Annotated in this window: 54 protein-coding genes and 1 tRNA gene (2 of these 55 running past the window's edge); 29 read left to right on the top strand and 26 right to left on the bottom strand. The window is 69.3% G+C overall.

What is annotated here, in order from left to right; translation table 11 throughout:
• Positions 1–711: the 3' portion of a spinster family MFS transporter gene (locus RKE50_RS15285; protein WP_350037759.1), read on the top strand. The gene continues 570 nt to the left of window position 1, outside the view; 711 of the gene's 1281 nt are visible here — the last part of the coding sequence; its start codon lies off the left edge, out of view; its stop codon occupies positions 709–711.
• Positions 712–800: 89 nt separating this feature from the next.
• On the opposite strand, the gene def is transcribed toward RKE50_RS15285, so the two are convergent.
• The 5 genes from def to pufB (RKE50_RS15260) form a co-directional block, all read right to left on the bottom strand.
• Positions 801–1286 carry a peptide deformylase gene (gene def / locus RKE50_RS15280; protein WP_350037757.1) on the bottom strand — a complete coding sequence of 162 codons (486 nt, stop codon included), beginning with the start codon at positions 1284–1286 and terminating at the stop codon, positions 801–803.
• Positions 1287–1296: 10 nt separating this feature from the next.
• Complete coding sequence (locus RKE50_RS15275; protein WP_350037755.1) at positions 1297–2757, bottom strand: BCD family MFS transporter; 1461 nt, start codon at positions 2755–2757, stop codon at positions 1297–1299.
• Between the two features lie 247 nt (positions 2758–3004).
• Positions 3005–3658 carry a hypothetical protein gene (locus RKE50_RS15270; protein WP_350037754.1) on the bottom strand — a complete coding sequence of 218 codons (654 nt, stop codon included), beginning with the start codon at positions 3656–3658 and terminating at the stop codon, positions 3005–3007.
• A gap of 227 nt (positions 3659–3885) precedes the next feature.
• The gene (locus RKE50_RS15265; RefSeq protein WP_350037752.1) at positions 3886–4035 is read right to left on the bottom strand and encodes a light-harvesting protein; all 150 of its coding nucleotides are present in this window, start codon (positions 4033–4035) and stop codon (positions 3886–3888) included.
• 12 nt (positions 4036–4047) lie between these two features.
• Positions 4048–4212: a light-harvesting antenna LH1, beta subunit gene (pufB, locus tag RKE50_RS15260; protein ID WP_035517902.1), complete on the bottom strand. Its 165-nt coding sequence runs from the start codon at positions 4210–4212 to the stop codon at positions 4048–4050.
• Positions 4213–4630: 418 nt separating this feature from the next.
• Between pufB (RKE50_RS15260) and RKE50_RS15255 the strand changes: the two genes are divergently transcribed.
• Entirely contained in the window at positions 4631–5719 is a 1089-nt protein-coding gene (locus RKE50_RS15255; RefSeq protein WP_350037750.1) for an SMP-30/gluconolactonase/LRE family protein, read from the top strand.
• A gap of 12 nt (positions 5720–5731) precedes the next feature.
• Here the strand turns inward: RKE50_RS15255 and RKE50_RS15250 are convergent, their stop codons facing one another.
• Entirely contained in the window at positions 5732–6823 is a 1092-nt protein-coding gene (locus tag RKE50_RS15250) for an adenylate/guanylate cyclase domain-containing protein (protein WP_350037748.1), read from the bottom strand.
• 164 nt (positions 6824–6987) lie between these two features.
• On the opposite strand from RKE50_RS15250, the gene udk reads away from it, so the two are divergent.
• Genes udk through RKE50_RS15235 form a run of 3 tightly spaced genes read left to right on the top strand, consistent with a single transcriptional unit; the run spans position 6988 to position 9426 of the window.
• Positions 6988–7641, top strand: coding sequence for a uridine kinase (udk, locus tag RKE50_RS15245; protein ID WP_350037746.1), 654 nt, complete (start codon positions 6988–6990; stop codon positions 7639–7641).
• The gene (locus RKE50_RS15240; RefSeq protein WP_350037744.1) at positions 7638–8858 is read left to right on the top strand and encodes a NupC/NupG family nucleoside CNT transporter; all 1221 of its coding nucleotides are present in this window, start codon (positions 7638–7640) and stop codon (positions 8856–8858) included. Before udk ends, RKE50_RS15240 begins: the two co-directional genes overlap by 4 nt.
• Before the next feature lie 55 nt (positions 8859–8913).
• Entirely contained in the window at positions 8914–9426 is a 513-nt protein-coding gene (locus RKE50_RS15235) for a DUF427 domain-containing protein (RefSeq protein WP_350037742.1), read from the top strand.
• Positions 9427–9429: 3 nt separating this feature from the next.
• On the opposite strand, the gene RKE50_RS15230 is transcribed toward RKE50_RS15235, so the two are convergent.
• Positions 9430–10374: an alpha/beta hydrolase family protein gene (locus RKE50_RS15230; protein ID WP_350037740.1), complete on the bottom strand. Its 945-nt coding sequence runs from the start codon at positions 10372–10374 to the stop codon at positions 9430–9432.
• Positions 10371–11162 (bottom strand): DUF3108 domain-containing protein, encoded by a 792-nt coding sequence (locus RKE50_RS15225; RefSeq protein ID WP_350037738.1) that lies wholly within the window; start codon positions 11160–11162, stop codon positions 10371–10373. Before RKE50_RS15225 ends, RKE50_RS15230 begins: the two co-directional genes overlap by 4 nt.
• Positions 11163–11265: 103 nt before the next feature.
• Here RKE50_RS15225 and RKE50_RS15220 point away from each other — a divergent pair, with 103 nt between their 5' ends.
• Together RKE50_RS15220 and RKE50_RS15215 are read left to right on the top strand one after the other, a co-directional pair.
• The gene (locus RKE50_RS15220; RefSeq protein ID WP_350037736.1) at positions 11266–12117 is read left to right on the top strand and encodes a DUF72 domain-containing protein; all 852 of its coding nucleotides are present in this window, start codon (positions 11266–11268) and stop codon (positions 12115–12117) included.
• A 244-nt stretch (positions 12118–12361) separates the two neighbouring features.
• Positions 12362–13144 carry a hypothetical protein gene (locus tag RKE50_RS15215; protein ID WP_350037734.1) on the top strand — a complete coding sequence of 261 codons (783 nt, stop codon included), beginning with the start codon at positions 12362–12364 and terminating at the stop codon, positions 13142–13144.
• 10 nt (positions 13145–13154) lie between these two features.
• On the opposite strand, the gene RKE50_RS15210 is transcribed toward RKE50_RS15215, so the two are convergent.
• Both RKE50_RS15210 and RKE50_RS15205 read right to left on the bottom strand, forming a co-directional pair.
• Complete coding sequence (locus RKE50_RS15210) at positions 13155–13418, bottom strand: hypothetical protein (protein WP_350037732.1); 264 nt, start codon at positions 13416–13418, stop codon at positions 13155–13157.
• 191 nt (positions 13419–13609) lie between these two features.
• A tRNA-Arg gene (locus RKE50_RS15205) sits at positions 13610–13686 on the bottom strand.
• A 177-nt stretch (positions 13687–13863) separates the two neighbouring features.
• On the opposite strand from RKE50_RS15205, the gene RKE50_RS15200 reads away from it, so the two are divergent.
• Positions 13864–14883, top strand: a complete 1020-nt coding sequence (locus tag RKE50_RS15200) for a T6SS phospholipase effector Tle1-like catalytic domain-containing protein (RefSeq protein WP_350037730.1) — start codon at positions 13864–13866, stop codon at positions 14881–14883.
• On the opposite strand, the gene RKE50_RS15195 is transcribed toward RKE50_RS15200, so the two are convergent.
• The 3 genes from RKE50_RS15195 to RKE50_RS15185 are packed head-to-tail and all read right to left on the bottom strand — an operon-like array spanning position 14880 to position 17782.
• A complete protein-coding gene (locus RKE50_RS15195) occupies positions 14880–16187 on the bottom strand; it encodes a DUF3422 family protein (protein WP_350037728.1) in 1308 nt (435 codons plus the stop codon). The two genes, RKE50_RS15200 and RKE50_RS15195, sit on opposite strands and share 4 nt — an antisense overlap.
• Positions 16188–16205: 18 nt before the next feature.
• The gene (locus tag RKE50_RS15190) at positions 16206–17108 is read right to left on the bottom strand and encodes an alpha/beta fold hydrolase (protein WP_350037726.1); all 903 of its coding nucleotides are present in this window, start codon (positions 17106–17108) and stop codon (positions 16206–16208) included.
• 11 nt (positions 17109–17119) lie between these two features.
• Positions 17120–17782, bottom strand: coding sequence for a YiaD family glycine zipper/OmpA-like lipoprotein (locus RKE50_RS15185; protein WP_350037725.1), 663 nt, complete (start codon positions 17780–17782; stop codon positions 17120–17122).
• A gap of 231 nt (positions 17783–18013) precedes the next feature.
• On the opposite strand from RKE50_RS15185, the gene bchI reads away from it, so the two are divergent.
• The 5 genes from bchI (at position 18014) to RKE50_RS15160 (ending at position 24404) form a co-directional block, all read left to right on the top strand.
• Positions 18014–19042, top strand: a complete 1029-nt coding sequence (gene bchI / locus RKE50_RS15180) for a magnesium chelatase ATPase subunit I (RefSeq protein ID WP_350037723.1) — start codon at positions 18014–18016, stop codon at positions 19040–19042.
• Complete coding sequence (locus RKE50_RS15175; protein ID WP_350037721.1) at positions 19039–20847, top strand: magnesium chelatase subunit D; 1809 nt, start codon at positions 19039–19041, stop codon at positions 20845–20847. Before bchI ends, RKE50_RS15175 begins: the two co-directional genes overlap by 4 nt.
• Positions 20847–21713 (top strand): alpha/beta fold hydrolase BchO, encoded by an 867-nt coding sequence (bchO, locus tag RKE50_RS15170; protein WP_350037719.1) that lies wholly within the window; start codon positions 20847–20849, stop codon positions 21711–21713. The genes RKE50_RS15175 and bchO overlap by 1 nt, the downstream gene beginning before the upstream one ends.
• Positions 21714–21814: 101 nt before the next feature.
• Positions 21815–23344: a phytoene desaturase gene (locus RKE50_RS15165; protein WP_350037717.1), complete on the top strand. Its 1530-nt coding sequence runs from the start codon at positions 21815–21817 to the stop codon at positions 23342–23344.
• Positions 23325–24404: a phytoene/squalene synthase family protein gene (locus RKE50_RS15160; RefSeq protein WP_350037715.1), complete on the top strand. Its 1080-nt coding sequence runs from the start codon at positions 23325–23327 to the stop codon at positions 24402–24404. The genes RKE50_RS15165 and RKE50_RS15160 overlap by 20 nt, the downstream gene beginning before the upstream one ends.
• Before the next feature lie 23 nt (positions 24405–24427).
• On the opposite strand, the gene RKE50_RS15155 is transcribed toward RKE50_RS15160, so the two are convergent.
• The gene (locus RKE50_RS15155) at positions 24428–25396 is read right to left on the bottom strand and encodes a carotenoid 1,2-hydratase family protein (protein WP_350037713.1); all 969 of its coding nucleotides are present in this window, start codon (positions 25394–25396) and stop codon (positions 24428–24430) included.
• A gap of 130 nt (positions 25397–25526) precedes the next feature.
• Between RKE50_RS15155 and RKE50_RS15150 the strand changes: the two genes are divergently transcribed.
• The 13 genes from RKE50_RS15150 to idi all read left to right on the top strand — a co-directional run bounded on the left by RKE50_RS15150 (position 25527) and on the right by idi (position 37377).
• Entirely contained in the window at positions 25527–26414 is an 888-nt protein-coding gene (locus RKE50_RS15150) for a polyprenyl synthetase family protein (protein WP_350037711.1), read from the top strand.
• Between the two features lie 5 nt (positions 26415–26419).
• Positions 26420–27604, top strand: a complete 1185-nt coding sequence (locus tag RKE50_RS15145; protein ID WP_350037709.1) for a methyltransferase — start codon at positions 26420–26422, stop codon at positions 27602–27604.
• Positions 27605–27722: 118 nt separating this feature from the next.
• Entirely contained in the window at positions 27723–28673 is a 951-nt protein-coding gene (gene bchC / locus RKE50_RS15140; RefSeq protein ID WP_350037708.1) for a chlorophyll synthesis pathway protein BchC, read from the top strand.
• Positions 28670–29659: a chlorophyllide a reductase iron protein subunit X gene (locus tag RKE50_RS15135; RefSeq protein ID WP_350037707.1), complete on the top strand. Its 990-nt coding sequence runs from the start codon at positions 28670–28672 to the stop codon at positions 29657–29659. Before bchC ends, RKE50_RS15135 begins: the two co-directional genes overlap by 4 nt.
• Positions 29646–31211 (top strand): chlorophyllide a reductase subunit Y, encoded by a 1566-nt coding sequence (gene bchY / locus RKE50_RS15130; protein ID WP_350037705.1) that lies wholly within the window; start codon positions 29646–29648, stop codon positions 31209–31211. The genes RKE50_RS15135 and bchY overlap by 14 nt, the downstream gene beginning before the upstream one ends.
• Positions 31211–32680: a chlorophyllide a reductase subunit Z gene (bchZ, locus tag RKE50_RS15125; RefSeq protein WP_350037703.1), complete on the top strand. Its 1470-nt coding sequence runs from the start codon at positions 31211–31213 to the stop codon at positions 32678–32680. The genes bchY and bchZ overlap by 1 nt, the downstream gene beginning before the upstream one ends.
• An 85-nt stretch (positions 32681–32765) precedes the next feature.
• Positions 32766–32999, top strand: a complete 234-nt coding sequence (locus tag RKE50_RS15120) for a hypothetical protein (RefSeq protein WP_350037701.1) — start codon at positions 32766–32768, stop codon at positions 32997–32999.
• 109 nt (positions 33000–33108) lie between these two features.
• Entirely contained in the window at positions 33109–33933 is an 825-nt protein-coding gene (gene pufL, locus RKE50_RS15115) for a photosynthetic reaction center subunit L (protein WP_350037699.1), read from the top strand.
• A 14-nt stretch (positions 33934–33947) separates the two neighbouring features.
• A complete protein-coding gene (pufM, locus tag RKE50_RS15110; RefSeq protein WP_350037697.1) occupies positions 33948–34919 on the top strand; it encodes a photosynthetic reaction center subunit M in 972 nt (323 codons plus the stop codon).
• Positions 34916–36016, top strand: coding sequence for a photosynthetic reaction center cytochrome PufC (gene pufC / locus RKE50_RS15105; RefSeq protein ID WP_350037695.1), 1101 nt, complete (start codon positions 34916–34918; stop codon positions 36014–36016). The genes pufM and pufC overlap by 4 nt, the downstream gene beginning before the upstream one ends.
• Before the next feature lie 173 nt (positions 36017–36189).
• Positions 36190–36339 (top strand): light-harvesting antenna LH1, beta subunit, encoded by a 150-nt coding sequence (gene pufB, locus RKE50_RS15100; RefSeq protein WP_035516571.1) that lies wholly within the window; start codon positions 36190–36192, stop codon positions 36337–36339.
• Between the two features lie 77 nt (positions 36340–36416).
• Entirely contained in the window at positions 36417–36608 is a 192-nt protein-coding gene (pufA, locus tag RKE50_RS15095; RefSeq protein ID WP_350037693.1) for a light-harvesting antenna LH1, alpha subunit, read from the top strand.
• A 160-nt stretch (positions 36609–36768) separates the two neighbouring features.
• Entirely contained in the window at positions 36769–37377 is a 609-nt protein-coding gene (gene idi, locus RKE50_RS15090) for an isopentenyl-diphosphate Delta-isomerase (RefSeq protein WP_350037691.1), read from the top strand.
• Between the two features lie 107 nt (positions 37378–37484).
• On the opposite strand, the gene RKE50_RS15085 is transcribed toward idi, so the two are convergent.
• The 12 genes from RKE50_RS15085 to bchF form a co-directional block, all read right to left on the bottom strand.
• A complete protein-coding gene (locus RKE50_RS15085) occupies positions 37485–38813 on the bottom strand; it encodes a radical SAM protein (protein ID WP_350037689.1) in 1329 nt (442 codons plus the stop codon).
• A gap of 188 nt (positions 38814–39001) precedes the next feature.
• Positions 39002–39853: a putative photosynthetic complex assembly protein PuhE gene (gene puhE / locus RKE50_RS15080; RefSeq protein ID WP_350037687.1), complete on the bottom strand. Its 852-nt coding sequence runs from the start codon at positions 39851–39853 to the stop codon at positions 39002–39004.
• Between the two features lie 10 nt (positions 39854–39863).
• A complete protein-coding gene (gene puhC, locus RKE50_RS15075) occupies positions 39864–40313 on the bottom strand; it encodes a photosynthetic complex assembly protein PuhC (RefSeq protein WP_350037900.1) in 450 nt (149 codons plus the stop codon).
• A gap of 2 nt (positions 40314–40315) precedes the next feature.
• Positions 40316–40993 (bottom strand): photosynthetic complex putative assembly protein PuhB, encoded by a 678-nt coding sequence (gene puhB, locus RKE50_RS15070; RefSeq protein ID WP_350037685.1) that lies wholly within the window; start codon positions 40991–40993, stop codon positions 40316–40318.
• The gene (puhA, locus tag RKE50_RS15065; protein ID WP_350037683.1) at positions 40990–41757 is read right to left on the bottom strand and encodes a photosynthetic reaction center subunit H; all 768 of its coding nucleotides are present in this window, start codon (positions 41755–41757) and stop codon (positions 40990–40992) included. Before puhA ends, puhB begins: the two co-directional genes overlap by 4 nt.
• Positions 41758–41782: 25 nt before the next feature.
• Positions 41783–43210, bottom strand: coding sequence for a BCD family MFS transporter (locus RKE50_RS15060; protein WP_350037682.1), 1428 nt, complete (start codon positions 43208–43210; stop codon positions 41783–41785).
• Positions 43207–43923 (bottom strand): magnesium protoporphyrin IX methyltransferase, encoded by a 717-nt coding sequence (gene bchM / locus RKE50_RS15055; RefSeq protein ID WP_350037680.1) that lies wholly within the window; start codon positions 43921–43923, stop codon positions 43207–43209. Before bchM ends, RKE50_RS15060 begins: the two co-directional genes overlap by 4 nt.
• 11 nt (positions 43924–43934) lie before the next feature.
• Positions 43935–44849, bottom strand: coding sequence for a ferredoxin:protochlorophyllide reductase (ATP-dependent) iron-sulfur ATP-binding protein (gene bchL / locus RKE50_RS15050; protein WP_350037679.1), 915 nt, complete (start codon positions 44847–44849; stop codon positions 43935–43937).
• A complete protein-coding gene (locus tag RKE50_RS15045; protein WP_350037677.1) occupies positions 44846–48577 on the bottom strand; it encodes a magnesium chelatase subunit H in 3732 nt (1243 codons plus the stop codon). Before RKE50_RS15045 ends, bchL begins: the two co-directional genes overlap by 4 nt.
• A complete protein-coding gene (bchB, locus tag RKE50_RS15040; protein WP_350037675.1) occupies positions 48549–50114 on the bottom strand; it encodes a ferredoxin:protochlorophyllide reductase (ATP-dependent) subunit B in 1566 nt (521 codons plus the stop codon). The genes RKE50_RS15045 and bchB overlap by 29 nt, the downstream gene beginning before the upstream one ends.
• Positions 50115–50120: 6 nt before the next feature.
• Positions 50121–51395 (bottom strand): ferredoxin:protochlorophyllide reductase (ATP-dependent) subunit N, encoded by a 1275-nt coding sequence (locus RKE50_RS15035; RefSeq protein WP_350037673.1) that lies wholly within the window; start codon positions 51393–51395, stop codon positions 50121–50123.
• The gene (bchF, locus tag RKE50_RS15030; RefSeq protein WP_350037671.1) at positions 51392–51922 is read right to left on the bottom strand and encodes a 2-vinyl bacteriochlorophyllide hydratase; all 531 of its coding nucleotides are present in this window, start codon (positions 51920–51922) and stop codon (positions 51392–51394) included. The genes RKE50_RS15035 and bchF overlap by 4 nt, the downstream gene beginning before the upstream one ends.
• A gap of 244 nt (positions 51923–52166) precedes the next feature.
• Here bchF and ppsR point away from each other — a divergent pair, with 244 nt between their 5' ends.
• From ppsR to RKE50_RS15015, 3 genes are all read left to right on the top strand, one after another.
• Entirely contained in the window at positions 52167–53552 is a 1386-nt protein-coding gene (gene ppsR / locus RKE50_RS15025) for a transcriptional regulator PpsR (protein WP_350037670.1), read from the top strand.
• A gap of 112 nt (positions 53553–53664) precedes the next feature.
• Positions 53665–54579, top strand: a complete 915-nt coding sequence (chlG, locus tag RKE50_RS15020) for a chlorophyll synthase ChlG (RefSeq protein WP_350037668.1) — start codon at positions 53665–53667, stop codon at positions 54577–54579.
• Positions 54576–55274 carry the 5' portion of a BCD family MFS transporter gene (locus RKE50_RS15015; RefSeq protein ID WP_350037666.1) on the top strand. Its footprint extends 690 nt past the window's final position, so 699 of the gene's 1389 nt are visible here — the first part of the coding sequence; its start codon is at positions 54576–54578; its stop codon lies beyond the right edge, outside the window. Before chlG ends, RKE50_RS15015 begins: the two co-directional genes overlap by 4 nt.

The following is a 55274-nucleotide window of genomic DNA, read 5'->3' as shown; positions in this document are numbered from 1 at the left end:
CCCGAACCTTCGCGCAAGGGCCTTGCTGCCGGAACAGAGCCTGAGGCGGCGAGCTTTCGCGACATTATCGCCTGGGTGAGTGCGCATCATCGCGTCTACGTGGCGCTGCTCATCGGGGTGCCCTGTATCGTACTTGTTCTCTATGGGCTGCAGGCCTGGATTCCCACCTATCTCCTGCGCGTCCACGGCATGAGCCTGGGCGAGGCCGGCACCCAGTACGGCACCATCGCCTTGTTTGCCGGCTCGCTGGGCGTGCTCTCCGGGCCCTTTGTCGGCCGTTACCTGGAGCGTCGGGGCCACAGCGATTACCCGCTGCGCGTCTGCGTGCTCGCACTGGCGCTTATCGGTCCCGGTCTGGCAGCGCTAGCCTTTGCGCCATCGGCGACACTGGCGCTGTGCTTCATCGCGGTAGTCAGTTACCTGGTACCGCTCCCACTGGCGCTGGTCGCCGCGGCGCTGCAGAACGCGACGCCCAACCAGATGCGAGGCGTGTTGGTCGGTACCTACGTGGTGACGACAAATGTGGTCGGCATGGCCCTGGGCCCGAGCCTGGTGGCCGTGGCGACCGATTACCTGTTTGTCGACCCGACTGCCGTGGGCAAATCGCTGGCCCTGGTCGGTGTGGTGGTCTCGCTCCTGGGGATGTACCTCATCGGCCGGGCCCTCGCGGCTTACCGTGCGCTCCTCGATAACCAGGGCGTCGCGAGCTGAGGCGAGCCGCCCGGCCGTTACGTTTTCAAGGGGCTTGGTCTCGTCGCCGGCTGGCGGCGGGGCCTTTTTTTGGCCTGGTAGCGGTGGGGTCAGGCCGCCCCGGCAAGCTTCAGGCGCAAGCGGCGGAGCCAGGACAGGCGCTCGATGAAGAGCCTGCCGTCCAGGTGGTCCATCTCGTGCTGCAGGGCAACGGCGTGCATGTCCGTGAGTTCTTTCTCGATGGGTTCACCGTGGATGTCGCGGGCGCGCATGCGCAGCTGCGTGTGGCGCACCACGTTGCCGACGATGCCGGGCACGGAGAGGCAGCTTTCCTCCACCAGGCCCGGCTTCTTCCGGGCCAGGATCTCCGGGTTCAGGTAGACCTCCGGCGCCGAGTGATCCTCCGACAGGTCCATCACCAGCACCTGGCGCAGGTCGCCGATCTGCGGTGCCGAGAGGGCGATGCCGGTGCTGCCGTAGAGGGTGTCGAGGAGGTTGGCTGCGAGCTGCGCCACGTCCGCGCCGAAGTCCGTCACCGGCGCGCAGGGGGTGTTCAGGCGCGGGTCCGGGTATTCGAGAACCGGTAGCTGGGCCATGGCGAGTTCCTCAGCCGGCGCCGCCGCGGGCGGCGAGAGCGGCATCCGGTGCCGCCGATCGTCCTTCGAGCACCGCGCTGCGCGCGTGGCGCAGCAGCGGGATCGTGGCGACGATGGTCAGGGCGAGCAGGGCCAGCTCGATGGCGTAGACGATCGCGTAGCCGGCGGCGGCGCCGCTGAAGCCCCAGGGCAGGCTGGCGCCCGAGAGCGCCGCCGTGGAGATGTCGCGGATGGTGCCGGCGAAGGCCAGGGCGAGGCCGGCGGCGGTAGCCTGCACGGCGCCCCAGGCACCGAGGGCCAGGCCGGCCTGGGAAACCGGTGCCCGGTTCATGGTGGCGGTGAGCGTGCCGTGCGCGAAGAGAGCGCCGCCGTAACCGATGAGAAAGTTGCCGACCAGGAAGAACGGCAGGATTGCCGTGGGGACCGAGGCCAGCACCAGGGCAAAAGCGGGCAGCCCGATGAGCGCCCCGGCCCGGGCAACGGCATAGGCCTCCATGCCGCGCTGGGTGATCCAGACGGCCGATGCGAAACCGGTCAGGCCACCGACGGCGAACAGGGCCGTGAGCTTGGTCGTATAGCTAACGGACAGCCCGAGGACCTCGCCGCCGAAGGGCTCGAGGAGCACGTCGGCCATGTTGAAAGCGATGGTGCCGAGGCCGACGATGGTCAGGCGCAGGATGGCACTGCTGCCCTCGCAGAACTTGGCCCAGGACTCGGCAAAGGTGGGGTCGTCCTGCTGGATAGCTGCGCCCCGCGGCGGGCGCCGCGTCTCCTGTTTCCACAGGGAGATGATGTTCAGCGCCACGGTGGCCACGGCGGCCCCCTGGATCACCTGGATCAGGCGGCCCGGCGAGAAGTTGGCCAGCGCCGCGCCGAAGAGCAGGGCGGTGGCGATCATGCCGAGCAGCTGCATGAGGTACATGAGCCCGACGACCTTGGCGTGCGATTCCTGCGGCGTCAGGTCCGTGGCGAGGGCCAGGCCCGCGGTCTGGGTCACGTGGACGCCGGCCCCGACAAGCAGGAAGGCCAGGGCGGCGGAAATGTAGCCGACCCAGACCGGCGCCGTCGCCGCCTGGTCCTGTCCCGCCAGCACCAGGATGGCGAAGGGCATGATGGTGAAGCCGCCGAACTGGGCCAGGGTGCCGTTCCACATGAAGGGGACGCGGCGCCAGCCCAGCTCGCACTTGTGCGTGTCGGAGCGGTGGCCGATGAGCGCGCGGAAGGGCGCGAAGGCCAGGGGCAGCGCCAGCATGATGCCGACCAGGGAGGCGGGTACGTCGAGCTCGACGATCATCACCCGGTTCAGGGTGCCGACCAGCAGGACGAGGGCCATGCCGACGGAGACCTGGAACAGCGACAGGCGCAGCAGCTTGGACAGGGGCAGGTCCGGCGTGGCGACGTCGGCAAAGGGCATGTAGCGCGTGCCCGCTTCTGCCCACGCGCGCATCATCTTGCGGCCGAAACGGTTCATTCGGGTTCCGCGATCCTCGCTGCTGATGGCCGGCGCCGGGAGGCACCTGCGCTTTTATCGTCCGCAGAGGCTAGCAACCGCGGCGGGGAAGCGTCAAGCCAGCTTGTCACTTTACTATGTCCAGATAGCCTTACGTTGACCTGCCGCAAGCCCCGGAAAAATCAGCCACCCCGCGTGCTGCGATGGGCAAAAGAAAACCCGGCCGAGCAACCTCGACCGGGTTTCGTTGCCCGCCGGGTGGGCGGGTTCAGTCCTGCTGGTTGGTCAGCAGTTTGAAACCGAAGCTGGTCTTCCAGGGCTTGTCCTTGGACAGCGTCTTCATGCCGATCTTCGACGACAGCCACTCCGGGTTGTCGTTGAGCTTGACGTTGAAGGTCAGCTTGTCTTTCAGCTGCACCGGGAACAGCGTCCAGTTGGAATCCTTCAGCGGGTTGTCCCCGGAGAGGAAGCTCAGGCGGTTTTCCAGGCAGGGCATGCCGATGAAATCGGAGAACGGCGACGGATTGTTCGGTTTGGCCGTATCCAGCATTTCTGCCGGGGCGGCACCGCAGTCATCCATGATCCCGTTCGCCCGGACGAGGTAACCGTAGGGCGCGCCCACGACGACCACGGACTTGCCATCGGCCAGGGCCCGGCTGCAGAGGATGGCGCGGGTGATTTCCAGCTCGCCGGCTGCGCTCACCTTGTCGACCAGTTCCTCGGCGCTGACTGCCGTACTGGCTGCCGCGGCGGGTGCCGGCGGGTCGGTGTCGCCTTCATCTTCCTGCGCCGGTGCGGCGGCGGGCGCCGCCGCCGTTGCCATGACGAAGATCTTGTCTGCGTCGTAGCCGGCCGCTTCCAGCTTCTTCGCGGCGTCGCGGGCCTGATCTCCGCTTTCGAAAATTCGTGCCACAGGTTTCATGGTGGACCTCCAGAAACAGTGATGGGGACCAAGTGCCTCGCGACAGCGCGACTCCCCCGACACGCAGTCGTTTCCACCGGCGGATGGCCGGTGATGAATTCGAGTGTACCGTGTTTCCCTCCCCCTCGGCGCTGGTGGCCCACGGTCAGGCTCAACCGGCGTGAGGCGGGGGGCGGCCGGGGCCGCCCCCCGAAAGACCGCGGTTGCCCGCGGTAACTACGTCAGCCTTAGCTGCCGCCAGCCCAGTAGCCGGCGAAGTACGGAACGTTGCTCAGCACTTCGTGATGCACGATCAGTGCAATAAGGGCTACGGAGCCCAGGAACAGCGGCAGGCCGATCGTAGGATTAACAACGCACCAGATTCTTCCTTGGTTCATGGTTTTTCCTCCTTAGCCGAGCCACGGCGTGAGTACGGCCGCGAGAATATGCGCGAGTACCGCGATGGCGAAGAACACACGCGCGCCGTCAATGACGTGCTTGTGCAGCTCTTCGGACTCTTTGATCGTCAGGCCAGTCGGCCATACACGATCGGGATCGTTGATATCAGTTGCCATATGTTGTCTCCCTCAATATAGCGGTCTGAACCTGAATTAGCCTCGTGCTACCCCGCTTGAGCAGGAGAGCCCGGTCGAAATAATCAACCGGACGCCACAGCCAGCTTCCCAAATCATTCGGGAAACCTGTCCCGGCTACCACTAAAGCTAGCAACGTCGGCCCCAAGTGTCAACATAACTTGTCGTTTTAAACTGTCAATTTAAATTGACACAAGACAAGGTTTGCGTCGATGGCCTCCGGCAGGACATGCCGCACGACGCCATGCCGGGCCGGGCGCGGGGCAGGGCGACAGTTCCGGTCGCCTGCTGCCGGGCGTCCCCCTACAATGGGGGCGCCTGCCGCAGCTGCCGAGCGGGTGCCGACCCCGGGCTGGCTCGACAGCCCCGAAACCCCGATACCTGGATAAGGAAGCCTGCCATGTTCCCGCCCCTGCACCCTGCCTGTCGCCTGGTTGCCCGCCCGGTCATGGCCTGCCTCGTCGCCGCGTTCGCCAGCGCCGGCGTCGCCGCCGATGCGCCGCCCTGCGATGCCGTGGACGGGCTGGTGCCGTTGTGCGGGTTCGTCGGCCCCGAGGATATTGTCCGGGCGCCCGGCGGGCGCCACCTGGTCGTCGGACAGATGGGCGACCCCGGCGGCCTCGCGCTGATCGATACGCAGGGGCCGAGCGCCGGCCCCGCCGCGACGACAATCGCCCCCGCCGATGGCTGGGGTGACCCGGCCTGCCCCGCACCGGTAGCGGCCCTGCACCTGCACGGCCTCGATCTCGCAAGGCGCGCCGATGGCCGCTGGCAGCTGCTCGCCGTGAACCACCACGGCCGGGAGTCGGTCGAGTTCTTCGAACTGTCCCCCGGTGCACCCGGGGACGGCGCCGCGCCGGCGTTTGCCTGGCGCGGTTGCGTCGAGGCACCGCCGGAGGGCTACTTCAACGACGTGGCCGCGCTCCCGGACGGGGGGTTCGTCGTCAGCCACATGGCGCCGCGGAGCACCGAGGTGCGCTCCTTCTTCCTCGCCCTGCTCGGGCGCGACACGGGCTTCGTCTACCGCTGGGACCCGGCGGCGGGTTTCAGCGAGCAGCCCGGCACGGCCAGCCGCTATCCCAACGGCGTCACCGTGTCGCCGGATGGCAGGGCGCTCTACCTGAACGAGTACCTGGCGAACCGCATGCGCAAGATCGACCTCGCGACCGGCGAACGACTCGGTGAGGTCGCGCTGGAGAAACCCGACAACGCGAGCTGGGCGGCTGACGGCCGGTTGCTGATCGCCTCGCACCATGCCGGCCTGATCGGGCTCGTGCGCTCGGTCCGGCAGCCGCGGGGCGAGGTCAGCCTGCTGCCCTTTTCCATCATTGCCGTGGATCCGGAGACCCTGGCCAAGGAGACCGTGTTCCGGCACGAGGGACCGCCCATGGGGGCCGGTACCGTCGCGGTGGAGGCGGCGGGGAGCCTGTGGATCGGCTCCTACGTCGGCGACCGGGTGCTGCAGGTGCCCGTTCCCTGGGCGCCCTAGGCTTTCGGCGGCTCAGCGTCGCCAGAGCATCCTGTCGACGTAGCGGCACACCGCCTCGTGCCCCGGGGTGCCCGTGTTGATGAAGGCGAAGGCGGTGTTGCAGGCCGCGCCCGCCGACCGCTGGTGCAGGCGCCGCGCCACGAGTTCGCTGTGCTCGTTCGAGGCGAGGTCCGGCGTGACCGTGAAGCAGATCTCGCCGGGCAGCGGGTCGCCGACCGGCAGCCGGGTGAGCATGCCGTCGTAACCGAGGTTGAGGATGTGCCCCTGCTGGGCCTCTGCGACGACCCGCGTATCCAGCACCGGGTAATAGTGCAGCGGCAGGTCCACGGCGACCCGCGGCGAGCGCCGGGCTTCGATCCGGGGCACCGCGCGGCGCGTGGGCCGCGTGATCGCGGCGACCTCGAACAGGCGCACCGGCCGGTCGCGGCCCTTGACCCGCAGCTCGCGCACGTGGCCGGGTTCCACCAGGTCGCCCGCGGCACGGAAGCTGTGCTCGCTGAGCAGCACCTGGCCTCGCAGGCTGAACGCCTCCACCCGGGCGGCGAAGTTCACCGTATCGCCGATCGCCGTGTACTCGCGGTGCGCCGGCGGCCCGAAGCTGCCGACGACGGCCTCGCCGCTGTTGATGCCGATGCCCGCGTGAATCGCCGGCAGCCGGCTCGCGGTCTGTGCGGCGTTGAGCGCCACCATGGCGACCTGCATGTCGACGGCACAGGCGATCGCCCGGGCGAGGTGGTCTTCGCTGGCCTGCGGGGCGCCGAACAGGGCGAGCAGGCCGTCGCCGAGAAACTTGTCGACGAAGCCGCCGTGATCGTGCACGACCTCGGTCATCCGGGTGAGGAACGGGGTCAGCACCGCGAGCAGTTCCTCCGCCGGCCGGTCGGCGGCGAAGGTCGAGAAGTCGCGCAGGTCGACGATCAGCACCGACACCTCGCGCGCGGCGGGCACCGTGGCTGGGGGCAGGGGGTCGAGCAGGTCGCAGGCGAGCTGCAGCAGCCGCGCCTGCGTCGACGCGGAGAGCGCGTCGCCGGCGCTGGCGGTGAGCTCGGTGAGGAACGCATCGACGCGTCCACTGGAAGAGCCGGCCAGATCCAGTGTGCCCAATAACCCTCTCCTCAACGCGTGGCGTGAAGCTGGCACGGGACGCAGCGGTCGCGCCGTCGATGCCTGCGGCACTTTAGCACGGTGCCACCCCCTGGCAAGGCAGCAGTCGCACGCTGGGGCTTTCCCTGTAGAATGCAACGCTGGTCGGAGCGAGGCGAGGGTCGGTGGTGCGCCCTTATTTCATAGCGATTGCCGGTCCCTCCGCGTCGGGAAAAACCCTGTTCGCGCAGACGCTGCGCGAGGCGGTACACGCGCAGGCTCCCGGCCTGGGCCTGGCCCTGATCAGCGAAGACAGCTACTACCTGGACCAGGGCGACGTGCCGCCGGCCGAGCGCGAACGCGTCAACTACGACCACCCCGATGCCCTGGAGCAGAACCTCCTGCTTTCGCACCTGCATGCGCTGCGCGCCGGCGAGGACGTCGAGGTGCCTGTCTACGACTACGCGCGCCACACCCGGGCACCGCACAGCGAGCGCGTCTCGCCCGCGCCGGTGGTGCTGGTGGAGGGAATCCTGCTGCTGGCGCACCCGGGGCTGCGTGCTTTCTTCGACATCCGCTTCTTCGTCGACACGCCCCTGGACCTGTGCCTCCTGCGCCGCCTTGCACGGGACCTCGACGAGCGCGGCCGCAGCGCCGCCGACGTGCTCAGGCAGTACGAGGAGACGGTGCGCCCCATGTATTTCGAGTTCATCCAGCCCAGCGCGCGCCACGCCGACATGGTGATCACCGGTGGCGGCCGCAACGCCGCGGCCCTGGACGTGGTCATGCGCCTGGTCCTGTCCCACCAGGCGGCCCGACCGGTGGCCCCCCCGCCTTGACGGCGCTGCTCTGTGCTCTCGCCGCGGCGCTGCTGCTGCTCGTGGGCTGGGCCGTATCCGCTGACCGGTCGCGCATCGCCTGGCGGACCGTGCTCGCCGGCCTCGCCCTGCAGGTCGGGCTCGGCGGGCTGGTGCTGTACCTGCCGCCGGGCCGCGCGCTGCTCGAGGGCCTGGCCGGCGCCGTGAACGCGGTGCTGGGTTATGCGTCCGCCGGTATCGGCTTCGTTTTCGGTGACCTCGGGGGCGGCAGCCTGGGCTTCGTTTTCGCGTTCCAGGTCCTGCCGGTCATCATTTTCTTCTCCTCGCTCATGGCGGTGCTCTACTACCTCGGTGTCATGGGCTGGGTGATCCGCGTCCTCGGCGGCGCCCTGCGCCGTCTTCTCGGGACGAGCCGGGCCGAATCGCTCTCGGCCACGGCAAATATCTTCGTCAGCCAGACCGAGGCGCCGCTGGTGATCCGCCCCTACCTGCCGGCGATGACCCGTTCCGAGCTCTTTGCAGTGATGGTCGGGGGCATGGCCACCGTCGCCGGCTCCGTGCTGGCCGGTTATGTCGCGCTCGGGGTGGAGCTGCGCTACCTCCTCGCGGCCAGCTTCATGGCGGCGCCGGGCGGTTTGCTCATGGCCAAGCTGCTGGTGCCGGAAACCGAGCCGGAGCGGGTCTCCGACGCTGCGGCGGAGCCGCAGGTGGAGCCCCATGTGAACGTGATCGATGCCGCGGCGGCCGGGGCCAGCAGCGGCCTCTCCCTCGCGGTGAACATCGGTGCCATGCTGCTCGCCTTCATCGGCCTCATTGCCCTGCTCAACGGCATCCTCGGCTGGGCCGGCGGGCTCGTGGGCCTGGAGGCCCTGTCGCTGGAGCTGGTGCTGGGTACGCTGTTCCGCCCCCTCGCCTTCCTGCTCGGTGTGCCCTGGGACGAGGCGGTGGTCGCCGGCAACCTCATCGGCCAGAAGCTCGTCCTCAACGAATTCGTGGCCTACGCTGCCTTCTCCGAGGACAAGGCGCAGCTCGGTAGCCATGCGCAGGCGGTGGTCTCCTTCGCGCTCTGCGGCTTCGCCAACTTCTCCTCCATCGCCATCCTGCTCGGGGGTATCGGCACCCTGGCGCCGTCGCGCCGGGGCGAGGTTGCCGAGCTCGGGCTGCGGGCCGTGCTCGCCGGCTTCATGGCCAACGTGATGAGCGCGGCCATTGCCGGTTTCTTCCTCGCCCTGGGTTGAGCAGGTGCTGACAGCCTGCTTGGCGCGCCCGGCACACCCGGCTAGCCTTTTGGGCATGTGGAACTACCGTGGACAGGGGCGCCCGCCCTTCGCCGAGGAGCCGGGCCCGGGCCAGGAGTCGGTCTGGGACTACCCGCGGCCGCCGGTCACGGCGCCGGACACGCGCCGGGTCCGGGTCCTGCACGGCGATCGCTGCCTGTGCGACAGCCGCGCGGCGGTGCGCCTGCTGGAGACGGCGAGCCCGCCCACCTGGTACCTGCCGCCCGCGGCCTGCGCGCTCGATGAACTGGAGCCGGCCAGTGACCGCTCCTTCTGTGAGTGGAAGGGCCGGGCGAGCTATCTCGCCCTGCGCGACGCGCCCGAGCTGGGCGCGGTGGCGTGGTGCTACCCGGCGCCCAACGCGCGCTTCGCTGCCCTGGCGGGCTACCTCAGCTTCTACCCCGGCAAGGTGGCCTGCTTCGTCGACGACGAGCGGGTCCGGCCGCAACCCGGCGGCTTCTACGGCGGCTGGATGACCAGCGATATTGCCGGTCCGGTCAAGGGCGAGCCGGGCACCGGAGGCTGGTAGGGCTCAGGGGCTCGCGGCGGCGTAGACGCGCTCGCGGATCATCGCCGAGAGCAGGTCCATGATTTCCGGGCGCTTGGGATGCACGTGGTCTCCCGGCGTCCACAGGATCTCCGTCCCGCGCGGTACGGCCTCATGCAGGGCCGCGATGGCGCGGGCGGGGATCGACTCGTCCGCGTCGGCATTGATCACCACCAGCGGCCGCGGCGCGTAGCGGCCCACCCAGCGCTCCGGGGACAGGTGCTCGGCGCCGGCGATACGCGCCAGGTAGCCACCCACCGCGCGGCGCAGCCAGGGCGTGGGCAGCCGCCCCTCGAGGCCGTACTCGATCACCTGTGCCGGCTCGCCGGAGCCGTGGATCAGCCAGAGCCGGTCCACGCGCGCATCGAGCGCCGCCGGAACCGCGGCGAGGTAGGCCCCGAAGCTCACCCCCGCCAGCTCCACCTGCTCCGGGGCGAGGTCCGGCCGCGCCAGCAGGTAGTCGAGGGCGAGCAGCACCGCCGCCGGCGTATCGAGGATGCCGCGCTGGATGTCCGGGAGGGCGGCCAGCAGCGGCAGCCAGTCGCGGTAGGGAATCTCGCTGAAGGGGTAGCTCAGGGCCGCCACGGCCACGCCGCCGGGATTGCGAATCAGCGTCGCCGCCTTGCGCCCGGTCTCGTTGCCGGCGAGGAGCAGCACCAGCGGCCGGCCGGGGAGCGGTTCGTCGGGGAGGCGCAGGGCGATCTCGAAGCGCACACCGCTGGACGACGTGAGCCGCAGCTCCTCGATGCGGCTGCCCTCGAAGGGGTAGCTGGCCAGGACCTCGGCGCCGGCCAGTTGTCCCTGGCGGTCCCGGTAGTCGGGCTCCGGCGCGGCCACGGCAAGCAGGTAGGCGAGGAAGGCGCCGGCCCCCAGCAACAGCAGCAGCAGGGCGCCGGCGCCGGCGCGGAGCAGGTGGGCAAGGATATTCACGGCCCGTCGGCCGCCGCGGCAGGCGGCGTCTCCAGGGTGACCGTGAGCAGCCGCCCGTCTGCTTCGACCAGCTCCATGCGCAGCAGCAGGTAGTCGCGCGCCGGGTCCAGCCATAGGCGGGTGGCCTCCTCACCTTCCGGGACCGGGACGCGCGTGAGGCGCAGCGCCTCGAAGGTCCCGGCGGGCACCGTGAGGGTCTCGTGCACGCCGGGCGCGAAGCTGTAGTTCTCGTAATCGCCGCCGTCGCTCACCCGGTAGGCGTAGCGGGCCGCCAGGTCCGGGTGATCGCGGACGAGCTCCCGCCGCAGGGCGAGCTGCCAGCCGAGAGGATCCCAGGCCGGTTCGATCAGCGGGTGCTGCCGTTTCTTGTCCCCGCTGCGGCGAACGATAGCGGCCTCGCGATCAAAGGTGACCAGGCGCTCGCGGCGGCCGGCGAGGCCGCCCTGGCGGTAACGATACTCCAGGGTGCGCAGCGCGGGCGCGTCGACCAGGCGCGTTTCCTGCTCCAGGGACAGGAGTCGCGCGTCGATCTTCGAACGGAACAGCCAGGTCTCGCCGTCCCGGGTTAGGCTGCGCTCGGCGCGAGCGCTGAAGGGCAGGGCGCTGAAGCGCACGCGGTATTGGGCGGAAAAGGGCGCGAGGCCGGCCTCGCCGGCGGGTTCGGTAGTTTCGTCAGCCCTCGCGGGGTGGCTGCCGGCGCCTGCCGCTGCCAGCCACAGCAGGGCGACGACAGCGGTGATCGGCCGTCCTCGATACGGGGCCCGGGGTCCGGGAACGCTGGCTGGCACGGTATACCTCTCTGTCCTGCCGCACCCAGTATAGTCAGTGCGGCGGCCTGCTGGCAGGGCGGGCCGTCTCCCGGCGCGGCCGGGGCCGCGTTATGCTCCCGGGATGGTTGCCTCGCCCGCCTGTTATCTCGGCCTGCCCGCCTGGGGCTTTCCAGGCTGGACCGGTACCTATTTCCCGCGCCCCGAGGGCCGGGAAACAACGCTGTCGCTGTACGCCCGGGTGTTCAACACCGTCGAGGGCAACACCACCTTCTACCGGGTGCCCGACCGGGCAACGGCGCAGCGCTGGGCCGCGGCGGTGGCCGGAACGGGTTTCCGCTTCAGCTTCAAGCTGCCGCGCACGCTCACCCACGAGGCGCGGCCCCGCGCCGCCGACCTCGCCGCCTTCTTCGACGCCATGGAGGTCATCGGTGAACACCTCGGGCCTTTACTCGTGCAGTGTCCGGCGACCCTGGGCCCGGAGGAACTGCCCGGGCTGGAGGCGCTCTTTACCCGCCTGCCCGGCGCGCATCGCTACGTGCTCGAACTGCGGCACCCCGCCTTCTTCACCGAGCCGCAGCGGGTGGAGCCGCTCCTCGAGCGCCACGATGCCGGCCGGGTCATGTTCGACAGCCGCCCGATCTACCGGGGCGATGCACAGCACCCGGAAGTGCTCGCCGCCCGGCACAGGAAGCCGGATGTGCCCCTGCTCGACACGGTCTACAACGGCCTCGCCTATGCCCGGGTCGTGCTGCACCCGGATGACAGCCAGAACGGGCCCTGGGTCGAGGAATGGCTGGCGCGCGGCGCCGCTTACCTCGAAGCCGGGCACACGCTGTACTTCATGATGCACTGTCCCAACAACCAGCACTGCCCCGCCTTCGCGGAGCGCTACCACGCCGCGCTCTGCGAGCGCGCTCCCGGCCTCGCGCCGCTGCCCCCGTGGCCGCTGCCGCAGCAGCCCGGGCTTTTCTAGCGGGCCGTAACCCGGAAGAGGCTGTCGGGAAAGTTTACAGTGTGCTGTTTCACCCGCCGTAGACGGCCCCCGACTCCCTTCCCCGGGCCCAGTGGGGACCGTTGCAGCGGGCCGAGAAGCGGGACGCCGGTCACAGAAACAGACCTCGCCCGGCCGCTTTGTGACCGGGGTCACGGCCCGCCCGCGCCTGTGGCTCGCCCCTTGCCTGCACCGCCTTGTACACGCAACGCACAAGGATTTGGTCATGATCACTACCTCACGGGCTTTCGCCGTTCTCGGCGTGCTGGCCGGCATGTTCCTCGGCGCTCGAGCCGAGGCTGAACCGATCGTATCGCCCGCGGTCACGATCACTTTTGATCGGCCCATCTTCAGCAAGGGGTCGGATAACGTGCACATCCGGTTCCCGGGAGAGTACGGCGGCAATGGCTCGGCTCATGTGGCCGCAGGCCGTTTCAGCGGCTCCGCCAGCAATCTCGTGGACGTCAGCGAGGACATCTTCGTGGACGGGGTCGATGACGTGTTCATGTACTGCTTCGACCTTTACGATGCAGTCCGCGGCGGCGACGTCGTCGACTACACCATCAACTTCGGCAGCATCATGCAGCGGACGCTGGACTTCATCGGGGCCGTGAACCGGGTGCTGAATACCCAGCGCGGCACGTTGGACGACTTCGACCGCTACGCCTGGGTGCGCCCGGACAACGCGGCGCAGAGCGCCGCGATCCAGCTCGGCCTGTGGGAGAGCAAGTACGAAAGCGATACGGACTGGAATATCGGCGTCGGCAGCTTCAGCGCCAGCGCCCTGCACAGCGGCACCGGGTCTGCGCTGGAAGGGTTCTTTGCGGCCGTACGCGATCAGGGCAATACGCCGCTGGAGCCGCAGTTTGCCATGCTACTCGAAAGCCCCGTGTACCAGGACATGATCACTGCCGATCCCCCGGGCACCGTACCCACGCCGGCGCCGCTGGGGCTTCTCCTCCTCGGCGGCCTGGCCGCGCTGTGGCAGCGGCGCCCCTCCCGGGGCTGATGCACTTCCCTCAATCGCTGCGCAGCCGCCGCCCCCAGCGGTGGCAGCGCGCGGCGCGAAACTTCTCTTCGTAGCCGTCCCGCGCCCGGCGCCAGCGCTCCATCTGCACCGCCGAGCCGCCACCGCGGCGCAGGCGCGTGTAGTGCTCGATGCGCTGGTGCCAGCGCTTGCAGGTGTCGAGGTCAGCCATCGCCTGGAGAGCCAGGGTTCGTGCAGGGGTGAGCCCCGTCGCCGCCAGTGCAAGCGCGGTGACAATCGGTAGTTGGTAATTCATCGTCTGTACCCGTGTGCGTTACCCCCCTGAAGGCTAGCTGTCGCCGCCATGGCGCTTCCACGGATTGAACGAAGTGGGCCGAACGGTGCTGCGCTGCGTGAGCGGGCCTGCGTGCTGAAGGGATAAAGGGCGCCTGTGGGGGCTCCCGGCTGATCTGTAAAGGATGTCTCCGGTATACACCCCCGGTGAAATGGCCCGCCCGAGAGGATTCGAACCTCTGACCTCTGCCTCCGGAGGGCAGCGCTCTATCCAGCTGAGCTACGGGCGGCCGGGATGCCCCTTGCGGGGAGGCCGATTCTAAAGGAATCGCCGCCCATTGGATAGGCGCGTGCCGCGGTGGTGCCATCCGCTTGGCAGGGCTGTGGTGCTGCGGCGGGTCATGGCATGCTCCGCGCTGGCGATAATTGTAACGATGTCAGGCGGGGACCGCCGCCGGGGAGCAGTCATGGCGAAGCACCTGGTTATCTGTGCCGACGGCACCTGGAACCGGCCGGAGGAGGACGACGGCGATGTGCCCACGAACGTCCTCCGCCTCGCCCGCGCGGTGCGGCCGGTGACGGCCGACGGCAGCGCACAGCACGTGTTCTATGACTGGGGGCTGGGCTCCTACTACGACCGGGTGCGCGGCGGCGTGGCGGGCCTCGGCATCCACAAGAACATCATGGATGCCTATCGCTATATCGTGCAGAACTACACGCCCGGCTGCGGCATCTACCTGTTCGGCTATAGCCGCGGCGCCTACACGGTGCGTGCCCTCTGCGGATTGATCAACAATTGCGGCATTCTCAAGCGCCCGGACGCGGGCCTGATCGTCGAGGCCTTCGCTCACTACAAGCGCACCGGCGATGCCTACAAGCCCTCTGGCAAGGCCTCCGTGGAGTTCCGCAAGCGGCACAGCCATCGCTCCCGGCGCATTCACTTCGTCGGCGCCTTCGATACCGTGGGCGCCCTTGGCATCCCCTTTTCCGTGCTCGGCCTGTTCGACAAGAACGACGAGTTCTACGACACCAAGCTCGGCGGCAATGTCGCCATTGCCCGGCACGCGCTGGCCATCGACGAACGCCGGGAGGATTTCGAGCCCACGCTGTGGGAGCCGCGGGCGGGCCTCGATCTCGACCAGGCCTGGTTTGCCGGCTCCCATGGCGACGTGGGCGGCGGCATCAAGGGCGCGGCGGCAAACGAGCCCATCGCCGCCGACGAGCCCCTCGCCTGGATGATGGCGGAGGCGGCCAGGGCGGGCCTGGGCTTCGAAGCGCACCTGCGCGAGGGCCTGCGCCGCAGTCCCACCGCGCGGATTCACGACTCGCGGCGGCACATCTACCGGCTGCGCAGGGCGGAGCCGCGCGCCCTTGAGCGCCCGGGCCGGCCGACGCGCCTGCATCCGTCGGTGCGCGCCCGCTGGCAGGCCGACCCGGGCTACCGCCCACCGAACCTGAAGCCGCTGCTGGGCAGCCCGTCCGACTAGGGCTCCCGGTGCAGCCGCCGGCGCACGGTGCGCACGGAAAACCACACCAGGGCGAAAACCGCGGGCGCGGCGAAGCCCGTCGCCACCTCCGGGTCCACGGGTGAACCGAGGGCCTTCGCCGACTTCAGCCCGTAGGCGATGAGGCCCACGGCGTAGTAGCTGATGGCGAAGATCGAGAAACCCTCCACGGCCTGCTGCAGGCGCAGCTGCAGCGTGGCGCGCTCGGCCATGGTCTCGAGGATGGCCTGGTTCTGTTTCTTCTGCACCATGTCGACCATGGAGCCGAGCAGCCCCGCGGCCCGGGCCACCCGTTCGGCGACCTCGTGCGTGCGCCGCTCCGCGGCGTCGCAGGTGCGCATCGCCGGCTGCAGGGTCTTCATGAGGAAGTTGGAATAGCGCTGGTAGCTGCCCAGGCGCTGCTCGTCGCACTCGTTGATGCGCCGCTCGACGATCCCCGCATAGGCCCGGGCGGCGGCGAAGCGGTAGGCGTTGGCCGCCGCGATGTGCTCCGCCTGGGCGGAGATGGCCGTGATCCGCCGCAGCAGTTCCTCGTGGGCGCTGTCGTCCCGGCGCTTGGCCAGCTGGCCCATGACCTCGTCGAGCTGTGGCTCCAGCTCGCCGAGCTCCGCCATCACCTCCCGCGCCCGCGGCAGGGCCATCATGGCGAGCATGCGGTAGGTCTCCATCTCCAGCAGCCGCTGCAGCAGCCGCGACAGGCGCCCCTCGCTGATGCCCCGGTCGATGACGACGATGCGCACGAAGCCCTCGGCATCGTGGCGGAACGCGGACCAGACCTCGGCGCCGTTCTCGGACATGGTGCCGCCGTAGATCTGCCGCGCGCCGAGCAGGGAGCGGGCGTAATCGACCGTGACGTTGCGGTCCCCGGCGCCGGCGACCAGCACCTCGATCTTCACGCCCACGAACATGTCGTCCATGAGTTCCTCGCGCTTGCCGGCGTCGAGGAAGTCGAGGGCGGACTCGGCGAAGGGCGGCTGGCCGTTGCCGGGCACCATGATGGTGTGGCTCGTGGCCTCCGTGTGGCCTTCCCACTTGATCATGCAGGAGCCGATCTGCACCGAGTGGTGGCGGCTGTCCGCCGCCGGCTGCCCCTGGCCGTGGTCGGCGCAGAACGCGGCGAAGCTGCGCCGGCTCTCCTCCAGGCTGGTCTCGCTGCGCAGCGCCACCAGGTGGGTGCAGCGGAACGGGGAGGGCAGCGACAGGCTCGGCCGGGCGTGCCACTCGTTGGAGAGCGCGATGCGCTGCTGGCGATGGGGAGCGATGCTCACCCGCTGTTCGGTGGTCATGGTCCCGTTCTCCCGGGGTCAGGCGCCGGAGCGTGAGCCGCCCGCGACATCATGCCAGAAGGCTTCCATGGCCGCCTGCGTGGCCACCGGCTGCTCCCAGTGCGGCAGCCCGAGGGTGGGCTCGATACGCTCGGCGCGCCAGTTGGGGCAGGCATCGAGGAGCTCCGGGAGCCGCTCGAAGGAGATGTTCGGGTCGTCGTCGTAGAGCACGAGCACGGGAACGGTCACCTGCCGGTAAAGGGCATTCACCGCGTCGGCCGTGAACAGCTGCATGGACAGGAAATAGAACGGCGCGTGCCGGGCGCCGGGCTGCTGCGTCGTGCGGTGCGCGTAGTCCACCAGGTCCTCGGGCGCCTTGCCCTTGAAGCCCATGTTCAGGAAGTAGCGCACGCTAGGCTTCACGGTGAGGGCCCGGTAGAGGCCCGCGCCCACGGCGGGCAGCTGGAAGAAACGGAGCAGGCGGCGCTGCGCCGTGGGCCCCGGCGGATCGCGGTCGCGCAGGCCCGTGGGGCTGAGCAGGACCAGGCTGCGCACCCGGTCCGTGGCCAGGCTCGCCCGGGCCGCGAACTCCGCGGTGGTGGAGAGGGCGACCACGTCGGTGGGGGCGCCGATGACGTCGTCGATGAAGCCGCTGATGGCGTCCGCGAACAGCTGCGAGTCGTAGCGGCGGTCGCGGCGCTCCGAGTGGCCGAAGCCCGGCAGTTCCAGCGCGTAGACCGGGCGCTGGCCGCGGTAGTGCTCGAACAGGGGCTTCATTTCGTAGGCGCTCGGCGCCGCGTTGATGCTGTGCAGCAGCAGCAGGGGCGTGCCGCCGACACCGCTATCGGCCGTCGTATCGGCATAGTAGGCCAGGCGGCCGCAGCGATCGCTGTGCCAGTCTGCGAGCGCGGCGTCGACGGCGGGGGGCAGGGCGCTGGTCACGACGCCCGCCGCTAACCCGTGATCGGGGCGAGGGTGATCTCGACCCGGCGGTTCTGTGCGCGGCCCTCGGCGGTGGCGTTCGAGGCCACGGGCTGGCGGCTGCCGAGGCCCGCCGTGGCGATCCGCTGCGGCAGGACCCCGCGGGAGGCGAGGTAGGCGGCGACGCTGTCGGCGCGCTGTTCGGACAGCGGCTGGTTGATCGCGTCGGTCCCGGTGCTGTCGGTGTGGCCCACGACTTCCACCAGGGTCTTCTCGTACTCGTTGACCACGGTGGCGACCGAGTCGAGCACGGGGTAGAAGTCGGCGCTGATCGCTGCCGCATTGGTCTGGAAGGTGATATTGCCGGGCATGTTGAGGACGATCTCGTCGCCGACGCGGCTCACGGAGACGCCGGTCCCGGCCAGCCGCTCGCGCAGGGCGGCCTCCTCCCGGTCCATGTAGCTGCCGACGCCGGCACCGGCGAGGGCGCCGATGCCGGCGCCGACCGCCGCGCGCTTGCGCTTCTGGCGGTTGTTGTCGCCGCTGATGGCGCCGATCAGGGCCCCCGCCACGGCGCCGGCGGCGGCGCCCTTGGTGGCATTCGCGGTCTTCGTTTCCCCGGTATAGGGGTCCGTGGTCTGGCAGGCCGCGAGCGTGGCGCAGAGCGCCAGGGCACCGGCGGTGGACGGTCGCATGCTTTCTCCTCGGCGCATCGGTGCGCCCCGGGTGGGCAGGGCCCGCGAGTATAGCGCAGGGTGGGGGAGGGGCCGCCATCGCTGACCTGTGTCAGTTTTTCCTTAACGTCCTGCCTGTCAGCTTGAGTTTCCGGGGCACTGCCGTTAAAAGGTGGAGTTCATTCCGGGGTGGCCGGGCGCGCTGCGCCGGTCGCCGCCAACGCCGCAAGCGATACAAGGACCCCTTCAGCCATGGCACTTGCCTATCCTTTCTCGGCCATCGTCGGCCAGGACGAGATGAAACGCGCCCTGCTCATTGCCTCCGTGGACCAGGACGTCGGTGGCGTCCTCGTCTTCGGCGACCGCGGCACGGGGAAGTCCACGGCCATCCGCGCCCTCGCGGCGCTCATGCCGAAGATGGAGGTGGTCGCGGGCTGCCCCTACAACTGCGATCCCGAGGGCCCGCGGCCGGGCCTCTGTGCCCAGTGCCGCCCCGGCGAACACCACGGCGCCGAGAAGGTCCGCAAGGAACCCATGCCGGTGGTCGACCTGCCCCTGGGCGCCACGGAAGACCGCGTGATCGGCGCGCTGGATCTCGAGCGCGCCCTGCGCGACGGCGAGAAGGCCTTCGAGCCGGGGCTCCTGGCCCGGGCGCACCGGGGCTTTCTCTATATCGACGAGGTGAACCTCCTCGAGGACCATATCGTCGATGCGCTCCTCGACGTCGCCGCCTCCGGCGAGAACGTGGTGGAGCGGGAGGGCCTGTCCATCCGCCACCCGGCCCGCTTCGTGCTGGTGGGCAGCGGCAACCCGGAGGAGGGCGAGCTGCGCCCGCAGCTGCTGGACCGCTTCGGCCTGTCGGTGGAGGTCACCACGCCCCAGGACATCAAGGCGCGGGTGGAGATCGTGCGCCTGCGCGACGAGTTCGAGCGGGATCGGGCCGCCTTCATCAAGCGCTTCCAGCGCAAGGAGGGCAAGGTCCGGCGGAAGATCCAGGATGCCCGCGGCCACCTCGAGAGCGTCGACCTGCCCGATGCCATCGTCGAGACGGCCGCCACCCTGTGCATGACCCTGGGCACGGACGGCCTGCGCGGCGAGCTGACCCTGATCCGCGCCGCGCGCGCCCTGGCGGCCCTCGAGGGAGCCGAGGCGGTAACGCCCGCACACCTGCGCACCGTGGCGCCCTCGGTACTGCGCCACCGCCTGCGCCGCGATCCGCTCGACGAGGCGGGTTCCGGAGCGCGCGTGGGACGGGCGATCGAGGAAGTCTTCAGCGCGTGAACGGCGGTGCCGCCAGCGCCGTCGCCGGTGACCCGGGCCTCGCCGCACTCTGGCGCGACGGGTTGCGCGCCGCCGCGCTGCTCGCGGTCGACCCGGCGGGGCTCGGCGGTGTCGCGCTGCGGGCCTGCCCGGGGCCGGTGCGCGAGGCCTGGCTGGAAGAGTGGCGGGCACTGGTGGGTGACGCGCCGGTGCGCCGGGTACCCCTGCACATTACCGAGTCCCGGCTCCTCGGCGGCCTCGATCTCGCCGCGACGCTCCGCGCCGGGCTGCCGGTCACCGAGCGCGGACTCCTCGCCGACTGCGACGGCGGCTTTGCCGTCCTCGCCATGGGTGAGCGCGCGAGCCGTTCCACGGTGGCCCACCTGGCCACGGCCCTGGACCGGGGCGAACTGACCCTCGCCCGGGAGGGGATCCACGGGGAGGTGCAGGCCCGCATCGCGCTGGTGGCGCTCGACGAGGGGCAGGACGACAGCGAGGTGCTGTCGCCGGTGCTGCGCGACCGCCTCGCCTTCCAGCTCGACCTCACGCCCCTGTCCATCCGCGATCTCGACGAGCCGCCCTTCGATGCCGCCGATGTGGCCGAGGCGCAGGCGATGCTCGGCGCCGTCAGCGTACCCGAAGACGCCGTCCGCGCCCTGGTGGCCACCGCGATGGCCCTCGGCGTGGCCGGCGTGCGCGCCTGCCAGTTCGCCGTGGCCGCGGCGCGGGCCGGGGCTGCACTCGCCGGTCGCCACGAGGTCGACGAGCGCGACCTCGACCTCGCCGCGCGCCTGGTGCTCTCGCCGCGGGCCACGCAGATTCCGGCGCCGCCGGAAGAGCCGGAGGCGCCCGAGGAGACGCCGCCGGAGGAACCGGACTCCGACGAGGACAGCAAGGGCGAGGACGACGACCCGCCGGAGCCGCCGGACCTGGACCAGCCCCTGGAGGACCGGGTGCTGGAGGCGGCGGCGGCCGCCATCCCCGAGGCCCTCCTCGCCAGCCTGGAGGCGAACACGGTGCAGCGCAGCCGCGGCGGCGCCGGTGGCCGCTCCGGGGTGCAGCAGCGCTCCAAGTTGCGCGGCCGGCCCATGGGGACGCTGCCCGGGGATCCGCGCCACGGCGCGCGCCTGAGCCTCATCGATACGCTGCGCGCCGCGGCCCCCTGGCAGCCCCTGCGCCGGGCGAGCGACGCGGCGGAGGGTCGCACCGACGGCCCCGGGGTGATCGTGCAGAAGGACGACTTCCGCGTGACCCGGTTCCGGGAGCGCACGGAAAGCACGATCATCTTCGTGGTGGATGCCTCCGGCTCCGCGGCGCTGCACCGCCTCGCGGAGGCAAAGGGTGCGGTGGAGCTGCTGCTCAACGACTGCTACGTGCGCCGCGACCAGGTCGCTCTCATCGCCTTCCGCGGCGAAGGGGCGGAGATGCTGCTGCCGCCCACGCGGTCCCTCGTGCGCGCCAAGCGCAACCTGTCGGCGCTTCCCGGCGGCGGCGGCACGCCGCTGGCCGCCGCCATCGACGCCGCGGCCTCCCTCGCCGAGCACATCCAGCGACGGGGCGGCACGCCGAGCGTGGTGTTCCTTACCGATGCGCGCGCCAACATCACCCGCGAGGGCAAGGCCGGGCGCCAGCAGGCTTTCGAGGAGGCCCTGGCCTCGGCCGGGCAGCTGCGGGTCCTCGACGTGCGCAGCATGGTCATCGATACCTCGCCCCGGCCGCACCCGAACGCCGAGGCCCTCGCCCGTTCCCTCGCCGGCCGCTACCTGCCCCTGCCGCACGCCGACGCCCGCGCGCTGCGCGATACCGTCGAGGCGGTCGGGGCCTGATGGTCGCGGATATCCGCGAGGACTGGCCGAACCGGGCCGCGAGCCGCTATGTTGACGCCGGCGGGCTGCGCTGGCACGTGCAGTCCCTCGGCGACGCCGGGCCGGACCTCCTGCTGCTCCACGGCACCGGGGCGGCGACCCATTCCTGGGCCGGCCTGGCGCCGCTGCTGGCGACACGCTTCCGGGTGGTGGCGCCGGACCTGCCCGGGCACGGCTATACCGACTACCAGCCCGCGGCCCGCTCCCTGCCGGGCATGGCGCAGGCCATGCGCGCGCTCATCGCCGAGCTGGCGCTCTCGCCGGCGCTCATCGTGGGCCACTCCGCCGGCGCCGCCGTCGCCGCGCAGCTGGTGCTCGACGGCGCTGCCACGCCGGCGGCCCTCGTGTCGCTGAACGGCGCGCTGCTGCCGCTCCCGGGCATGATGGGCAAGCTGTTTCCCGGGGCCGCGCGGGTGCTCGACCGGGTGCCGGCGCTGCCGCAGCTGCTCGCCTTCAGCGCCCGGCGGCGGCCGATGATGGACCGGTTCATCGAGCAGACCGGATCGGCCAGCGACAACATCGGCGTCGACTTCTACCACGGCCTGTCCCGCTCCTCGAAGCATATCCGCGGTGTCCTCGGCATGATGGCCGCGTGGGAGCTGGAGGGCCTGGAGGCCGACCTGCCGCGGCTTGCGGTACCCCTGCACCTCGTGGCCTGCCAGAACGACCGTGCGGTACCGCCCGCCCAGGCGCGCAGCCTCCTCGCCCGCGTGCCCGGCGCGGTGCTGCATCCGGTATCTGGGCTCGGCCACCTCGGCCACGAGGAGAACCCGCAGCTGTTCGCCGACCTGATCATGGGGATTGCGCACGAGGCGGGGTTGCCCTGACCCCTGTTCAAAGGCCGGATCTTGTCCTGCATCAAGCTTCACGACGCAGAAGGCTGTGCTATGCTGTTAAGCCAGCTTGACACTTTGGGGTGTAAGAAAAAATGAACAGTCCGTTGCCGGAGTTCACCACGCCCATCGCCGGGCCCGACGCCCCCCACGCCGTGGTCATCGGCAGCGGTATCGGCGGCCTCGCCGCGGCGATCCGCCTGGGTGCCCGCGGTTTCCGCGTCACCGTGCTCGAGCGCCTGGATGCCCCCGGCGGCCGCGCCTACGTGCACAAGCAGGACGGTTTCACCTTCGATGCCGGGCCGACCATCGTCACCGCACCGTTCCTGCTCCGCGAACTCTGGAACCTCTGCGGCAAGCGCTTCGAGGACGACGTGGACCTGCGCCTCATGTCGCCGTTCTACCGCATCCGCTTCGACGACGGGAAGGTCTTCGACTACCACGGCGACGCCGACAAGACCCGCGCCGAGATTGCCCGTTTCAATCCGGCGGATGTCGCCGGTTACGACGCGTACATGGAGATCAGCCGCCGGACCTACGAGATCGGCTTCGAGAAAGTGGGCCACCTGCCCTTCGACTCCTTCGCCGACCTCATGAAGATGGCGCCGGACTTCCTCGCCCTGCGCGCCTATCGCAGCGTCTACAACCAGGTCTCGCATTACGTGCAGGACCCCTACGTGCGCATCGTGCTCAGTTTCCATCCGCTGCTGGTGGGCGGCAATCCGTTCTCCGTGCCCGCGGTGTACACGCTCATCTCCTACCTGGAGCGACAGTTCGGGGTGTACTCGGCGATGGGCGGTACCGGGGCGATCATCAATGGCCTCGTGGGGCTCATCCGCGGCCAGGGCAATCGGCTGCGCTTCAATGCCGAGGTGGACGAGATCCTCGTCGAGCAGGGCAAGGCTACCGGCGTGCGCCTGGCCGACGGCGAGACCCTCAAGGCCGATATCGTCGTCTCCAACGCGGACGCCGCCTGGACCTACCGGCACCTCGTGCCCGCCAGCGCCCGGCGGACCTGGACCAACCGGCGCATCGAGCGCTCGCGTTTCTCCAACGGTCTCTTCGTCTGGTACTTCGGCACCAACCGCCGCTACGAGGACGTGCCGCACCACGCCATCGTGCTCGGGCCGCGCTACAAGGGCCTGGTCACCGACATCTTCAAGCACAAGCGCCTGAGCCAGGATTTCAGCCTCTACCTGCACCGGCCCACGGCGACCGACCCCGGTCTCGCGCCCGAAGGCTGCGACGCCTTCTACGCGCTGTCACCGGTGCCGCACCTCGAGGGTGACGTGGACTGGTCAATACATGCCGAGACCTACCGCAAGGCCATCGAGCAGCGCCTCGAGGAAACGATGCTCCCGGGCCTCGGCGCCTCCCTGGCGACGTCCCTGGTCACCACGCCGCTGGATTTCGAGAACCGGCTCCTGTCCTACCGCGGCGCCGGCTTCAGCTTCGAGCCGGTGCTCTGGCAGAGCGCCTCCTTCCGCCCGCACAACCGCAGCGAGGATGTGCAGGGGCTCTACCTGGTCGGCGCGGGCACGCACCCCGGCGCCGGGATGCCCGGGGTGATCTCCTCTGCCCGGGTGCTCGACACGGTCGTTCCCCATGCCAACACCTTCCGCTGAGCGCCTGCTGCCCATGCACGAGGCGGACCTCGCCGCCTGCCGCACGCTGCTGAAGACCGGCTCGCGCTCCTTCTTCGCGGCTGCCCATTTCCTGCCCTACCGCTGCCGCGACGCGGCGACGGCGCTGTACGCCTTCTGCCGCCAGGCCGACGACGCGGTGGACGAGAGCGGCGCGCCGGCGGAAGCGCTCGCGGTACTGCACCAGCGCCTCGATGCGCTCTATGCCGGCACGCCTCAGAACTACCCGGCGGACCGTGCGCTGGCGGCCGTGGCGCAGCGCTGCGGCCTGCCCAAGGCGCTGCTGGAAGCGCTGCTCGAGGGCTTCGCCTGGGATGCGGAAGGCCGCTGTTACGATGACCTAGAGGGCGTGCTGTCCTACTCGGCGCGGGTTGCGGGCGCGGTCGGCGTGATGATGGCGGTGCTCATGGGCGAGCGGGATGCCCACGTCCTCGCCCGCGCGGCGGACATGGGCGTGGCCATGCAGCTGACCAACATCAGCCGGGACGTGGGCGAGGACGCGCGCAACGGCCGCCTCTACCTGCCCCGGGCGTGGCTGCGCGAGGCCGGCATCGATCCGGAGGGCTTTCTCGCCGAGCCCCGGTACAGCGAGGGGCTGGCCGAGGTCCTGGCCCGGCTCCTGGCGGTGGCCGATACCCTCTACCGCCGCGCGGACAGCGGCCTGACCCGGCTGCCCTCGCGCTGCCGGCCGGGCATGTACGCGGCGCGCCTGCTCTATTCCGCGATCGGCGAGCAGCTGGCTGCCTGCGGTTACGACTCGGTGAGCCGGCGCACGGTGGTGCCCGGCGGCGGCAAGCTGCGCCGCCTCCTCGGCCTGGGGCGCCTGCCCTGGCTGGGCGAGAGCGATCTCGCGGCACCGGTGCTCGCGGAAAATCATTTCCTCGTCGAGGCCGTTAGCGCCCATCCCGGGCCGCGGGTCAGCTCCCTGCTCGAGAGCGAGGGGCGGATCTCCTGGGTCCTGGAGCGCTGGGCCGAACTCGACGCACGCGCCCGCCTGCCGCTGCGGGCCACGATCTCCGCGAGCGGCGCACGCCGCGCCTGACCTCTCCCCTCAGCGGTTGCCGATCAGCTGCGGCGGGCCCGCCGCGGCAGGCGGAAGGGCAGCAGCAGCTGTACCCAGCGCCGGCTGAACCGGTCCAGGTCCAGGCTCTCGTGCACGGCATTGACCGGCTCGCCGAGGGCGCGACAGGCCAGCAGCGACCGCGAGTAGAAGGGCGTGTCCTCGAGGGTGCGGCGCACCGTCACCGGGGTGCCGGGGTCGGCTTGCGTACTGCGCGCCATGCGCCAGATGGTGGCGCGCGGCAGCTGCTGCGTGGGCAGCGGTGAAAGCTCCGTGACCGCCCCGGTGGCGCCGAAGCGCAGGGCGAGCAGGCGCTCGCTGCCGTCGCGCAGCCGCGCGTGGTACTGCACCAGGCTGCCGCCGTCCGCGAGCGGCGCCCGCGACCAGTCCCAGTCCCTGAAGGCCCGCTCCAGCGGCTCGGCCCCGCGGTTGCTGTCGAAGTAGCCGTGCCCCTCCCAGCTGAGGCCCGGTTTCTCCATGCTGACCCGGGCGCGGCAGCTCGGTGCGATCGGCCACCAGCGGTGCCTGCCGGCCGGGTCGAGGGCGTAGTCCGTGGCGGTGATGCCGGGCAGTTCCAGCTCGATGCGGCCGCGCAGGCGGCCGGGCAGCGGGACCGTGACCTCGTCGAGGGTGACGCTCACCTGCCGGCCCTGCCAGCGGATCGACGAACCGCGGGCGCTGAGCTGCTCGCCGTCGCGGCGGAGATCCCCGGCGCCGCGTTCGGTCATGGCCCAGTGCTTGCTTCCCGGGTTGTAGAGCACCGCGTTGAAGCCGCAGTGCTGCTCCGGGTCCGGCGCGGCGAGGCGGCGCCGGGCGGCGGCGTAATAAGGGGAGAAGACGCTGCCGACGAACACGATCACCGTCAGGGCGTGCTCGCCGTCGTCGCTCATGGCATCGAGGTACCACCAGTGGTAGCCGCCGGGGGTGACCGGGGCGGCAAACCCGGGCGCCGGTGCGGCCGCGCGCTCGAGCATCGCTTCTTGTCCTGGATCAGCAAAGTTCCTTGCAGTCTAGCAATGTCTAACTTAAATTACAGTCTATACTGTCAATAAAACTGGACAGACCGGCGGGGTCTCTCGCCGGTGCACAAGGGAAGGTGGTGCGATGGGCAAGATCGAGGCACAGGGGCTCCCGGGATACGAACTGGCGCTGCAGGACGCCGTGGCCCTGGCAGCGGGGGATGCCTGTCCGCCGCAGCTGGCGCGAGCGCTGCAGTACGCCGTCTTCCCCGGTGGTGCAAGGGTGCGACCGCAGCTGTGCATGGCGGTGGCCGCCGCCAACGGTGGCGGCGACCCGGCGCTCACCCGCGCCGCGGCGGCCGCGATCGAGCTGCTCCACTGCGCCTCGCTCGTCCACGACGACATGCCCTGCTTCGACAACGCCAGCGAGCGCCGGGGCAAGCCCTCGGTCCACCAGGCTTTCGGCGAGCAGCTCGCGCTGCTCGCCGGCGACGCGCTGATCGTCGCCGCCTTCGAGACCCTCGGCCGCGCCGCCACTGCCGGCGACCCGGCCCGGTTGCCGCCGCTGCTGGCGGTGATCGCCGAGGGCGTGGGCGCGCCGCACGGGATCTGTGCCGGCCAGGCCTGGGAGTGCGAGAGCCGGGTCGATCTCGAGCGCTACCACCGCGCCAAGACCGGTGCCCTGTTCATTGCCGCCACGGCCGCGGGCGCGGTCGTATCCGGCGGTGACGTCGATGCCTGGCGCCGCCTGGGCGATTGCATCGGCCACAGCTACCAGGTTGCCGACGATATCCTCGACGCCGCGGCCGAGGCCGCCGAGATCGGCAAGCCGACGGGCCAGGACGAGGCCCATGGCAGGCCCTCGGCGGTGCGCAGCCTTGGCCTCGACGGCGCCGTGGCCCACTTGAAGGCACTGGTGGACGCGAGCGTGGAAGCCGTGCCGCCCTGCGCCGGCCGCGAGCAGCTGCAGCAGCTCGTCCGCAACCAGTCCCGGCGCTTCCTGCCGAAGAGCCTGGCCGGCCAGGCCGCCTGAGCGCGGTGGGCGAGCCGGCAGGCAGCCACGTCGCGACGGTGGGTGATACCCCGCCACGGGCCGGTGGTTTGCGCGAGCGTCTCCTTGCCTGGCGCGACCGGCTTCTCGGCAACCCGTCCTTCCATCGCGCCGCCGCCCGCTTTCCACTGACGCGTCCCATCGCCCAGCGGCGCGCCCGGGCGCTCTTCGACCTGAGCGCCGGCTTCGTCTACTCGCAGATTCTCTTCGCCTGTGTCCGCGCCGGGCTCTTCGACCTGCTCGCCGACGGCCCGCGCAGTACCGCGGCCATCGCCTCGGCTACGGGGCTGCCCGAAGAGGGCGCGCTGCGGCTGCTCCGCGGCGCCGCCGCCCTGCGCCTCGTGCAGGGCGCGGGTGATGGCTTCTGGCGCCTCGGCGAGCAGGGGGCCGTGATGCTCGGCAACGCGTCCATCGGCGCGATGGTGTCGCATCACGAGCGTCTCTATGCCGACCTCGCCGATCCGCTGGCGCTGCTCGGCGGCCGCGCAGATACCAACCTGGCGCGCCTGTGGCCCTACGCCGGTGGCGAGCGCGATGCCATGGCGGCGGACGAGGTCGCGGCCTACAGCGAATTGATGGCGGGCTCGCAGAGCCTGCTTTCCGAGGACATTCTCGATGCCTGCGGTGCCGCCGACAGCCGCCACTGGCTCGACGTGGGCGGTGGCGAAGGCGTCTTCCTCGCTGCCGCCCTGCGCCGCAACAGCGCGCTGCGCGGCACGGTCCTGGACCTGCCCCAGGTCGCGACCCGCGCCCGCGAACGCCTGCTGCAGTGCGGCCTGGCCGCGCGCGCCGAGGCCGTGGGCGGCGACATGTTCAACGATCCCTGGCCCGCCGGTGCGGATACGATCTCCCTGGTGCGCGTGCTGCACGACCACGACGATGCGCCGGCCCGCGCCCTCATCGCCCGGGCCCGGGAAGCCCTTCCGCCCGGGGGGCGCCTGGTCATCGCCGAGCCCATGGCCGGCACCCGGGGCGCCGAGGCCATGGGCGACGGCTATTTCGGCTTCTATCTCTGGGCCATGGGCAGCGGCCGGCCGCGGACCGCCGGGGAGCTCCGGCGCTGGGTGCTGGAGGCCGGCTTCGATCGCTGCCGGGAGCTGAAAACCGCCCAGCCGATGCTCGCACGGGTGCTGGTTGCGGCGCGTGACGGACAAGATGTTAAATCAACTTGACATCTCAGAATGTAAACTTAAACTTACACCTAGCGGTTTTGCTAAGAGAGCCGCCATGCCCGTCGCCACGGCGCGCCGGGTCTGCAGGTAAGTTGTTGTCAGGTCAGGGGATTTCCTGGTGAGCAGTCAAGCTACAGCTGTCGTCTTCGAGCAACCGGGCAAGATGTCCGTGCGCAAGGTCGGCATCGTCGAGCCCGCCGAGGGCGACTGTGTCATCGATATCGAGTGGAGCGGCATCAGCACCGGCACCGAGCGCCTGCTCTGGCAGGGCCGCATGCCGGCCTTCCCGGGGCTCGCCTATCCACTCGTTCCCGGTTACGAGTCCGTGGGCCGTGTCGCCGCCGTCGGCGACGGCTGTGACCTCGCGCTGGGCCAGCGCGTTTTCGTGCCCGGCTCGCGCGGCTACACGGATGTACAGGGATTGTTCGGCGGCGCCGCCGATCGCCTCGTGGTGGATGCCACGCGGGTGACGCTGCTGGACGACGCGTTGGGGGAAGAAGCAGCCCTCCTGGCCCTCGCGGCCACGGCACTGCGCGCCGTGACCCGGGGGCCGGAGGGTGTGCTTCCCGACCTCGTGATCGGCCACGGCGTCCTGGGCCGGCTGGTCGCGCGGGTGGTGCTCGCCCTCGGCGGCGAGGCGCCGACGGTCTGGGAACTCGACGCCGGCCGTCGCGCCGGTGCCGACGGCTACCCCGTCATCGACCCCGAAAGCGAAACGCGCCGCGACTACCGTCTTATCTGCGATGTCAGCGGGGCCGTGGGGCTCCTCGATACGCTCGTGGCGCACCTCGCCCCGGGCGGCTGCATCGTACTCGCCGGCTTCTACCAGGAGCCGGTGTCCTTCACCTTCCCGCCGGCCTTCATGCGCGAGGCGCAGTTGCGCATCTCCGCAGAATGGCAGCAGGAAGACCTCGAGGCCGTCGTAAAGCTGGCCGCCGACGGGCGCCTGAACCTCGACGGCCTCATCACGCACCGCCAGCCCGCGGCCCATGCCGCGCCAGCCTATCGCCAGGCCTTTGGCGATAGTGAATGCCTAAAAATGATCCTGGATTGGAGGTCCGTTCAATGACTGACGCATCCGTAAACGAATACACACCGGATCACGAGAAAGAAGACGCCGGTGACCTTCTCGCGAGTTCGGGGGGCGGACCGAAAACACAGATTATCGCCATCTACGGCAAGGGCGGGATCGGCAAGAGCTTCACGCTCTCCAACCTGTCCTACATGATGGCGCAGCAGGGCAAGAAGGTCCTGCTCATCGGCTGCGACCCGAAAAGCGATACCACCTCGCTCCTCTTCGGCGGCAAGGCCTGCCCGACCATTATCCAGACCGCCTCGGCCAAGAAGGAGGCGGGCGAGGAAGTCCGCGTCGAGGACGTCTGCTTCATGCGTGACGGCGTCTTTGCCATGGAACTCGGCGGGCCGGAAGTGGGCCGCGGCTGCGGCGGCCGGGGCATCATCCACGGCTTCGAAACCCTCGAGAAACTCGGCTTCCACGACTGGGATTTCGACTACGTGCTGCTCGACTTCCTCGGCGACGTGGTCTGCGGCGGTTTCGGCCTGCCCATCGCCCGCGACATGTGCCAGAAGGTCATCGTGGTCGCCTCGAACGACCTGCAGTCACTCTATGTGGCCAACAACGTCTGCTCCGCGGTCGAGTACTTCCGCAAGCTCGGCGGCAACGTCGGCGTCGCCGGCATGGTCACCAACAAGGACGACGGTACCGGGGAGGCGCAGGCTTTCTGCAAGGCCGTGGGCATCCCGGAGCTGGCCAGCATCCCGGCGCACGACGACATCCGCCGCAAGAGCGCCAACTACGAGATCATCGGCTACCCGGACGGCGAGTGGGGCCCGCTCTTCGGCCAGCTCGCCACCAACGTTGCCGAGTCGCCGCCGCACCAGCCGACGCCGCTGTCCCAGGATGGCCTGCTCGAGCTCTTCTCCGGCGACGACGTGGGCCGCGACGTGGTCCTCAAGCCGGCGACCCAGGCCGACCTCTGCGGCGTTGACCATCAGCCCAAGCCTTCGCTCGAGGTGATCTATGACGCGGTCTGAACACGAGCAGGCGCCCGAGGCACCCGCCGTGAACGGTGCCGAACGCATCCCGGTCGCCCCGGTGGAAGAGCTGCCGGCGTCGGAGGTCCAGGACGTGGAGGCGGCGGTCGCCTCCGAGGGCGGCGGCTGCCACGCCGGCGCTGCGCGCATGCAGGCCGACGCGAAAGCGAGCGGCAAGGCTGCGCTGCTCGAACAGTACAAGCAGGATTACCCCACGGGCCCGCACGACCAGCCGCAGAGCATGTGCCCGGCCTTCGGCTCCCTGCGCGTGGGCCTGCGCATGCGGCGCACGGCCACGGTGCTGTCCGGCTCCGCCTGCTGCGTCTACGGCCTCACTTTCACTTCGCACTTCTACGGCGCCCGGCGCACGGTGGGTTACGTACCCTTCGATTCCGAGACGCTGGTCACCGGGAAGCTGTTCGAGGATATCCGCGAGTCCGTGCACAAGCTCGCCGACCCGGAGCAGTACGACGCCGTGGTCATCATCAATCTCTGCGTGCCCACGGCCTCGGGCGTGCCGCTGGATCTCCTGCCGAAGGCGATCAACGGTGTCCGCATCATCGGCATCGACGTGCCGGGCTTCGGCGTGCCGACGCACGCGGAGGCCAAGGACATCCTGGCCGGCGCCATGCTCCGCTACGCCCGCACGGAAGCGGAGGCCGGCCCCGTTGCCGCCCCGACCGGCGGGCACAGCGAAAAGCCGGCCATTGCCCTGATCGGCGAAATGTTCCCGGTGGACGCCGTGACCATCGGCCGGCTGCTGGACCCGATGGGTCTCGCCGCCGGGCCCACGGTGCCCACGCGGGAGTGGCGCGAACTCTACGGCGCCCTCGACTGCGCCGCCGCCGCCATGATCCATCCCTTCTACACGGCGACGCAGCGGCAGTTCGACGCCGCCGGTCGGCCCTGCCTGGGCTCTGCCCCGGTCGGTTACGAGGGCACGGAGGCCTGGCTCGAGTCCGTGGCCGCGACCCTCAACATCGGCAGCGACGCGCTTGCCGCCGCCAAGGAGGCCGCCCTGCCGGGGATCGCCGCGGCCCTCAAGGCCACGCAGATCGACGCGCGCATCACGCTGTCGGGCTACGAGGGTTCGGAGCTGCTGGTGGCCCGGCTGCTGGTGGAGAGCGGCGCCGACCTGCGTTACGTCGGCACTGCCTGTCCGAAGACCCGCTGGTCCGACGCGGACCGGGCGTGGCTCGAGGCCCGGGGCGTAGAGGTGAACTTCCGCGCCTCCCTCGAGGACGATGTCGCCGCCATGCGCAACTACGAGCCGGATCTTGCCATCGGCACCACGCCGGTGGTGCAGAAGGCCAAGGAACTCGCCATCCCGGGCCTGTACTTCACCAACCTCATTTCCGCGCGCCCGCTCATGGGCGCGGCCGGCCCGGGCTCCATTGCCGAGGTCATCAACGCCGCCGTCGCCAACAAGGCCCGTTTCGACGCCATGGAGGCGTTCTTCGACGGGGTGGGCGAGGGCGACAACGCCGGCATCTGGCAGCCGGAAATGCTCGACGCGAAACACGCGCCCCTGGGCGCGGGGGGAGCCGCCTGATGCTGGTGCTCGATCACGATCGCGCGGGGGGCTACTGGGGCTCCGTGTACGTGTTCACGGCTATCAAGGGCCTGCAGACCATCATCGATGGCCCGGTGGGCTGCGAGAACCTGCCGGTGACCTCCGTACTGCACTACACCGACGCGCTGCCGCCGCACGAACTGCCGGTGGTGGTGACGGGCCTCGCCGAAGAGGAACTGGGCCAGCACGGGACCGAGGGCGCCATGCGCCGCGCCCACGAGACCCTGGACCCGGACCGCCCGTCCGTCGTGGTCACCGGCTCCATCGCCGAGATGATCGGCGGCGGGGTGACGCCGGAAGGCACCGGGATCGAGCGCTTCCTGCCGCGGACCATCGACGAAGACCAGTGGCAGAGCGCCGACCGCGCCATGAACTGGCTATGGACCCGCTTCGGCGCGAAGAAGGGCAAGAAAGTCCGCGCCGCCTGGGAGAAGAAGCGCGAGGCCGGCAAGGCCGCCCCGCGGGTCAACATCATCGGGCCGATCTACGGCATGTTCAACACCTGGTCGGACCTGGCCGAGATCCGCCGCCTGGTCGAGGGTATCGGCGCCGAGGTCAACATGGTCTTCCCCCTCGGTTGTCACATCGACGACGTGTGCAACCTCGCCGAAGCCGACGTCAACATCTGCATGTACCGGGAGTTCGGCCGGTTGCTCTGCGAGGAACTGGACGTGCCCTACTTGCAGGCCCCCATCGGTCTGCACAGCACCACCAAGTTCCTCGAGAAGCTCGGCGAACTGCTGAACCTCGACCCGCAGCCCTTCATCGCGCGGGAGAAGCACACCACCATCAAGCCGATCTGGGACCTGTGGCGCTCGGTGACCCAGGACTTTTTCGGCACGGCCAGCTTCGGCATCGCCGCCAACGAGACCTACAGCCGCGGCGTGCGCCACTTCCTCGAGGAGGAGCTGGGGCTGCCCTGCCACTTTGCCTTCGAGCGCCGCGCCGGCACCAAGACCGACAACGAGGCCGTTCGCGAAGCCGTGCAGACGCAAACGCCCCTGGTGGTTTTCGGCGGCTACAACGAGCGCATGTATCTCGCCGAGGTCGGTGCGCGCGCCGTGTACATTCCCGCGTCGCTGCCCGGCACGATCATCCGCCGGCACACCGGGACCCCGTTCATGGGCTACGGCGGCGCCTGTTACCTGGTGCAGGAAGTCTGCAACGCGCTCTTCGATGCGCTGTTCCACATCCTGCCGCTGGGCACGGACCTCGACAGGGCCGAGGCCACGCCGGCCCGGGAGCGCACATCCATTGCCTGGGAAGTCGAGGCGGAAATGGCCCTCGACAAGCTCGTGGCCGCCGAGCCGATCCTGGTCCGGATCTCCGCGGCCAAGCGCCTGCGCGACGCGGCAGAAAGCGCTGCCCGCGGCAGCGGTGCGGAGCAGGTCACCATGCAACACCTGCAGCTGGCTCGCCAGCTGCTCGCCACGGGAGGCGCTGCGTGAGCAGCGGGACCGGGCAGACGACGCCGGCGGCCGGACCGCGGCGCGAAGACAACGACCCCGTGAGAAACGAGGGGAGGGAGTACACATGAAAACTGGTCAAGCGCACCACGATGTACACGCGACCGCGCTGCACGACCGCATCGAGTTCCGCATCCTGATCGCGGTCTCCATGGTGTGGTTCCTGCTGGTGGCAGCCGTGAGCCGGCTGCTGCCGCGCAGCTGCCGGCCGCTCGCCGGCTCGGCGCCGCGACACGAGTCGCTGTTCGCCGAAGCCCGACGCACGGCGTACACGGTCATCCCCTACGCGTTCATGCGCTGAGGGTGCGGCGCGCCGCGCTGATCGCGGTGCGGGGGAAGGATAACGCCAGCCCGGGCCGGGCGGCGAAGTTGTGTTTACGGGGTCCCTGGGTTGGACCGGAGGAAAAACGATGACGATGTTGAGTTTCGAGAAAAAGTACCGGGTCAGGGGAGGTACCCTCCTGGGCGGTGATCTTTTCGATTTCTGGGTCGGTCCCTTCTACGTCGGCTTCTTCGGCGTCACGACGATCTTCTTCTCGGTCCTCGGTACCGCGCTGATCGTCTACGGCGCCTCCCAGGGGCCGACCTGGAACATCTGGCAGATCAATATTGCGCCGCCGGACCTGAGCTACGGTCTCGCCCTCGCGCCCCTGAACGAGGGGGGCTTGTGGCAGATCATCACCATCTGCGCGACCGGCGCCTTCGTGTCCTGGGCGCTCAGGCAGGTCGAGATATCACGAAAGCTCGGTATGGGGCTGCACGTGCCCTTTGCCTACGGCGTGGCCGTCTTCGCCTACGTCACCCTGGTCATCATCCGGCCGCTGCTGCTCGGCGCCTGGGGCCACGGCTTCCCCTACGGGATCCTGAGCCACCTCGACTGGGTCTCCAACGTCGGCTACCAGTACCTGCACTTCCACTACAACCCGGCGCACATGCTGGCGATCACCTTCTTCTTTACCACCACGCTGGCGCTGTCCATGCACGGTGGTCTCATCCTCTCGGTGACCAACCCGCCGAAGGGGCAGAAGGTGAAGACTGCCGAGCACGAGAACTCGTTCTTCCGCGACGACGTCGGCTACTCGATCGGCGCCCTGGGCATCCACCGCCTCGGCCTCTTCCTGGCCCTGTCGGCGGGCTTCTGGAGCGCGGTCTGCATTGTTATCAGCGGTCCCTTCTGGACCAAGGGCTGGCCCGAGTGGTGGAACTGGTGGCTCGAGCTGGGCATCTGGAACTGAGGGGGTAGACGACCATGGAATATCAGAATCTGTTTACGCGCCTCCAGGTCGAGGCCCCGCTGCACCCCGGACTGGACCTCGGTCCGGATACGGACAAGCGCTCCGGCATGACCGAGAACTACTGGCTCGGCAAGTTCGGTGACGCGCAGCTCGGCCCCATTTACCTTGGGGGCACCGGGATCCTGTCGATCCTGTTCGGCTTCATTGCCATCGAGATCATCGGCCTCAACATGTGGGCCTCGGTGAACTGGGATCCGGTGGAGTTTATCCGGCTCCTGCCCTGGCTGGCTCTCGAGCCGCCGCCGCCGGAGTACGGCCTGAGTATCCCGCCGCTGGCCGAGGGGGGCTGGTGGCTCATGGCCGGCTTCTTCCTGACCGCCTCGATCCTGCTCTGGTGGGTGCGCACCTACAACCTGGCGCGGCGCAACGGCATGGGCACGCACCTGGCCTGGGCGTTCATGGCGGCCATCTGGCTGTACCTGGTGCTCGGCCTGATCCGGCCGGTGCTCATGGGCTCCTGGTCCGAGGCGGTGCCGTTCGGGATCTTCCCGCACCTCGACTGGACCGCGGCCTTCTCGATCCGCTACGGCAACCTGTTCTACAACCCGTTCCACATGCTGTCGATCGCCTTCCTTTACGGCTCGACGCTGCTGTTCGCCATGCACGGCGCCACCATCCTGGCGACCAGTCGCTACGGCGGTGACCGGGAGATCGACCAGATTACCTATCGCGGTACCGCTGCCGAGCGCGCCCAGCTGTTCTGGCGCTGGACCATGGGCTTCAACGCCACCATGGAATCCATCCACCGCTGGGGCCTCTGGTTCGCGGTACTCACGGTCATCACCGGGGGTATCGGCATCCTGCTGACCGGGACCGTGGTCGAGAACTGGTATCTCTGGGGTGTCAAGCATGGCATTGCGCCGGCCTACCCGCCGATCGAGGCAATGCCGCCGGCGAATCCGATGACGACAGGAGCGGGGCAATGAACATACTGCATACGATCCGTCTGCCGCTGGTGGCCGTGGCTGCCACCGCCACCCTGGCAGCCTGCAATCCGCCGCCCCACGACACCGTGCAGCGCGGCTTCCGCGGCACCGGCATGGAGTTGGTGGTCGACAAGGCAGAGCGCGCCGAGAGCGTGTCGGCGAACGCGGCGCCGGACGTCATTCCGCAGGTGCCCGCGGGCGGTCCGAAGGCCGGCGACCTCTACGAGAACGTCGAGGTCCTCGGCGACCTCACGGTCGGCGAGTTCACGCGTGTGATGGCCTCCATCACGCAGTGGGTAGCGCCGGAAGAGGGCTGCAATTACTGCCACGTGCCGGGCAACTTCGCCTCCGAGGATGTCTACACGAAAAAGGTCGCCCGCAGCATGCTTGCCATGACCCAGCGCCTGAACGAGGACTGGGGTGAGAAGCACGTCGCGCCGGCCGGTGTCACCTGCTACACGTGCCACCGTGGCCAGGCTGTGCCCCAGTACGTTTGGTCGCACGATCCGGGGCCGGAGACGTCGGCGAAGATCGGCAACAGTGGACAGAACATCCCGTCGCCGAAGGTGGCCTATGCATCGCTTCCCTACGATCCGCTGACGCCGTTCCTCGAAGAGGACTACCCGATCAGCCTGCAGGGCAATACCGCGCTGCCGACGGGACCGAATGTCGGCACCAAGCAGGCGGAGTGGACCTACGCGCTGATGATGCATTTCTCCGACTCGCTGAACGCGAACTGCACCTTCTGTCACAACAGCCGTGCCTTCGCGAACTGGGAGCAGAGCCCCTACCAGCGGGTCAAGGCCTGGCACGCGATCCGCATGGTTCGCGAGGCAAACAACGGTTACATCAAGCCCACGGGTGAGTGGCTGCCGCCGCACCGCCTCGGCCCGGAGGGCGACGTGCCCAAGGTGAGCTGCATGACCTGCCACCAGGGTGCCTACAAGCCGATGTACGGCGCGAACATGATCGACCCCTACCCCAGCCTCGCCAGGAAGACCGGCGTGTCCGTCGACATGGCCGAAGCGGCCGCCTCGGCAAAGGCCGAGCGCGACGGCCCGGTACCGGCAGTCGGCAACATGGGGGGCGGCGAATAGCGCGCGACGCGCGCTGAAGGAATTCTTCGCCGCGCGGGCGCTCCGGGGCCCGCCCCGGGACCCGCCGGCGAGGGAGACATGCTGCGAAGGTCGCAAGACCCGGTCAGCATGGAGTGGACATCCCAGGCAACACGCATGGGCTGTTAACGGAAGAAACACATGGGAGGTAAACCATGAGTGAGCAAATCAACAGTCCTTCCGGGCTGTCTAGTGACGAGGCCAAGGAATTCCACAGCTTCTTTATGCAAGGTTTCCTGGGCTTCACCGCAGTGGCTGTGGTGGCACACATCCTCGTCTGGATGTGGAAGCCCTGGCTGGTATAGGTCAGAAGCACCGCGAGTTAAAACCCGCGGCAGGGCCGGCAAAGGACCGGTAAGCCGCATCAACTTGGAGAAGCGAAATGTACAGGATCTGGCTGATTTTTGATCCCAGGCGAATCATGATCGCGACGGCGGCGTTTCTGTTTACCTTGGCATTGTTGATTCATTTCATCCTGCTGAGCACAGAACGCTTCAACTGGCTCGAGGAAGACGCTCCGGCTGCGGCTACGGCCTCTGCTGAAGTGGCTCCGCTGCCAGAGTCGAAAGCGTAGTTCGTCGGTAACCTGACGGAGTGAAGCCCGCCGTTCGCGGCGGGCCGAGCTCTTTCACGTTATCGCTTGAAGACATCACGCCGCGGCGCCTGGCGCGCGCGGCTTTCATCGTGCCCTTTGATCGCGACCCGTTGGCGCGACTTTGCGGGAGAGCACCGCCATGCAGCTTGCCAGGGGACAACAGGTTTCCTTTGCCGACGAGCCACTGATCCTCGTCGATGGCGATGACCTGCCCACCGGGCACGAGAGCAAGGAGCGGGTGCACGCCGGTGAAGGCCAGCTGCATCGCGCTTTTTCCGTATTTCTCTTCCTGAACCCCGACACGGTGCTCCTGCACGAGCGCAGCGCCGAAAAACCGCTGTGGCCGGGCTTCTGGACGAACAGCTGCTGCAGCCACCCGCGACGCGGTGAGTGCAACCACACGGCCACGCAGCGCCGCCTGCAGCAGGAGCTGGGGGTGGCCGCGGAGCTGACCTACCTCTACAAGTTCGAATACGCGGCACGCTACCTCGACATCGGCAGCGAGCGCGAACTGTGTTCGGTTTACATCGGTGCCCTGCAGCAGCCGCTCGCGCCGCGCCCCAATCCGCGCGAGATCGCCGCCTGGGGCTGGTTCGACTGCTCGGCGGTGGATGGCTGGCTGGCGCGCGAGCCGGAGCGCTTCACGCCCTGGTTCAAGCTCGAATGGGCAGCGCTTCGCGGCCCCTACCGGGGCATGGTGGAGGACCTGTTCCGGACGCCGGGAAAGCACCTGGCTGAGGCGGGCTGAGCGCCGCGCAGGCTATCCGCGCCGGCGGACGGCCCAAGCCGGGGTCAAGCAGCCCCGGGAAGTCGACCCGCGAAAGCAGACCTGGAAAGCAACCCGGGGAAGCGTCCCTAGGAAGCCAGCGCCATGCCGAGGGCGGTGCGGTAGTGGGGGGAGGCGTCGCTCCAGCGCTGGTGCAGCGCGAAACGGCCGTACTCGGTGACCGAGACCTTGTCGTCGGAGATCTCCACGAAACCCTTGCTCGCGAGTTCTTCGAGCAGGGTGCTGTCCTCGAGCAGGTCCGCGTAGTCCGACAGCTCCAGGTTGCACAGCAGGGCGTTCAGGGCCGCCTGCTGGCGCTGCTCGCTTTCGCTGATGCGCTCCCCGGTGCAGAGCGGCAGCTCGCCGCGGTGCAGGGCCGCGTGCCACTCGGCCAGCTGTACCTTGTTCTGGACGTTCGCCTCGCGCAGCTGGCTGATCGCGTCCGCCCCGAAACCGTAGAGATCGCCGGTGTCGCGATCGGTGTAGCCGACCCAGTTCCGGTGCAGGTGACCCGCGTGCTTGGCCCTGGTGAGCGCGTCGTGCTCGCGCGCGAAGCAGTCGAGACCCACCCACTCGTAGCCACTGCTCATGAGGGTCTCGCTGGCCGTGTTGAACATGGCGACCTTGTCCGCGAGGGACGGCAGCCCATCGGCATTGAGCGCGCGCTGGTGCTTGAACACGGACGGGCGCGGCGAGAAGGTCTGGCACATGATGCGATCCGCGTCGAGTTCGATCATGTGCTTTACGGTGCCGTACACGGTCTCCACCGACTGGTTCGGCAGGCCGTAGACGAGGTCCATGCTGATGGTCTCGAAGCCCTCGCTGCGCGCGCTGTTGATCACGTCGTCGAGCACCGACAGGGAGTGGGAGCGGCCGATGGCCAGCTGCACGGCGCTGTCGAGGTCGCGGATCTGCAGGTCGAGGGTGGTGAAACCCAGGCCGCGCAGCAGGGTCAGCTGGGATGGCGAGCAGCGCTTGGGATTGGCCTCAAGGGAAGCCTGCGTGTCGCTGTCGAAGCGGAAATGGCGATCGATGACGTCCATGAGCTGGACGAGCTGCGTGTCGCTCAGGTAGTTCGGGGTGCCGCCGCCCAGGTGAAGCTGGGTGAGGGTGCGGCCGCGGCCGATGCGGTCCGTGACCATGCTGATCTCGCGCTCGAGGTCGACGATGTATTCGTCGATGGCTTCACTGTTGTGCGTGACCGTGGTGTGGTGGTCGCAGTTGAGACAGCGGGACGGACAGAAGGGCAGGCGGACATGCACCGCAACCCCGTCGTCGGTGCCGTGCTTGCCGTCCAGGATATCGGCATAGTCCCCGGGCGTCAGGCCCAGTTCCGTCGTGGCGAAGAGCTCGGGGAGCGCGTCGTCGTCGGCCGACCCTCCGCGCGATGCAAAGGGGGGTGTTACCAGGGGGCTCATTCGGCACCTCCAGTGGTGCGTTGCGACCAGCCCAGCCAGGCTTTCGCGAGGGGGTTCGGTTCCGGGGTGGAACCGGGGCTTGTGCAAGAATCTTTGAGTTCGGTCATCTTCTTACTTATGCTGCTCTCGAAAGAGTAGAAGCCGCCTTGACCACTGTCAAAGAAATTGGACGCCGCCCGTTCGGCGCCTCAGCCGGTTCCCATGCCCCGGGCTTCCCGGGTAGCCGCCGGCGCTGTCACCGGGCGCTCGGCGCGGGGCTCGGGCCGCGGGCGTCCGCGGGCCCGGTCTGCGGCGCTGATGGCCCACTGCCAGAGTGCCGAGTCGCGCAGCGGTAGCACCAGGAACCAGTGCTCCAGCACGGCGAGCGCGAGGAGCGAGCAGACCAGGGTATTGCCCAGGCGGCCGAAATCATCCCCGGCCCCGATGGCGGCCCGCAGCAGCAGAACCGTGCCGGCAGTCCCCAGTGTAATGGAAACGGGGAACAGGTAGTTCATGCGCCGCTTGCGCATGTAGGTGACGAGGTAGCGGCTGCGCTCCGGCAGCCAGTGCTCGTTGAAGTTGGAGACCCCCAGGTAGAGGTTGAGCTTGGCGCTCCAGCGCATGATCCAGAGTACGAGGTAGGTGCCCGTGGCGACCTGGTTATCGCCGCCCCAGGACAGTGCGATGATCGCGATGCCGGCGCCGGCGACGGCCAGCTCGTGGTGTATGCTCGTGCCCAGGGCGAGGCGGAAACGGCGCCAGCCGCGGGCCTCCGGCGGGCACGGCCGGTTGTGCGTGCCGGTAATGAAATCCATCAGGTAGCTGATTTCCAGCCAGCCCCAGACAGCCAGGGCGATGGCGAAGCCGGCAGCGGCGCCCAGGGGTGTGGGATCCCCGGCCACGTGCGGCAGCAGCGTCAGGCTGAACAGGCCCAGGGTGGAGAAGGCCAGGACGCTCCAGCGGTGGGAGTCCCTGGGCAGCAGGTTCAGGTACAGGATCACCCCGGTACTCAGCCACCAGCCGAGGAGTGCGGTGATGAAGGCGACAAGGTAGGCGGACACAGCGGGCGCCTCAGGGGGTCTCGGTCACGAGAAGCGCCTCGAAGGACGCCTCGTTGGTCTGGCCAAAAGCGACGAGGTTCACCTCGTTGCTGATGGCGGTATCGGACAGCACCAGGCTGCCGTCCGCGTAGCGGGCAAGGAGGAACGGCGGCTGCATGCCGATATCCCGGGCCTTGCGAGCCCGGGCCATGCTGCGCATGATGCCGCGGATGAAGCTGTCCTCTGCCGGCGCCAGCTCGGCGATGCGGGTGCCCGAGTCGACATCGTAGACGTAGACCAGGCCGTCGCGGACGTCCTCGAAACGCAGGAGGCGGCTTTCCAGCAACGCGCCGCGGGGCTCGGCCGGGGGCTCGTAGCCGGACAGGCGGAGGCTGGCGACGCCGATCACCGTGAACACCACTACCGCCCCGATCGCCGAGGCGATCCAGCGCGAGAGGGGCCAGGGTGCCTGCGCCGCCATGGTCACGCCAGGGCCCCTGCCGGCGCGAGGCGGTCGTCGCGGGCTGCCCGTTCACGGCCGTGCTGCCGGGCCACGGCGATATCGTTGCTGCGCGCCGCCACGGCGGCGATCAGTGTCTCGGCGACCTTCTCGGCTCCGGGTACGCTGCGCAGGCTCGGAATCACCGGCGACAGGTGCCAGGGGCGGGCGTGCGGCCAGAGGGCCCAGTAGGAAATCCACTCGCCCTTGGCCAGGCGCAGGGCGATGTCGCCGGTGCCGTCGCCGAAGGGGCGCAGGTCGGCGGCATCGATGCGGTCGAGGGGCAGGTTGATCATCATCGGCAGGGCCACGCCGAAGCGAAGCACCACGCGGCGATTGGTCAGCGTGTAGACCGTCGTCCGGGCGTAGAGCACGCCGAGGCCGTAGAGAATGCCCAGGCCCGCCGCGGCCAGGGCGAGCTGCCAGCCGAGGCTGGAGAGGCCCTGGGCGACGCTGCCGCCGGTGCTGTAGTGGTAGGCCTGGTGAGCGGCGATGAGGATGGCGAAGTACACGCCGACCTGCACCGTGTGGAAGGTCCGTCGCGCCATGCTCCAGCCGTCGGGCTCGACCTGGCACAGGATCTCCTCGCCGGCCGGCAGTTCCTCCGGCAGGCCGCGGATCGGCTCGTGGTCGTACTCGTTGTTGGCGTGGGAATGACTCATAGCAGGGGCTCCGTGCGCTCCCGGGTGCCGTAGAGGGTGCCGCCACCGACATAGGCGCAGACGCGGTCCTCTTCCTGGAGCGTGATCTGGTCCGGGTTGGCGAGCGTGGGCATATTCGCGAACTGTGCGGCCCGCAGGCAGTGCACTTTCACGGTGCCGTCGCCGCGCACGCGGGACAGGGTGATGGGGATCATGGCGCGCTTGCCGTTCTCCTTGACCTCGATCTCGAGGTAGCGGACCTGCGGCTCGCTGCGGTCAACCCAGATATCGGTCACCGTGGCAGCCACCTCGTTGTCGAGGCCGAGCACATCCTTGCCGCGGGGGTCCGGATCCTGGTGAGCGACCTTGAACTCCGTGGCGATTCGCATGGGGACGACCTTCGGCTCCCCCTCGAAGGTCAGGTCCGGGAAGTCCGGGCGGATGGCCCACGCCGCCGGGCCGACGCCATCGACCAGCGGATCGCCGGTGGGATGGAAAGGGTCACCGAAGTGCGGGTTGATGCGCTTGGCCTTGAGCTCATACTCCGGCGCATCCTTGCCGGGGCGGACCACGTCGCCGGCGTCGTGGAGCATGTCGTAGGTGTGCGGGTCGGGCAGGCCCGGGAAGCCGACCACCTCGACGTTGCGGTAGTCGTCGGTCTGCAGCGGGTAGCCTTCGCGCTTGTTTTCCCGGTGCAGGTACAGCACCAGCAGGAAGAAGAACAGCCAGAACGCGTACAGCGTCATCTGAGCCACGTCCATGTAGCCGGTAATGTCACCAATCATGTCAGCACCTCCATCAGGGCTTTCGTCATTCGGGGAACTCCGCGAGATAGAACGCCGGCTGGCGCACGACCTCGTCTTCCGGGCCCCTGACCAGCGGCCCGATAATGACCAACGCGGCGAAAAGCACCGCGATCTCAAGGTGGTAGACGGCGCCGTAGCCCGTCGCGGGACCGACCAGGGCCTCGCCGAGGGCGCCGCTGGCGGCCAGGTGGCCGACCGTGTCTCGAAGGGCGCCGCCGGCCGCAACGGCAAGGCCGGTAGCGGTGGCCTGCACCGCGCCCCAGGCACCGAGGGCGAGGCCGGCCTGGCCGTCCTCGCCGAGGCGCATCGCCGCCGTCAGCGTGCCGACGGCGAAGAGGCCGCCGCCGAGACCGATGGCGAAGGTGCCGAAGCGGAACAGGTCCGCCGAGCCGAGGGGCGCCGCGAAAATCACTGCCGCAAACGCAAAGATGCCCACCAGCGCGCCGTAGGCGGCCAGGCGCACCGGGTCAGCGCCGCGGCTGAGCTGCCGGGAGGCGAAGGCGAAGGCGCCGAGCATGCCGAGGGCGAAAATCGCCGTCAGTCCGGTCGTGGCGCTGACCGAGAGGCCGAGGACCTCGCCGCCGTAGGGCTCGAGGAGAATGTCCTGCATGCTGAAGCCGGCACTGCCGAGGGCCACGGCGAGCAGCAGGCGGGTGGCGCGCCCCTGCTGGCACAGCCGGCGCCAGGCTTCTCGGAACGGCGGGCGCTCTATGCCGCGATTGCGCGACGGGTCGCGGGCTTCCTGCTTCCAGAGAGCGACCACGTTCAGCACGACGGTGACCGCGGCGGCGCCCTGGATGACCTGGATCAGGCGCACCGGGCTGAAGTCCGCAAGCAGGAAGGAAAAGACGAAGGAACTGCCGATCATGCCCACGAGCAGCATGACGTAGAGCAGGGCGACCACCCGCGGCCGGTTTTCCTCGTTGGCGAGGTCCGTGGCCAGGGCGAGGCCCGCGGTCTGCGTGGTGTGCAGGCCGGCGCCGACGAGGAGGAAGGCGAGCGCTGCCGCGGCCGGACCCACCCAGGCGGGGCCCATGGCCGGGTCCCAGAGCACCAGCAGGGCAAAGGGCATGATGGCGAGGCCGCCGAACTGGGCGATGCTGCCCAGCCAGAGATAGGGCACGCGCCGCCAGCCGAGGGCCGAGCGGTGGTGGTCGCTGCGGAAGCCGATGAGCGCCCGTGCCGGGGCGAAGAGCAGCGGCAGGGACACCATGACCGAGACCAGCCAGGCGGGCTGATCGAGTTCGAGGACCATGACCCGGTTCAGCGTGCCGTTGAGGAGCACGATGGCCATGCCGACGGAGACCTGGAACAGGGACAGGCGCAGCAGCCGGTCCAGCGGCAGTTCCTCGGTGACCGCGTCGGCAAAAGGCAGCCAGCGTGTCCCCAGCCGGGACAGCACTTTCTGCGTGATGGCCACGGAGCGCTTCACCCGCTGTTCGCCTCCCGCCGGCGCAGTTCGCAGGCCTGGGAGGTGTAGAAACCGCTTTTCACGCGGTGGCTGCGCCCGCGCTGCCAGTCCGCCAGGCCCGGTGCGCTGGCGAGGTCGCCGTGGAGCCGCTTTTCGCCGATGGGCACGATGGCCGGCGCGCGGTCACCGCGCGGGAACAGGCCGCCCACCGCGTGCATGACCGCCAGCAGCGGCGTGCGCGGGGCGAAAGTGAACAGCATGGCGCAGCGCACGTTGGCAGCGAGCCGCTCGAGGACCTCGACGGCGTGCTGCGGGTCGTAGTGGATCACCGAGTCCATCGCCACGACGTAGTCGAAGCTCTCACCCTCCACCGAGGCCATGTCGCCCACCCGGAAGTCGATATGGCCCGGTGCGAGATCGGTAGGCTGCCGTTCCCGGGCGAGCTCGACCAGCGTCGGGGAGAGGTCGATGGCCACCACGCTCGCGCCGCGGCGCGCCGCCTCGACGCTGAAAGCACCGGTGCCGCAGCCCGCATCCAGCACCTTGAGCCCGGTGAGGTCCGCGGGGAGCCAGGACAGCAGCGTTGCGCGCATCTCGTCGCGGCCTGCACGCACGGTCTGCCGGATGCGGCTGACCGGCGCGTCGGAGGTCAGCGCGGACCAGGCGTCCGCGGCGGTGCGGTCGAAATAGGTCTCTATCTCGGAGCGCCGCTCGTTGTAGCTCGTACTCGCCATCAGTCGAAGTCTCAATCAAAGCCCAGGAAGTCGAAGAGATCGCGGTCTTTCATGGGCGTGACCTCCTGCGGCTCGATGCCGCGAAGCAGCGACTCCGCCAGGTTCAGGTACTCCTGCTGCACCTCCTCGAGGCCCTCGCAGGGTTCCATCTCGAACAGCGTGCACTTCTTCAGGCGGCTGCGGCGGATGACGTCGAGCGCCGGGAAGTGGGCGAGGCGCTTCAGGCCCACGGCCGCGTTGAAGCGGTCGATCTCGTCGGTCTGCTCGCTGCGGTTGGCGATCACGCCACCGAGGCGCACCTTGTAGTTCTTCGACTTGGCGCCGATGGCCGCGGCGATGCGGTTCATGGCGAAAATCGAGTCGAAGTCGTTGGCGGTGACCACCAGCGCGCGTTCGGCGTGCTGCAGCGGTGAGGCAAAGCCGCCGCAGACCACGTCGCCGAGGACGTCGAAGATGACCACGTCCGAGTCCTCCAGGAGGTGGTGCTGCTTGAGCAGCTTCACCGTCTGGCCGACCACGTAGCCACCGCAGCCGGTACCGGCGGGCGGGCCGCCGGCCTCGACGCACATGACGCCGTTGTAGCCCTCGTGCACGAAGTCCTCGATCTGCAGCTCCTCGCTGTGGAATTCCACTTCCTCGAGGGCGTCGATGACGGTCGGCATGAGGGCCTTGGTCAGGGTGAAGGTGGAGTCGTGCTTCGGGTCGCAGCCGATCTGGATGACCCGCTTGCCGAGCTTGGAAAAGGCGACCGACAGGTTCGACGAGGTCGTGGACTTGCCGATCCCGCCCTTGCCGTAGACGGCGAACACCTGCGCCTGGCCGATATCGATTTCGGGATCCAGGTGGACCTGGACGGAGCCGTCGCCGTCCGGGGGGCTCCCCGGCGGGTCGACGAGCTGTACGGGGATGTTATTGTCGAGACTCATGCGGCTACCTCTTCCGTGACGCCTTCGAGCCAGTCCTCGAGGTCCTCGCCGGCACGGCGGAGGGCTTCCAGGGTGGCCTCGTCGGGGTTCCAGTACTGGCGATCGTGTGCCTCGAGGAGCCGGTTGGCTACCTTGACCGAGGCCGCGGGGTTGAGCTTGGCGAGACGCTTGCGCATTTCCTCATCGAGGATGAAGGTCTCGGACAGCTTCTGGTAGACCCAGGGGGCTACCTGCCCGGTGGTGGCGGACCAGCCCATGGTATTGGTCACATGGGACTCGATCTGCCGCACGCCCTCGAAACCGTGTTCGAGGACGCTCTCGTACCACTTCGGGTTGAGCACGCGGGTGCGCGTTTCCAGGGCCACCTGCTCGGCGAGGGTTCGGACCTTGCCGTTGCTGGTGGTCTGGTCGGAGATATAGATCGGCACGTCTTCGCCGCGGGAGCGCTTCACGGCGCGGCTGATGCCGCCGAGCGTGTCGAAGTACTGGTCCAGGGTGGTGACGCCGACCTCGACAGAGTCGAGATTCTGGTAGGCGAGCTGCACGTTGGAAAGTATCGAGTTGAGCAGGTCTGCCTGCGGCGCGGACTGGCCGGAGCGGCTGTAGGCGTAGCACTTGCGCGAGGTGTAGGTATCGGCGAGCTCCCCCTCGTCCTCCCAGCGGCTGTTGTCCACCAGCAGGTTCACGTTGGAGCCGTAGGCGCCCTCGGCGTTCGAGAACACGCGCAGGGCTGCCGTTTCCAGGTCGCAGCCGTGCTCGGCCTGGTAGGCGAGCGCGTGCTTGCGGACGAAGTTCAGCTCGGCGGGCTCGTCGGCCTCGGCGGCGAGGTAGGCGGCCTCGGCGAGCATGCGCGTCTGCAGCGGCAGCAGGTCACGGAAGATGCCGGAGAGGGTGATGATCACGTCGATCCGCGGCCGGCCCAGTTCCTCCAGCGGTTTGAGCATGGCGCCGCAGACACGGCCGTAGCCGTCGAACTTCGGCTCGGCGCCGATGAGTGCGAGGGCCTGGGCGATGGGTCCGCCCTCGTTCTTGAGGTTGTCCGAGCCCCAGAGCACCAGGGCGATGGACTCCGGTACCCCGTTGCCCTCGGCGGCGTGCCGGTCGAGGAGCGTCTGCGCCTGCCGGGCGCCATCGCGCAGGGCGAAGCGGCTGGGCAGGCGGAACGGGTCGAAGCCGTGAAGGTTGCGGCCCGTCGGCAGCACGTCCGGCGTGCGCAGCAGGTCGCCGCCCGGTGCGGGGCGGATGAAGCGGCCGTCCAGGGCGCGGAGGATGGCGTCGAGCTCGCTGTCGGTGCCGAGCATGAGCGCGGTCCGGGCCAGCTGCTTGCAGGCCTCGAGCAGCTTTTCCTCGTCGGCGTCCCCGGCGCCGGCCTCCGCCAGCTGCGCCGCGACCGCTTTCGGTTCCTCCCCGTCCAGCAGCGCCGCGAGCGTCTCCCGGTCCAGGTCGAGGTCGTGGCTGGCCAGGGCGATGGAGCCGAGCATGTCGAGCTGCTCCTCGCGCGACGGCGTTTCGCCGACCACGTGCAGGCCGTAGGGGATGAGCGTCTCTTCCACCTCGATGAGCCGGCGGCGCAGGTCCTCGACGGCGTCGAAGCTGTTGTCGTCCCAGGCCGGCTCGGCGGCGCAGAGCTCTAGCTCTGCGGCCTGGCTCTGGATGAGCGAGGCGAGGTCTGACCGGGCCTCGGCGCCCTTGTCCTGCTCGCTGCGCCAGCGCTCGATGGAGGCCTTGAGGTCGATCAGGCCCTTGTACAGGTCGGACTGGGTGACCGGCGGCGTCAGGTAGCTGACCAGCGTGGCCGCGGAACGACGCTTGGCGATCAGGCCCTCGGACGGGTTGTTGGCACCGTAGAGGTAGAAGTTGGGCAGGTCACCGATAAGCCGGTCCGGCCAGCAGCTGCCCGCCATGCCGGCCTGCTTGCCGGGCATGAATTCCAGCGCGCCGTGGGTGCCGTAGTGAAGCACGGCATCGGCGCCGAAGTCCTCGCGCAGGTAGCGGTAGAAGGCGCTGAAGGCATGCGTGGGCGTGAAGCCGCGCTCGAAGAGCAGCCGCATCGGGTCGCCCTCGTAGCCGAAGCCGGGCTGCACGCCGACGAGCACATTGCCGAACTGCGCGCCCATGACGAAGATGTTGCGGCCGTCGGAGAGTTCCTTGCCCGGGGCGGGCCCCCACTGGGCCTCGATTTCCTCGAGGTAGGTCTCCCGGGCAACGTGGTCGTCGGCGGGGATGTGCGCGTGCACGTTCGCCATGGCGCCGAACTGCGCGGCGTTGCCCTCGATGATGGCGCGGCGCAGCGCGTCCACGTCCTCGGGCGCGTCCACGGCGTAGCCCCGGGCCTGCATGGCGCGGAGCGTGTTGAACAGCGACTCGAAGACGGCGAGGTTGGCCGCGGTCCCCGTGTTTCCCGCGTGCGGCGGGAAGTTGAAGATGACGATGGCGACCTTGCGCTCGGCGCGCTTGCCCCGGCGCAGGGATACCAGCCGCTGTACCCGGTTGGCGAGAACGTCGACCCGCTCCGGGTGGGCGCGCATGTCGTGTTCGCTGCTGCCCTCGGCGGCGTCCGAGCGGCCCCCGAAGACCGCGGGGCCGGTGGCGCCGTCCAGTTCCGGGATGGCGACCATCATGGTTGCCTCGATGGGCATCAGGCCGTTCTCGGAGGCCTCCCACTGCTCCAGGCTCTGGAATTCGAGAGCATGGGCGGCGATGTAGGGCACGTCGAGGCGCGCCAGCATGTCCTCGGCGGCCTTCGAGTCGTTGTACGCCGGACCGCCGACCAGGGAGAAGCCGGTCAGGGAGAGCACGGCGTCCACTACCGGCTCGCCGTCCGCGATGAAGTACTTCTCAACCGCCGGGCGCGCGTCCAGCCCGCTGGCGAAGGCCGTGATCACGCGCAGACCGCGGTCGCGCAGGGCCTTGATGACGGCGTCGTAGTGGCCGGCGTTCCCCGCCAGCGCGTAGGAGCGCATGATCAGCACGCCGACGGTGCCGCGGCAGCCCTTCGGCGCCCGGGGCAGATCCTTCAGGTCTTCGCTGATGCCGCGCTTGAGGCTCGGGTCGTAGAGGCCGACGTCGGGGTACTCGATCGGCGAGTGGGTCTTCAGCTGGCCGCGCAGCGCGGCCCGCGGGCCGTCGGCGTAGCGGTCGATCAGGAAGCCCATCATGCGCTGCAGGTTTTCCTCGGAACCGGCGAGCCAGTACTGCAGCGTGAGGAAATAGGCGCGCACGTCCTGGGCCGTGCCCGGAATGAAGCGCAGTATCTTCGGCAGCTGGCGCAGCACCGTGAGCTGCTGGGCGCCGGCGCTGGACTTGGCGTTGCCGGTCTTGCCGCGCAGGCGCTTGAGCAGGGCGACCGGGCCCTTGGCCTCGCCTTCCATGGTGAAGCGGCCCATGCGCGTGAGCTTCATCACCTCGGCGCCGGACATGCAGCAGATCATCGCATCGCAGTGGTCCTGGCGGGCGGTCAACGCCGGCAGTACGGCGCTGATGTGCTCCTCGAGGAAGAGCATGGTGACCACGATGATGTCGCCCTCGGCGATGTCGGCCAGGCAGCGCTCCAGCTCCTCCGGCTGCTTGTCCCAGGCCGCGGCGGCGTGCGTGCGCACGTCGAGGCCGGGGAGGTCCTTGCCGAGGGCGGCAGCCGCCCGGTCGACGCTGCCCGTGACGTGGTTGTCCAGGGTGACCAGGACGAACCGCAGCGGGGTGTCAGCGGCTGAAGTGCGCTTTCGCTTCATAGAGCGTCTCCACGTTGATGGCGGCCACGCCGCGCTCCATCGCGTACTTTTCCGTGTTGCGCCGGGCCTTGCCGCGCACGAAGAAGGGGATCTTCTTCAGCTCCTTCTCGGCGTCGGCGTCCCAGCGGAGTGCGGCATCTTCCGCGCTTTCCGCTGCCGGCGCTTCGGCCGGACGATGGCTGGTGCCGCCAACGGCGGCCAGGTGCGAAGGCACCTTGTCGTCGTTGAACTCGAAGTCTTCCCGGAACATGGTCAGGAGGTGCTCCTCCAGCCCCATGACCAGCGGGTGGACCCAGGTATCGAAGATCACGTTGGCGCCCTCGAAGCCCATCTGCGGCGAGTAGCGCGCCGGGTAGTCCTGTACGTGGGCCGGGGTGGAGATGACCGCACAACCGATACCGAGCTTCTTGGCGATGTGCCGCTCCATCTGCGTGACGAGCACGAGTTCCGGCTGCAGCTCGGCCACGGCCTTCTCTACCTCGAGGTAGTTGTCCGTGATCAGTGCTTCGAGACCGTAGTCTTTCGCGGCCTTGCGCACGGCGCGGGCCTGCTCGCGGGCATAGGTGCCGAGGCCGACGACCTCGAAGCCCATCTCCTCGCGGGCCATGCGGGCCGCGGCGAGGGCGTGGGTGGCGTCGCCGAAGATGAACACGCGCTTGCCGGTCAGGTAGGTCGAATCGACGGAGCGGGAATACCAGGGCAGGCGGCAGACGGCGTCGGCGGTGACTTCGCAGCCGGTGAGGCCCAGGGTCTCGGCGAGCTCCTGCAGGAAGTCGCCGGTGGCGCCCACGCCGATGGGCACCGTGCTGATCGTCGGCTGCTTGAAGGTCCGCTGCAGCCAGGCACAGGTGGCGTCCGCGACTTCGGGATAGAGGCAGAGATTGGCGTCGGCCTCCGGGATGCGCAGCAGGTCCTGCGGGCTCGCACCGAGCGGCGCGACCACGCCGACGTCGACGCCGACGCTCTCCAGCAGCTTCCGGACTTCGATGATGTCGTCCCGGCAGCGGAAACCCAGGGAGGTCGGGCCGAGGAGGTTCACCTTCGGCCGCTGCCCTTCCGGCCGCGCCGGCCGGGTCCAGCCCGGCTCCGGGGCCTGGCGGTTGAGGAGGCCGCGCACGAGCGAGTAGAAGGTCTCGGAAGCGCCCCAGTTCTCCTTGCGCGAGTAGGCGAGCATTTCCAGCGGGATGACCGGGACGTCGAGCCCGGCGCCGGTGGCGAGCGTGCCCGGCTGGTCCTGGATCAGCTCGGCAGTGCAGGAATCGCCCACCAGCAGCACGCTCGGGCGGAAGCGGTCCACGGTGCTCTGCAGTGTGCTGGTAACCAGCTCGGCCGTATCGGAGCCGAGGTCCCGGGCCTGGAAGGTGGTGTAGGTCACCGGGGGGCGCTTGCGGTCCCGCTCGATCATGGTGAAGAGCAGGTCGGCGTAGGTGTCGCCCTGCGGCGAGTGCAGCAGCAGGTGGACACCGCGCATGGAATTGGCGATGCGGATGGCCCCGACGTGCGGCGGGCCTTCGTAGGTCCAGAAGGTCAGCTCCATCGCTGCCTATACCTCCAGCATGTCCTGCCGTGCCAGCGGCCGCGTGAACAGGCCGGCGAGATCGCCAGCCTGGTCGTAGCCGTGCACGGGGGTGAAAACCAGTTCGATGGACCACTTGGTGCGCAGCCCCTCGGATTCCAGCGGGTTGGCGATGCCCAGGCCGCAGACCGTGAGGTCCGGCCGGGCGGCGCGTACGCGGTCCAGCTGCGGGTCCAGGTCCTGGCCCTCGGTGATGCGCACGCCCTCGGGCAGCAGCGGCAGCTCGGCGGCCATGGTCTGCTGGTCGAAGAAGGGGGTGCCGATCTCGCCGAGTTCCATGCCGCACTCGCGCTGCAGGAAGCGCGCGAGCGGCAGCTCCATCTGCGAGTCGGGCAGGAAAGTGATGCGCTTGCCGGCCAGCCGTTCCCGCGGCGCCTGCAGCGCCCGCTCGGCGCGCGCCCGCGGCGCCGCCGTCACCTGTTCGAAATGCTCCCCGGCTACGCCGAAGGCGTCCGCGGCGGCGCGCAGCCAGGCCGTGGTGCCCTCGGCGCCGTAGGGGTAGGGAGCCTGCAGGAGCTGCGCGCCGCGTTTTTCGAGGGCGCGGGTGGCATTGCCCAGGAAGGGCTGGGCGAGCAGCAGGCGGGTATTCGGCCCCACCGGGGGCATGCCTGCGGCGCTGCGCGCCGGGAAGAAGTGCACCGGGCCGATGCCGAGCTGCTCGAACAGGCGGGCAAACTGGTCCTCGACGATATCCGGGAGGCTGCCCGCGACCATGAGGGCCGGCTCGCCGCTAGCGTCGGCAGGCAGCTTCGCGGCGAGGCTTTCCAGGCAGCTGTCCTCGCCCTGGGTGAAGGTGGTTTCGATGCCGCTGCCGGAATAGTCCACGAAGCGGACCCGGCCGTCGTACTTCTCGCCCAGGCGCTGGGCGGCGTTGGCGAGGTCGAGCTTGATCACCTCCGAGGGACAGGAGCTGACCAGGAAGACGGTCTTGATCTCCGGCCGCCGCGCGATCACTTGCGCGGCGACCCGGTCGAGTTCCTCGTTGGCGTCGGCGAGGCCCGCCAGGTCCCGGTCCTGCAGGACCGCGGTGGCGAAACGCGGCTCGGCGAAGATCATCACGCCGGCGGCTGACTGGATCAGGTGGGCGCAGGTGCGCGACCCCACGACCAGGAAAAAGGCGTCCTGGATCTTGCGGTGCAGCCAGATGATGGAGGTGAGTCCGCAGAACACCGCGCGCTGGCCGCGCTCCTGGGTGATCGGGGCGCTGCCGGGGCGATCGCTGGCGAGGACGGCATTGCTCATTCTGCGGCTCCCGCGAGTGTGCCGCCGGCTGCCGTGCCGGCCGCCCGGTTGGCGGCCTCCTGCAGCCGGGCGGCGCGCAGCTTGAGAAGGAACTGCGCGGCATTGATGACGTAGGCGCTGTAGGCGGCGAGGGCGATCCACATCTGCCCTGCCGGGGTAAACCAGTCGAACAGCCAGCTCAGCAGGTAGGCCGTGTGCAGCGCGATCACCAGCATGCTCACCATGTCTTCCCAGTAGAACGCCGGCGCGAACAGGTACTGGCCGAACACGACCTTCTCCCAGATGGCACCGGTGATCATGATGGTGTAGAGAATGCCGGTCTTGACCACGACGGAGGCGGTCGCGGCGCCGAGACCCGTGCCCTTCAGGAGAAAGTTCACCACCAGTACTAGGCTCACCAGGAAGACGAGGAACTGGAGTGGGGCGAGGATGCCCTGGACCAGGGTCCAGGGGGACTCGTCCCGCCGGCGGCGCTGCTCCGGCGTGTACAAGGAGGCGCTGCCCGCACCTTGGGAATGTGCTGCCATGGGTCCTACCAACCGCTATTTATCTGTTGCTGCTGAAAAGTTAGTCCTCCCGCCGGGATATGTCAACTAAACCTGACACCTTCATGAGTCTAGTGAAATTGACAAATATCAAAACATGGCGTTTACTTTCTTTACATGCCGCAAGAGCGTGTGTCTGGGTGGGGGATGTGTATAATCTGCGCTTCCGCCGTTTATCGGCAAAAGATATAAAAACGCTATTCTTTATAATTTCGGACGCGAGGGCATGGCCGTCGATTTGGACGCTGCAGCGCTGGTCGGATTGCTCGCCAAGGTAGCCGACATTTGTTTCGTCCTCGACAGAGACGGCGGGATTGCTGAACTTGCGCTGGATGGCGGCGAGCTTCCAGCGCACATCGATGACCGCTGGCTCGGCCGCTCTCTCCTCGACACCGTGGAAGGCGACAGCCGCCAGCGCCTCGCCGAGGCCCTGGCCGCCGTGCGCGCCAACCCCGGCAGGCCCCAGCGCATTGACCTCGCGCACACGCTGGAAGACGGCGCGCAACTCCCGGTGGAGTACCGGCTCGTTGCGCTGCCGGATGGCGACGGCGTGATCGCCGCCGGACGCGACATGCGTCCCGTGGCCAGCCTCCGGCAGCAGTTGCTCAATGCCCAGCAGGCCCTCGAGCAGGATTACTGGCGCCTGCGCCAGGTCGAGACGCGCTACCGGCAGCTCTTCGACATGATCGCCGACGCCATCCTGGTCGTGGATGCAGGCAGCGGGCGGGTCCTCGAGGCGAACCCGGCGGCCAGTGAGCTTCTCGGCGGTGGTGGAGCCCGGGTCGTCGGCAAGCCCTTTCCCCTCGGCCTCTCGGAACGTTCCCAGCGCGATGTGGCCGGTCTGCTCACCGAGGCCCAGGCAGCGGGCCGGGTGCTGCTGTCCGGCGTGACCCGCGACGGCGACGACGCGCCGCTGACCGCGGTCGTCAGCTACCTGCGCCAGGGGAGTGAAGCGCGCTTCCTGGTGCGCTTCGCGCGGGAGAGCGCCGAGCACGCCGGCGGCGACGAGCAGGCCCTGCCGCCCAGCCTGCAGCGGGCGCCCGATGCGGTGCTGCTTACCGACACAGAGGGCCGTGTGCTGGCCGCCAACAGGACTTTCCTTGACCTGGCGCAGGTCGTGGGTGAAGACCGCCTGACCGGCCTGTCTGCGGATCGCTGGTTGGGCCGCTCCGGCGTGGACCTGTCCGTGCTGCTGTCCAACCTGAACGAGCGCGGGTCGGTAAAGCTCTTCTCCACCGTGCTGCGCGGCGAGGGCGGGGTGAACACGGACGTCGAGATTTCCGCCTGCACGGTGGACGACGGCCCCGGCGGACGGCTCGCCTTCTATATCCGCGATGTCAGCCGGCGGGTGAGCGACGGCCAGCCCAGCGGCGAGAGCCTGCCGGCGTCCATCGAGCAGATCACGCGGCGGGTCGGCCGCATGCCCCTGAAGGAGCTGGTCCGCGAGTCGACGGACATCATCGAGGCCATGTGCATCCGCGCCGCGCTCGAGCTGACCCAGGACAACCGGGCCTCCGCCGCCGAGCTCCTGGGGCTGAGCCGCCAGAGCCTCTACGCGAAACTCCGCCGCTACGACATTTCCGGCGTGGAGTCGGACGTCGTGTCCTCCTGAAAGTCCGCCTGCTTGCCGCTGTCTTGCGTTCTGTCAAGAAAAGCTGACAGTTTTTCTGCCAAAAGTGTAAATCCTGATTGACGCTCTCCGGGGGCGCTTCTATAGTCGGGGTATGCAAGGCTCAGAGTCCGTCGTCAGCGGTAGTGCGCGCGTCGATCCAAAGGCGCTCCTGCAGCTCCTCAAGCCCATCACGTGGTTTCCGCCCATGTGGGCTTTCGGCTGTGGCGTCGTCTCTGCCGGCACACCCCTGCTGGAGCGGCCCTGGGCCTTCGTTGCCGGCATCATTCTGGCCGGCCCCCTCGTCTGCGGCGCGAGCCAGGTGGTCAATGACTGGTTCGACCGCGAGGTGGACGCCATCAACGAGCCGGACCGGCCCATTCCCTCCGGCCGGGTGCCGGGGAACATCGGTCTCTACTACGCCATTTTCTGGTCGCTGCTCGCCCTGCCCGTGGCCTGGGTGCTCGGCCCCGCGGTATTCTGGGCGACGCTCCTCGGCCTCGCCCTCGCCTGGGCCTACAGCGCGCCCCCCGCGCGGCTCAAGCTCAACGGCTGGTGGGGCAACGCGGCCTGCGGCTTCGCCTACGAGGGGCTGGCCTGGGTAACCGGGGCCGCGGTCATGCTCGGCGGGGTGCTGCCACCGGTACCGATCCTGTTTCTCGCCGTGCTCTACAGCCTCGGCGCGCACGGCATCATGACCCTCAACGACTTCAAGGCCATCGAGGGCGATCGCCGCCTCGGCGTGCGCACGATCCCGGTGCAGCTCGGCCCCGAGCGGGCGGCGAAGCTGGCCTGCGTGGTGATGGCGCTGCCGCAGGTCGCCGTGATCGCGCTGCTGGCCTCCTGGGACCGCCCCTGGCACGCGGCTATCGTTGCCGGGCTGCTCCTGTTGCAGGGGCTGGCGATGAAGCGACTCCTCACTGACCCCAAGGGGCTGGCGCCCTGGTATAACGGCACCGGGGTAACCCTCTACGTCCTCGGCATGATGACCAGCGCGGCGGCCGTGCGCGGCCTCGGAGCTGCCCTGTGAGCGCGCCGGGGCTCGGCTGGCTGGCCATCGTCCGCCTGGGCCTCGTGCAGACGTCGCTCGGCGCCATCGTCGTTCTCACCACCTCCACCATCAACCGGGTCATGGTCGTCGAGCTGGCGCTGCCGGCCATGCTGCCCGGCTTCCTGGTGGCCCTGCACCACGTGGTGCAGATGAGCCGGCCCCACTTCGGCCACCGCTCCGACGTGGGCGGGCGGCGCACCCCCTGGATCATCGGCGGCATGTTCGCCCTCGCCCTCGGCGGCGTCGGCGCGGCGACCGGCACGGCCGTCATGGCCACGGCCCATGGGCTGGGCGTCGCCATCGCGGTCTGTTCCTTCGTGGTTATCGGTCTCGGCGTCGGCGCGGCGGGGACCTCGCTGCTCGCGCTCCTCGCCAAGCGGGTCGACCCGGGACGCCGGGCGGCCGCTGCGACCATCGTCTGGATCATGATGATCGCCGGCTTCGCCATTACCGCCGGCGCCGCCGGGCATTTCCTCGATCCCTTCAGTCCCGAGCGCCTCGTGGCCGTTACCGCCACGGTCTCGGCCGCGGCTTTCCTGCTCACCCTGCTTGCGCTCTGGGGCGTGGAAGGTGCCGCACAGCAGGCGCCGGCCCCGCTGGACGCAGCGGATGTAAAGGACCCTGCATCCCCCCAAGGAGCCGCCCGGCCGCGCTTCGGGCAGGCACTGCGCGAG

It is taken from the genome of Pseudohaliea sp., assembly GCF_040217025.1.
GTDB lineage: Bacteria > Pseudomonadota > Gammaproteobacteria > Pseudomonadales > Halieaceae > Pseudohaliea.
Note: the sequence above shows the minus strand (reverse complement) of the source record. Positions and strands in the feature narration are given on the sequence as shown.

What these genes read in the sequence shown, in the direction of transcription:
- RKE50_RS15155 (WP_350037713.1), bottom strand. Translation starts at nt 25,396, where the DNA reads ATGCTCGAGCGCGCGGCCGCACCGGCGCCCGGGTTTGCCGCCCCGGTC.
- RKE50_RS15035 (WP_350037673.1), bottom strand. Translation starts at nt 51,395, where the DNA reads ATGAGCAATGCCGTCCTCGCCAGCGATCGCCCCGGCAGCGCCCCGATC.
- RKE50_RS15210 (WP_350037732.1), bottom strand. Translation starts at nt 13,418, where the DNA reads ATGAATTACCAACTACCGATTGTCACCGCGCTTGCACTGGCGGCGACG.
- RKE50_RS15200 (WP_350037730.1), top strand. Translation starts at nt 13,864, where the DNA reads ATGGCGAAGCACCTGGTTATCTGTGCCGACGGCACCTGGAACCGGCCG.
- bchB (WP_350037675.1), bottom strand. Translation starts at nt 50,114, where the DNA reads ATGGAGCTGACCTTCTGGACCTACGAAGGCCCGCCGCACGTCGGGGCC.
- bchF (WP_350037671.1), bottom strand. Translation starts at nt 51,922, where the DNA reads ATGGCAGCACATTCCCAAGGTGCGGGCAGCGCCTCCTTGTACACGCCG.
- RKE50_RS15120 (WP_350037701.1), top strand. Translation starts at nt 32,766, where the DNA reads ATGAAAACTGGTCAAGCGCACCACGATGTACACGCGACCGCGCTGCAC.
- bchZ (WP_350037703.1), top strand. Translation starts at nt 31,211, where the DNA reads ATGCTGGTGCTCGATCACGATCGCGCGGGGGGCTACTGGGGCTCCGTG.
- ppsR (WP_350037670.1), top strand. Translation starts at nt 52,167, where the DNA reads ATGGCCGTCGATTTGGACGCTGCAGCGCTGGTCGGATTGCTCGCCAAG.
- def (WP_350037757.1), bottom strand. Translation starts at nt 1,286, where the DNA reads ATGGCCCAGCTACCGGTTCTCGAATACCCGGACCCGCGCCTGAACACC.
- bchY (WP_350037705.1), top strand. Translation starts at nt 29,646, where the DNA reads ATGACGCGGTCTGAACACGAGCAGGCGCCCGAGGCACCCGCCGTGAAC.
- RKE50_RS15195 (WP_350037728.1), bottom strand. Translation starts at nt 16,187, where the DNA reads ATGACCACCGAACAGCGGGTGAGCATCGCTCCCCATCGCCAGCAGCGC.
- RKE50_RS15215 (WP_350037734.1), top strand. Translation starts at nt 12,362, where the DNA reads ATGATCACTACCTCACGGGCTTTCGCCGTTCTCGGCGTGCTGGCCGGC.
- RKE50_RS15150 (WP_350037711.1), top strand. Translation starts at nt 25,527, where the DNA reads ATGGGCAAGATCGAGGCACAGGGGCTCCCGGGATACGAACTGGCGCTG.
- RKE50_RS15270 (WP_350037754.1), bottom strand. Translation starts at nt 3,658, where the DNA reads ATGAAACCTGTGGCACGAATTTTCGAAAGCGGAGATCAGGCCCGCGAC.
- bchL (WP_350037679.1), bottom strand. Translation starts at nt 44,849, where the DNA reads ATGAGTCTCGACAATAACATCCCCGTACAGCTCGTCGACCCGCCGGGG.
- pufM (WP_350037697.1), top strand. Translation starts at nt 33,948, where the DNA reads ATGGAATATCAGAATCTGTTTACGCGCCTCCAGGTCGAGGCCCCGCTG.
- puhA (WP_350037683.1), bottom strand. Translation starts at nt 41,757, where the DNA reads ATGATTGGTGACATTACCGGCTACATGGACGTGGCTCAGATGACGCTG.
- RKE50_RS15275 (WP_350037755.1), bottom strand. Translation starts at nt 2,757, where the DNA reads ATGAACCGTTTCGGCCGCAAGATGATGCGCGCGTGGGCAGAAGCGGGC.
- RKE50_RS15135 (WP_350037707.1), top strand. Translation starts at nt 28,670, where the DNA reads ATGACTGACGCATCCGTAAACGAATACACACCGGATCACGAGAAAGAA.
- RKE50_RS15235 (WP_350037742.1), top strand. Translation starts at nt 8,914, where the DNA reads ATGTGGAACTACCGTGGACAGGGGCGCCCGCCCTTCGCCGAGGAGCCG.
- bchI (WP_350037723.1), top strand. Translation starts at nt 18,014, where the DNA reads ATGGCACTTGCCTATCCTTTCTCGGCCATCGTCGGCCAGGACGAGATG.
- pufB (WP_035517902.1), bottom strand. Translation starts at nt 4,212, where the DNA reads ATGGCAACTGATATCAACGATCCCGATCGTGTATGGCCGACTGGCCTG.
- RKE50_RS15160 (WP_350037715.1), top strand. Translation starts at nt 23,325, where the DNA reads ATGCCAACACCTTCCGCTGAGCGCCTGCTGCCCATGCACGAGGCGGAC.
- bchO (WP_350037719.1), top strand. Translation starts at nt 20,847, where the DNA reads ATGGTCGCGGATATCCGCGAGGACTGGCCGAACCGGGCCGCGAGCCGC.
- chlG (WP_350037668.1), top strand. Translation starts at nt 53,665, where the DNA reads ATGCAAGGCTCAGAGTCCGTCGTCAGCGGTAGTGCGCGCGTCGATCCA.
- pufB (WP_035516571.1), top strand. Translation starts at nt 36,190, where the DNA reads ATGAGTGAGCAAATCAACAGTCCTTCCGGGCTGTCTAGTGACGAGGCC.
- RKE50_RS15165 (WP_350037717.1), top strand. Translation starts at nt 21,815, where the DNA reads ATGAACAGTCCGTTGCCGGAGTTCACCACGCCCATCGCCGGGCCCGAC.
- puhC (WP_350037900.1), bottom strand. Translation starts at nt 40,313, where the DNA reads ATGGCGGCGCAGGCACCCTGGCCCCTCTCGCGCTGGATCGCCTCGGCG.
- bchM (WP_350037680.1), bottom strand. Translation starts at nt 43,923, where the DNA reads ATGGCGAGTACGAGCTACAACGAGCGGCGCTCCGAGATAGAGACCTAT.
- puhB (WP_350037685.1), bottom strand. Translation starts at nt 40,993, where the DNA reads ATGAGTCATTCCCACGCCAACAACGAGTACGACCACGAGCCGATCCGC.
- idi (WP_350037691.1), top strand. Translation starts at nt 36,769, where the DNA reads ATGCAGCTTGCCAGGGGACAACAGGTTTCCTTTGCCGACGAGCCACTG.
- pufL (WP_350037699.1), top strand. Translation starts at nt 33,109, where the DNA reads ATGACGATGTTGAGTTTCGAGAAAAAGTACCGGGTCAGGGGAGGTACC.
- RKE50_RS15185 (WP_350037725.1), bottom strand. Translation starts at nt 17,782, where the DNA reads ATGCGACCGTCCACCGCCGGTGCCCTGGCGCTCTGCGCCACGCTCGCG.
- pufA (WP_350037693.1), top strand. Translation starts at nt 36,417, where the DNA reads ATGTACAGGATCTGGCTGATTTTTGATCCCAGGCGAATCATGATCGCG.
- RKE50_RS15255 (WP_350037750.1), top strand. Translation starts at nt 4,631, where the DNA reads ATGTTCCCGCCCCTGCACCCTGCCTGTCGCCTGGTTGCCCGCCCGGTC.
- RKE50_RS15220 (WP_350037736.1), top strand. Translation starts at nt 11,266, where the DNA reads ATGGTTGCCTCGCCCGCCTGTTATCTCGGCCTGCCCGCCTGGGGCTTT.
- RKE50_RS15265 (WP_350037752.1), bottom strand. Translation starts at nt 4,035, where the DNA reads ATGAACCAAGGAAGAATCTGGTGCGTTGTTAATCCTACGATCGGCCTG.
- pufC (WP_350037695.1), top strand. Translation starts at nt 34,916, where the DNA reads ATGAACATACTGCATACGATCCGTCTGCCGCTGGTGGCCGTGGCTGCC.
- RKE50_RS15085 (WP_350037689.1), bottom strand. Translation starts at nt 38,813, where the DNA reads ATGAGCCCCCTGGTAACACCCCCCTTTGCATCGCGCGGAGGGTCGGCC.
- RKE50_RS15045 (WP_350037677.1), bottom strand. Translation starts at nt 48,577, where the DNA reads ATGAAGCGAAAGCGCACTTCAGCCGCTGACACCCCGCTGCGGTTCGTC.